The organism is Haloferax sp. Atlit-4N (genome assembly GCF_003383025.1).
Taxonomy (GTDB): Archaea; Halobacteriota; Halobacteria; order Halobacteriales; family Haloferacaceae; genus Haloferax; species Haloferax gibbonsii.
This window is the reverse complement of the sequence record NZ_PSYY01000001.1, coordinates 715,336-769,065: the sequence shown is the minus strand read 5'-3', so window position 1 is coordinate 769,065 and position 53,730 is coordinate 715,336. Positions and strand designations below refer to the sequence as shown.

Below are 53,730 nucleotides of genomic sequence, written 5' to 3'. Positions count from 1 at the left end.
CGGGAAAGTCGTCGTACAGGGGTCGAGGCCGACCGACCTGCTCGCGCTCATCCAGCCGAAAGGCGGCCGCGCGCACGTCTACTTCGACGGCGCGAGCCGCGGGAACCCCGGCCCCGCGGCCATCGGGTGGGCTATCGTGACCAGCAACGGTATCGTCGCCGAGGGCTCGAAGCGAATCGGCGAGACGACCAACAACCGCGCGGAGTACGAGGCGCTCGTGGAGGCGCTGTCGGTCGCCGAGGAGTACGGGTACGACGAGATCGACGTGCGCGGCGACTCCCAACTGGTCGTCAAGCAGGTCCGCGGCGAGTGGAACACGAACGACCCCGGTCTCAAAGAGCGCCGCGTGAAGGCCCGAGAGCTGCTGTCGGCGTTCGACCGCTGGTCGCTGGAGCACGTACCGCGAGAGATAAACGACCGCGCCGACTCCTTAGCCAACGAGGCCCTCGACCATGCCTGAGCCAGAACTTCCCGAAGACGTGCTCTCCGAGGCCGAACGGCTGACGCGGCTGGCCCGCGACGCCGTGGACCCCGACGAGGCGGCGACGTACCGGTCCGTCCGCGACGACCTCGTGAGCGAGTACGAGTTCCGCGCGCGACACCGCGAAGAGGACGACGTGTTGGTGCTCCACCCCGACGAGTGGGTCGACGACGACGGGGTCGTCGACCCCACGGAAATCGACGACGTCGACCGCGGAATCGAACGCCCCCTATCGGGGGCCGGAGAGGACCACGAGTGGGGCGCGGTCGAAGAGCACAACGCGGCGTACGTCGAGACCGTCGCCGAGGAACACGGCGCGGACCACGCGGCGAACGCGCGGGCGTTCGCGGACTTCCTCGGGAACCACTACGTCCGGCGAGTCGAGATGGCTGGCGCTCCCGAAGTGCGCGAGTTCGTCGAAGAATATTATCCACGCAACGCGTGGCCGACCGCGGAACAGCGGTCGTTGTTGCCGGAGTCGCTCGAGTTGCTCTTCGACGCCGCAGACGCCGAAGTGCCCGAATACAACTGAGCGAACCCCGCGGTTCGTGCGGTGTGTGCAGCCGATTACAGCTTGGCTTCGACGAGCTCCGAGACCATCTCGGCGCGCTCGTCGTCGGTGACGAACTTCGAGAGCATCCAGTCGAAGCGGTCGAGGACCGCCTGGAGGCCGTCGTCGGTCAGTTCGTACTGGTTCGTCCGCTTGTCGAGTTCGCTCTTTTCGACCAGCCCCATCTCGACGAGGTCGTCGAGGTTGGGGTACAGACGCCCGTGGTTGACCTCGGTGTCGTAGTACGATTCGAGGTGACGCTTGATAGCCAGGCCGTACATCGGTTCCTCGGCGAGAATGACGAGGATGTTCTGTTGGAACGCGGTGAGGTCCCGAGCCGCACCGGATTTGTTGCCAATTGTTTGTGCCTCTGACATGCATATGGAAATGTCACCTTCCTATTTAAACTTTGTCAACGAGCAGTCTGTTTCGCCGTCGTACGGAGGCCCATTATTCAAAGAAATTGGGGCAGAGCGCACACGAGTGCCGGGTATTGCACAGAGTCGAGTCACGGCGACAAAGGGAAGACGACGCAGCGTCGCCGAGCGGGCATACCCGGGGAATATCTCAGACGCATAGGAGTAGCGTCGTGGGATTCTGTGGGGAATACCTCCAGATATAGAGGGGTTCGAAGCGGCCGACGGGACCCGGATGACAGCGGTACGAGACCAATCCCGAAAGGACTTTTGCCCGCATCGAGGATGGGTTCGGTATGGTGAACCTCTGGGAAGACATGGAGACCGGCCCCGACGCGCCGGACGAAATCTACGCAGTTGTCGAGTGTCTCAAAGGCGAGCGCAACAAGTACGAGTACGACAAGGACATCCCCGGCGTCGTCCTCGACCGCGTGCTCCACTCCAACGTCCACTACCCGTCGGACTACGGCTTCATCCCGCAGACGTACTACGACGACGAAGACCCCTTCGACGTGCTCGTCCTCGTCGAGGACCAGACGTTCCCCGGCTGCGTCATCGAGGCCCGCCCGGTCGCGCTCATGAAGATGGACGACGACGGGGAGCAAGACGACAAGGTCATCGCCGTCCCCATCGAGGACCCCCGCTACGACCACATCGAGGACCTCGAAGACATCCCGCAGCAGACGCTCGACGAGATTGACGAGTTCTTCGCGACCTACAAGAACCTCGAGGCCGGCAAGGAAGTCGAGACGCTGGGCTGGGAGGACAAGCAGGCCGCCAAGGACGCCATCGAACACGCGATGGACCTCTACGAAGAGAACTTCGCGTAAGCGACTCCGCCGCGCGCTTTTTCGACGTCGCCTTCGAGTCGGAGCGTCGCCGCCGACCTCGCCGTCGACTCCCGAGACGCGTCCGACGGAAACCGACCAGCGTCGGCGACGCGGATACCCGACAGTTATCGCCGCCGCATCGACCGATAAATTATGCGCATGGGTAATCTTTAGTCCCTGTGTCGGGTACGTCGAGACGAGCATGGCAGCCAAGCAACCCCGTCTCGGGCTTCAGCACCCGACCGTCGTCCCCACGAACTTCACGCCCGCCGACGAGGCGGACGAAGACGCCGAGGAAGCGTCCTCCGAAGACGCGTAACCCCGAATTTCTCGCGCGACGACCGCCGAGCGCGACACGATGTCTACGCCGCCGACAGCCACGCGGCCGCCTCTGACAGATGGGGCGTCCCACCGACCGAAGCGACGAAACACCTGAATCTACCGCTCGTTCGCTGTATGTTCACACCCCACATCCATGAGGGAACCCCTTTTTATCTCGCCGCTGTAAGGCGTTGGTAATGCCTATCTGCGACGTGTGCGGCAAGGACGAGAGTCTGCCGTACCGCTGTTCACGGTGTGGCGGGACGTTCTGTTCCGAACACCGCCTCCCCGAGAACCACGACTGCGCGGGGCTCTCCGACTGGGACGACCCCGCCGGCGTCTTCGACAGTTCCTTCGACGATTCGGTGAACAATCAGGGCGGCCGCGGCGGCGGACTGCTCAGTTCGCTCACGGGCGCAGGCGGCGTGCTCGGCTACTTCCGCGGGAACGTCACGTACCTGTTTCTCGCGCTGATGTGGCTCACGTTCTTCGCCCAACTCGTCTTGGAGCAGTTCCTCGGCCTCACCTCCCTCTCGATTAGCGCCTTCTACCTCACGAGCATTCACCCCGAGTACGTCTGGACGTGGGTCACCTCGATATTCGCCCACGGCGGCTTCTACCACATCGTCGGCAACTCCATCGTGCTGTTCTTCTTCGGCCCGCTGGTGGAGCGCTACGTCGGCTCGCGGAAGTTCGCGGCGCTGTTCCTCGTCAGCGGGATGCTCGCCGGACTCGCGCAGGTCGGCTCGTCGATGCTCCTGTCGCCGGGAAGTGTGAGCGCCGTCGTCGGCGCGAGCGGCGCCATCATGGCCGTCCTCGGCGTCCTGACGGTCCTGAATCCGGGGCTTCGAATCTACCTGTACTTCATCATTCCCGTCCCGCTGTGGCTGTTCACGCTCGGGTTCGCCGGCATCTCGGTGTTCTTCTTCGTCAGCCAGAGCGCCGACGGCATCGCCCACTTCGCGCACCTCATCGGCCTCGTCATCGGCCTCGCCTACGGCCAGCGGGTGAAGGGTCAGCGGAAGGTCCCCTCGCAGCTCTCGCTCGGCGGGCGCGGTCCCGGCGGTCCCGGCGGCCCCGGTCGCGGCCGGTTCTGAGATGCGTCCGGCCCGCCCCGAACTCGCGCCGCGCCCCGGCCTCTCGCGCGACGAGATGGAGTCGCTCCAGCGCCGCGTCGCCGAGGCCGCCGTCTTCGAGGACGACCTCCCGTTCGACCCGACGCGCGTCTCGCTCGACTCCTCGGAGACGGAAAACGAGACGCTCACGGACGCGATAGCACCCGGCGGTGACGCCGACTCGCCACCGCCGCTCGTCGCCGGCATCGACCAGTCGTTTCTGGACGACCGCGCGCTGAGCGCCGTCGTCGTCCTCCGCGGCGGCGAGGTCGTCGAGCGCGTCCACGCCGTCTCCGACCTCGAGTTACCCTACATCCCCGGCCTGCTCTCGTTCCGCGAGGGCGGTCCCATCCTCGACGCACTCGCCGAACTCGACTGCGACCCCGACCTGCTCGTCTTCGACGGCTCCGGCCGCATCCACTTCCGGCAGGCCGGCCTCGCCACCCACCTCGGCGTCGTCTGCGACGCGCCGAGCATCGGCGTCGCCAAGTCCCTCCTCTGCGGGACGCCGGACGAGGACGTGGACGGCCGGCCGGAGGGCTGGCGAACGCCGATTCGCGCCGACGACTCGGTCGACCCGGTCGGCGGCCACCCCGCCAGCCCCGAGACGACCATCGGCTACGCCTTCCAGTCGCGGCAGTACGACTCGCGGCCCATCGTGAACCCGCTGTACGTCAGCCCCGGCCACCGCCTCTCTGCGGCCACGACCGTCGACCTCGTCTCCCGGCTCTCGGGGCAGTACAAGCTCCCCGAACCGACCCGGTTGGCCGACGCGTACGCCGACGAGGCGAAGGCGCAGTACGAAGACTGAGACGCGACCGCGGCCCAATCGTGGCGAACCGCGTACACTTAACAGCGCGCGGTTCGACCTACCGACGTGCATCAAAAGACGGTCCTCATCACCGGTTGCTCCTCGGGAATCGGGCGCGCGACGGCGCTCGACTTCCTCGACGAGGAGTGGGAGGTTTACGCCACCGCCCGGAACCCGGCCGACATCGAGACGCTGGGGGAACGCGGCGCGAACATCGCGACGCTCGACGTGACCGACCAGGGGGACGTCGACCGCGTGGTCGACCGCATCGCCGACGAGCAGGGCCGAATCGACTGCCTCGTCAACAACGCCGGCTACGGTCAGATGGGCCCCGTCGAGGACGTGCCGACCGAGAAGGTCCACGACCAGTTCGACGTGAACGTCTACGGCCCCCACCGACTCATGCGCGCCGTGTTGCCCCACATGCGCTCGCAGGGCGACGGCACCATCGTCAACGTCTCCAGCGTCGTCGGCCGCGTCGCCTTCCCCGGCACCGGCGTCTACGCCGGCTCGAAGTTCGCCATCGAGGCGATGACCGACGCGCTCCGCACCGAGGTCGAGGAGTACGGTATCGACGCCGTCCTCATCGAACCCGGTCCGGTCGAGACGCAGTTTTCGAACCGCGTGGACGACGAGGTCAACGGCAACGGCGAGGACGCCGACGGCCTCGACCGCTCCGGCGCGTACGAGAAGCTCTACAAGCTGTTCGACGACTCGCAGGCGCTCGGCGGCGGCGGTCCCGGCGCGATTCCGCCCGAGCGCGTCGCAGAAGACATCGTCAACGCCGCGAGTTCGACCAAGCCGCGGGCGCGCTACCAGCCCGGAACCGTCGCCCGCGTCGGCGTCCTCGCGCGCTTCCTGCCCGACGCGTGGCGCGACGCGCTCTACGGCTTCGCTCGCAAGCTGCCCTGAATTCGTCGCGGTCGGCCCGCGAACCGCCGTCTCGGCGTTACTTCAGACAGGTCGCGACGACCCGGAGGGCGTCTTCGCCCTGTACTTGTTCTGCGAGCAGCGGCACCCGCTTCACGTCGCGGCCGCGGAAGAGGTTCGTCGCCGAGCGGAGCGCGTCCTGTTGGACCTGCCAGCGGCGCTGACAGAAGCCGCAGTTCTCCAGGTCGGGCGACTCTATCCACTTGGGGTCGACGTCGGCCACGTCCTCGACGGACTCCATCACGCGGTTGACGACGAGCGTCTGGACGGGGATGCCGAACTCGTCGAGCCGCGAGACGAGGCGCTTGGACTCCACGACGCTCATCTCCTCGGGAATCATGACGACCCGGAAGTCGGTCCGCGTCGGGTCGCGGAGGACCGCGCGCAGGCGCTCGATGCGCTCGCGGAGGTCGTCGAGGTCCGCCATCCCGGCCTGCGGGTCGTCGGGGCCGCCGCCGAACATCCCTTTGAGGTTGTCCATCATGCCGGAGAAGCGCTGGCGCATGCGGGCGATGCGGCCGAGCATGGAATCCATCAGTTCGGGGAGTTCGAGCAGGCGGAGCGTGTGGCCCGTGGGCGCGGTGTCGACGACGACGCGGTCGAACCGCGGGTCGTCCATGTATTCGAGGAGCTGCTGCATCGCCGCGGCCTCGTCCGCGCCGGGCATCGGCCCGCCCATCCCCATCGGCCCGTCGCCGCCGAGGAGGTCCTCGAAGCCGCCCATTCCGCCGCCCATCCCACCGAACGGGGAGTCCGAGTCGCCGCCGGCGAAGGGGTTGTCGTCGTCGTAGTCTCCGGTCTCGAAGTCGGTCTCGTCGTCGAAGTCCTCGCCCGAGCCGTCGCCGCCGGCGAACGGCCCTTCCATGACCGCGTCGGGGTCGATTTCGGCCGCGTAGAGGGGAATCTCCTCGCGAATCCGAGTCGGCTTGTCGGGGACCGGCACGCCGAGCGTGTCGGAAAGAGAGTGCGCGGGGTCCGTGGAGACGACGAGCGTCGCGGTGCCGTCGGCCGCGCTGGCGAGCGCCGTCGCCGCGGCCATCGTGGTCTTCCCGACGCCGCCCTTGCCGCCGTAGAGGACGTAATCCGGGGCGTCGATTCCCTCGGGGAGGTCCTCGGTGTCGGTCGACGTGACCTCGTCGGGCTCGGTGACTTCCACCTCGATTTCGGCCGGCCCGTCGTCGCCGGCGTCGTCGTCTTCGTCGGCGTCGGGTCGCTCCGTCGGCTCAACGTCGATGTCCATGTCGGACCCGACACCGCGGGGCTTTGTGTACTTCTCGGTCTCGGAACCGCCGGTGGACTTTTGTCCCGCCGCATCGGTGCCGACCGCGACGCCAACGCCGCCGGTGGCCTCCCCGACCGCTTTTTGTCCCGACCGCCCGTCGTCGGTCGTATGCGCGAGTTCGCATCCGACCCGCCCGAGGAGGTCCGCGTCGGCGACGCCCTCCGCGAGGCGGACCACACCGTCGCGGTCGCGGAGTCCTGTACGGGCGGCCTCGTCGGGTCGCTCCTGACCGACGTGCCCGGCTCCAGCGACTACTTCGACCGCTCGCTCGTCACCTACTCCTACGACGCCAAGCGCCACGAACTGGCGGTCTCGCGGGAGTCGCTCGACGAACACGGCGCCGTCTCCGAGCTCGTCGCCCGCGAGATGGCCGCCGGCGTCCGCGACGTGGCCGACGCGACATGGGGGCTCGCCACGACGGGTATCGCCGGGCCGGAGGGCGGACTCCCCGGCAAGCCGGTCGGGACCGTCTTCGTCGGCGTCGCCTTCGCCGCGCCGTGGGGCTCCGGCGACTCGTACGCCCGCGTCGAGCGCTTCGAGTACGACGGGTCGCGGACGCAGGTGAAAGAACAGATTGCGCGCGGGGCGCTGGCGCTCCTCCGCGAAGAAATCGAATCCGTCACGACCGGCTGAGCCGGTCGCACGGCCGCCGTCGGTCGGTTCCGTGGGAAAGCTTTGTATCCCGCCGGACCAGTCTGCATCCATGAACAAGAAGGGACACGTGCTCAACGCCATCCTGTTGGCGCTCGGGCTCGGCGTCATCCTCACCGTGGACCCGCGGTCGTTCGAACCGACGGTCGACTCGGCGTTCCTCCTCGCCCAGAAAATCGGCCAGTTGTCGCTGCCCGTCGTCCTCGGGGCGCTGTTCCCCGACGTGGACACCGCCTTCGGCAAGCACCGCAAGACGCTCCACAACCTCCCGGTGCTGGCGATATTCCTCGCGTTCCCGCTCGTCTTCGGCAACCTCCACTTCGTCTGGATCGGCGTCGCCACCCACTACGTCCTCGACATGGTCGGCTCGAAGCGCGGCATCGCGCTGTTCTACCCGCTTTCGCCGCAGGAGTACGACCTGCCGACCGGCGTGGCGACGAGTTCGAAACACGCCGACGCGGTGACCGTCGTCGTCACGGTCGCCGAACTCGGCGTCCTCGCCGGCGTCCACTACTACCTCTTTTCGCTCGACGTGTCCCTCGCGGACGCCGCGGCGTCGTTCACCGCGGTGCTCTGAGCGGTTGGCGGCCGCGGTGCTGGGTGCTGGCGCGTTCGGGCGCGGGCGCGGTCGAACGAACGGCTGTTCGGTAACACTCAGTAGACGCTCACGTCGTCGAACCGACCGTCGTAGGCGATGTGGCTCGGATGCGTTGGCTCCATCCCCGAAAGCAGGAGTCGGTCGACTTTCCCCCACGAGTTCTCGTAGCCGAGGTGGGCGAACTCGGCCACGCCGCGGAGCGCGTGGGAGACTCCTGTGCGGCGGACGACCCGGCGTTCCGCCCCCTCGCGGAGCGCGGCGACGAGGTCGGCCTCGGAGCCGATGTCGCGGTCGAACTCGGTCCACGCCTCGCCGACGGTGCCGTGGAGGTGCGCGTAGGACGACGCGAACCCCGGCAGCCCCGTCTCGCGGGCGATGTCGCGCCCGCGGCGGTTGTCCCGCGGCAGGGTCTTCGTGTTGTACGTCTCGACGGCGTCGATGTCGTCGCGGCGGGCGGCCACGTCCTCGGCGGTGAGGCTCACCGTCAGGAACTCGGGGTGCGGGACGAGCGTCGCCGCGTCCTGCCGGTCGAACTCCGCGAAGGCCCCGTCGAGGGTGATGAAGTCGGGCACGGGGTCCGAGAGGCCGACCGCGAGGACGTGTTTCCGGTCGCGCCACGACCCCGTGAACACCTCGCGGGCGGGGACGACGAGCAGGTCGTCGTCCGAAAAGCGCGCCGCACGGGCGCGGATGTCTGGCAGGCGAACGAAGTGCGGCGCGTAGACGAGCACGTCGATACCGCGGGCTTTCGCGCGCGAGACGACCCGCTCGTCGAGAATCTTCACGTGCATATCGACCCGCGTCGTCGTGGTCGCGCTCACACGATACGGTCGGGTCAGCCACCAGTTAGTGGTTGCTATTTGTCGAACGCCGGGCGGTCGAAGAAACGGTTTTGTCGCTCACGTCCGTCGGTGGGAACATGTCCCGGTGGAAGTGCGGAATCGAAGGGTGTGACGGTCGGTTCGAAGACGCGGAAAGCGCGGTCATCCACCAGACGGTGGAACACGAGCGCCACGAGTGCAAGGTGTGCGGGACCATCGTCCCCGAGGGCTACTTCGCGATTCGACACGCCTTCGACGAGCACACCCGCGCCGAGTTCGTCCGCGCGTACGACGCCGACTCCTCCGCGGTCCGCATCCGCGAGGACGTGAAAGACGCCGTCGAGGCGGACGCGGACCTCAACAGCGTCGTCGAGACGCTCCGCGAGCAGGGCGCGCTGTAGACGGAACAGCCGGAAGTCGCGGTGGGACGCGACACGGTCGCGCGAGACGGCCTCGCCGGGGACTGTCGGGGGACATGGGAGTCGCCGGGAGGGTGGGTCGCCGGGGGACGCGGCGCTCGTCGCGCGCGGTGAGTCGAGCCGAAACTGAGAGAGAAGAGAGCCCTCGTCGGGGCGGACGCTTACCGCTCTTCGGAGTCGAGGACGCGAATCTGGTCCCCGCGGACGGTGACCGGAATCGGGACCGTCGCCTCGTACAGTTCGACGGTGACCTGGTCTTTCGTCTCGTCGATGCGCTGGACGCGCGCCTTCTCGCCTTTGAACGGGCCGGCGATGAGTTCGACGATGTCGCCCTCCGCGATACCCTCCACGTCCGGCGTCGGCGAGAGGAAGTGTTCGACTTCGGCCATGCTGGAGGTGCCGACCGCGCCGCCGCTCTCGACGAGGCCGCGGGCGTGCGGAATCTCCTCGAGGACGCGCGTGACGATACCGTCGTCGTCGGCCTCGACCATCACGTAACTCGTGAGCGAGTCGGGCGCGAGGACGGCGTGAATCTCGGCGAAGTCCTTCGTCGCGATCATGTCTGCAACCGTTCGCTCCTGGCGAGCGGTGGTCTTTACGGCGAAGATGGGCATCTCAGACCCCTCCGGGGAGGAAGCTCATGACCGCGAAGATGATGAAACCGAGCAGTCCGACGAGGAAGATACCCGCGCCGGCGATTTTGGAGATCTGGGAGAACTCCTGCCAGGACGGGGTGCTCGCGAGTTTCAACACGCGAACGTAGCTGTTCAGGTCGTACTTAACGTCCATGTTGCTGGGGCCTAAGGCGTCGGGCTTTTTCTATCTATTGATGCACCGTCGAGCCGAATTCGGTCTCGAAGGCGAGCGAGAACGTCGAATCCGGCGGAGTGACGCCGCTACGCGGAACGCGAGGGGAGGAGAACGGAGGGCATCCGGACCGCGAGCGCGGTGGACGCGTTCCCGGCCGCGTCGCCGACGACGGCGACTACTCGACGTAGTCGATGTCCTCGAGACGGCCTTCGGCCTGCGCCTGCACCTCGCCGTTGCGGCCGTAGATTTGGGGCGACTCGACGCCGGTGACGACGATCATCGTCCGCATCATGCCTTCGAGTTCGTCGTCGACCGAGGTCCCCCAGATGATGCGCGCGTCGGGGTCGATGCGGTCGTAAATCTCCTCGACGACGCCCTCGGCCTCCTCGATGCTCATGTCGGAGCCGCCGGTGACGTTGACGAGCGCGGAGTTCGCGCCGGAGATGTCCACGTCGAGAAGCGGCGAGCGGAGGGCGGACTTGACGGACTCTTGGGCCTTGGACTCGGAGTCGGACTCGCCGAGACCGATCATGGCGACGCCGCCGCGCTCCATGACCGTCTTCACGTCGGCGAAGTCGAGGTTGACGAGACCGGGCTTGGTGATGAGTTCGGTGATGCCCTTGACCGAGCGCATCAGCACCTCGTCGGATACCTTGAACGCCTGGCGGACCGGGAGCTTCCCCACGGCGTCGAGCAGGCGGTCGTTCGGGACGACGATGACCGTGTCCGAAACGTCGCGGAGTCGTTCGAGACCGGCTTCGGCGTTCGTTCGTCGCACCTCGCCTTCGGCCGTGAACGGCGTCGTGACGATGGCGATGGTGAGCGCGCCCGACTCGCGGGCCGCCTTGGCGACCACGGGGGCCGAGCCGGTGCCGGTGCCGCCGCCGAGGCCGGCGGTGACGAACACCATGTCGGAGCCCTCGATGGCGTCGTAAATCTCCTCTTGGGATTCGAGGGCGGCCTCCTCGCCGACCTGCGGGAGCGAGCCCGCGCCGCGACCCTGGGTCTTCTGTTCGCCCATGAGAATCTTCGTGTCGGCCCCGATTTCCACGAGGTGCTGCACGTCGGTGTTGGCGGCGACGAGCTTCGCCCCCTTGATTCCCTCCTCGTGCATCCGGTTGACGGTGTTCCCGCCGGCACCGCCGCACCCGACCACCGTGATGTTGGTCTGGAGGTCTTTGAGAACCGCTTTCAGTTCGTCGTCAGTCATCGTCCCGGACCGGTTGATGTTGGTCGAGTCGTCGACCTGAACCGACTCATCCCCCATGTCCTCGGCCTCGGCCTCGTCAATTGCGTCGCCGACGATAGAGTCCATATTTATGGAGACGGTTTACGGAGGACGACTAATTATCTTTCCCCCTTCCGTCAGACATCTGTCCGACGAGCCGCCGATTCGTGCCGAAACGTGACATGAGAGCCCGCGGCACAGGTCGGTTCACGGGGCGAATCGGCCGGCCGCGCTCCGCCGGGGGTCACACGACGAACTCGATGAGTCGTTCTTTCGATACGTCTTCGGGCGCGACGGTCTCGCCGTCGACCTCGACCGACTGCCCGGCCGAGAGCTTGCCGAACGCCGGCCCCTCGGGGACGCCGAACTCGCGTGCCGCGGCGGGGTCGAACGCCCGAACCGTCGCCGTGACCGCCCCGTCGTCGCGGACGACGCTGTCGTATTTCTCGCGCAGCACGTCGCAGAGCCGCGACACGAGTTCGTCGTAGCCGTCGCCCGCGACGGCGGCGCGACCAACCGCGCGCGCGCCGCCCTCGGTCGTGTGGAAGGCGACGGTGGTCTCGCGGACGGCGTCGAGCGCGGCGTCGAGGTCGATGCCCTGCGCCTCGCCGAGCAGGCCGTCGGGGAGCGAGACGACCTCGTAGTCGTCGGCGTCGATTCGCGCGCCGAACCGGAGTCCCTCCTCGACGGTCGTGACGTCGGCTTCGAGGGCCGAGACGCGGTCGAGGGGGACGCCCGCGGTCTCGCGGACCCACGTCTCGGAGACGACTCGGAACCCCTCGGCTTCGAGGGCGGCCGCGAGGTCGTCGCGGTCGCCGTCGACGAGCGCGAGGTCGGCCGCGGAGGCCTCGAACGCCCGGCGGAGCACGTCGCGGTTGTTCTCGGGCGCGCCCATCGCCTTGAGCTGCCAGTCGGCGGCGATGTGGCCGACGCGCCAGTCGGTCTCGCGGAGGACGCGCTCGAACCGCGGGGCGTAGTGGCCGCCGCCGAAGCCGACGAGTTGGCGGTCCGCGTCGGGCGCGACGCCCTCGATGTCGAGGACGGCCGCCGCGACCGCGCGGGCCCCCTCGGGGTCTCCCCACTGCGCTTCGTCGCTCCCGAGTTCGACGAACATCGAGGGGACCGTCGGCTCGGTCGGGCCGTGGTGGGTCGCCTCGATGCCGACTTCGTAGTCGTCCGGCGCGCGCTCGCGGAGCGCCTCGACGACGGCGCGCTGGGCGTTGGGGCACGCGCGGGCGAATCGCCCCGGCTCGCCGCCGTAGTCGGCGGGGCCGAAGTTCCCGGTGAAGTGCGCGGTCAGGAGCGCGCCGGTCTCGCCGGCGTGCCGCGAGACGACGACGAGGAGGTCGAGGTCGGCGTCGAACGCCTCGGCGGGGTCGTCGAGGTCGATGTGTCGGTCGTCGAACTCGCGGAGTTCGAAGCCGTCGCGGGAGAAGACGGTGCCGCCGCCGTCGGCGTCGGGTCGGTCCCCGTCGGTCCGTTCGTCCCAGTCGGCGAGTTCGAGCAGGTGCTCGCCGATGTGAACCGATGCGCTGTCGGCGCGGCTGACGACGATTCCAATCACGATACGAGGGTCGCCGAGGCCGGCGAAAAGGGCGTCGGAAGCGGCGAGGGGAGCCGGTCAGTCTTCCACCGCGGCCGGAACCTCGTTCGCGCCGTAGTCGCCGCGAACGCGTCGGACCGAGAGCTTGGCGACCGCCGCAAGTTGCTTGCGTCGCCGGACGAAAAGCGCCGTTCCGACGACCAGATAGACGAAGCCGATGAGCGAGGTTGCGCCGTCGAAGGTGACCGCGCCGAGTCCCGGAATCGGGAGCGTGAGCGCCAGACCGGTGACGGAGTAGACGAACTGTGTCAAGAAGAGCCCGAGCAGGGCGACCGCCTCGCGGAGGCTGATGGAGAACGTGATGAGGATGGCGATGGCGAAGTAGCTCTGGGCGGCCGTCAGCCAGAGTTCGCCCATCTGGTGGGTGTCGAGCGGGAGCGGGCCGTAGTAGCCGAGCGACAGGCTGTAGACGAGCACGAGCGTCCCGATGAGGAGCGTCCACTGATTGAGCTTCGAGGAGATGAGCGCGTTGAAGCCGGCGGTCGACCGCGCCTTGTTGACGAGGTAGGCCACGACGATGAGTTCGGGGCTCTCGCTCGCCAGCGGCGCGACCCACTGAATCATCAGGAACGACGGGATGCCGACCGACTTCCCGAGGGCTTCGAGGCCGTGAGCGAACGGCTCGACGGCGACGAGGATGACGATACCGGAGAAGACGAACAGCGTGAGGGTCGTGGCGATGCGTTTGGGTTTCCGGTACGACTGGAGGTACGCGGGCACGCCGATCTGCGCTTCGTCCTCGTGCGGCGAGTTCATCGCCACGAAGATGTACGCGACGTAGAGGCCGACGAGGACGAACATATCGACCGCGCCGATGCCCGCCCCGAGCGGGACGAAGAAGGCGAACGCGGTCGCGGCGAAGAGGAACAGAATCTCCGTCGCGATGCCGTGGTCGAGTCGGACCACGTCCGCGAGGAAGCCGGGACGAGACTCGACCGCCTCGTCGCCGGTGTCGCGGGCGCGGTAGACGGTGAAGAGGGCGATTGCGGACCAGCCGATGCCGATGAGGATGCGGTTCGCGCCGGTCATGTTGGCGACGGCGAGGCTCGCGGCCTCGGCCGATTCGGGGGAGCCGGGATTGATGCCGGCTTCCCACGCGTAGAGGGCGTCGACGGCGTATTCGGGGGCGACCGCGAGCACCGCGAGGATGGCGAGGGCGAACGCCCGCGGCACGTCGGCCTCGGCGGTCTCCGCGCCCCACGCGAGGAGGAACGAGGACCCGAGGACGGCGATACCGCTGAGGGCGACGGTGACGCCGGTCGCGAGGTCAACGCCGAACACCGTGTGGAGGCCCAGCCACGGGACCGTCAGGAGTGCGGCTCCGAACACCGCGGTCAGCGGATGGCTGAGTTGCCGTACCATCGTGGCTACAAGAGCGAAGCCGAAGCCGGTAGCTTTTGTGTTTCAAAATCGGCCCGAAACGGGTGTGACGGACGGCCGAAGTCGTCCGGCAGGGATGTCAGGGAAGGATGAGCCAGAAGAACACGAGGTAGCCGACGACGAGGATGCCGCCGTCGAGGCGGGACACGTCGCGGTTGCGGAGCATCAGCGCGATGACTCCGAAGGTGAACACGAGGAGCGCCGGGAAGTCCAGCGAGATGGTGCTCGGGGGGACGTTCACGGGAACCATGATGGCGAGGATGCCGAGGACGGCGACGACGTTGTAGATGTTGGAACCGACGACGTTGCCGATGCTGAACTCCGATTCGCCGCGGACCGCGCTGATGACGGAGGCCGCGAGTTCCGGCAGCGACGTGCCGAACGCGAGGACGGTCAGCCCGATGAACCGCGGACCGAACCCGAAGGATTCGAGCAGTCCCTGTCCGCCCTGAATGAGCCAGTTCGAGCCGACGAACAGGAGGAGCAGGCCGAGCCCGAGATAGACCACGTCCTTGAACTGCGCGGAGACCTCGTCTTCGTCCTCGATGTCGATTTCGTCCGCGCCGATGGCGTCCGCCGTCGCCGACCGGGCGCGGTAGAGCAGGTAGCCCGTGAACGCGACGAGGATGAGCAGGAGGACGCCGCCGTCGACGGCGCTGAGGTTCCCGTCCATCCCGAGGGCGACGAGCGCGACCGCCGCGGCAATCATGAACGGGACGTGCCGACGGAGCGTCGCGGTCGAGACGCCCATCGGCTGGATGAGCGCCGAGATTCCGAGGACGAGACCGATGTTGGCGATGTTCGAGCCGACGATAGCGCCGAGTCCGAGGTCGGAGCTGTAGCCCAGGCCGCTCAGGACCGCGACGAAGAGTTCGGGGGTGGTCGTCGCGAACGCGACGATGGTCACACCGACGATGGCCGCCCGGAGACCGAGGCCGATGGCGAGTCGAGACGCGCCCTCGACGAGCGCCTCGGCCCCGAGATAGAGCGCGACGATACCCGCCACGAGGAGCGCGGTATCGAAGGAAAGCAGGGTTGCGAGTGCCGACATACGCGGGAGTAGACCAACGGGGGACTAAAAGCGCGCCGGTACACCGCGGATCCGCGACAATCTATCACGGGAGAGCGAACGGGTGGAAATCCGACCTGTGGGGGCCGTCGGGTCCCGGCGGAATCCGACGCGGGCGGGCGAGTTATATCGTCGGCAGGACACCACCCGCCCATGCAAGTCTACGGTCTCGTCGGCAACCCGGTCGGCCACTCGCTGTCGCCGCCGATGCACGAGGCGGCCTACGAGGAAACCGGCCTCGACGCCCGGTACGTCACGTTCGAACCCGACCGCGACGACATCGCGGCGGCCGTCGAGGGCGCGGACGCCCTCGGCGTCTCGGGGCTGAACGTCACCATCCCGTTCAAACAGGACGTGCTCGAACTGGTCGACCCCGACCCGCTCGCCGAGCGAATCGGCGCGGTCAACACGATCGATTTCGGCGGGGAGACGCCGCAGGGGTACAACACCGACGCGGCGGGCGTCACCCGGTCGTTCGAGCGCCACGGCGTCGGCCTCGACGGGAACGCGGCCGTGGTCGTCGGTGCCGGCGGCGCGGGGCGGGCCGCCGCGTTCGCCCTCGCCGACGCGGGCGCGTCGGTCCACGTCGCCAACCGAACCGCCGAGACCGCGATCGAACTGGCCGGGGGCGTCCCCGGCGCGACCGGCGGCGGACTGGACACGCTCGACCGGATTCGGGAGGCGGACGTCCTCGTCAACGCGACGAGCGTCGGGATGGAGTCGCCCGACGAGACGCCCGTCCCCGCGGAGTACCTCCACGGGGACCTCGCGGTGCTCGACGCAGTCTACACGCCGCTCGAGACCCGACTCCTCCGCGAGGCGGCCGCGGCGGGCGCGGTCACTATCGACGGCGCGTGGATGCTCCTCCTGCAGGGCGTCGAGGCCTTCGAGCGGTGGACCGGCCGCGACGCGCCGGTCGACGCGATGAACGCCGCGCTCCGGAGCCACCTCGAGAGCGACTGAGGCCGCTGGTTTTTAAATAACGGGATTGCATAGGAGAAGGTAACATGGGCTTGCTTGACACTATTTCGTCGCTCTGGAAATCCCTCGTTGGTGGCGACTCGTCGTCTTCCTCGAAGGAGGGACGTGACGACACGGCGACCGTTACGGTCGAACGCGACACCAGAACCGAACGCGAGGAAGCGAACGTCGAGACCGAGGCCGCGGTGAAGGAACCGGTCGAAGAGACGGAATCGGCGGACGAGACGGCGGACGAAGAGACCGACGACGCGGTCGAATCAGCGGTCGAAGACGAGGCCGACGCGACGTCTGAGGCCGACGACGAAGCCGCCGAAGCCGCCGAAGACGCCCGCGACGACGCGGAGGTCGCGGCCGACGCCATCGAGGAGGCCGAACCGGACGACGAAGTGGAGGCCGAACCGGAGCCGGAGCTAGAATCCGAGGACGAAGCCGGCGACGAAGAAGAAGTGGAACCTGAAGACGAAGCCGAACCAGAATCCGAGGAGTCCGACGAGAGCGAATCCGAGGAATCCGACGACGGTTCCGACGAGGCCGACGAAGCGGTCGCGGAACCCGACGAGCCGGCCGTCGACCCCGACGCGCCGACCGTGGACACGATTCGCGGCATCGGCCCGGCGTACGCCGAGCGACTCTCCGAGATCGGCATCGATACCGTCGCGGACCTCGCCGCGGCCGACGCCGACGAGGTCGGCGACGCAATCGACGTGTCGCCGAAGCGGGTCCAGCGCTGGATAGACCGCGCCGGCGAGGCGTAACCGACTCGCGTGGGAGCGGCCGAGACGACTGTTCTCCCGACCGACGGCCGCTCTCGCTACCTCGCAGACACGTCGCGAAACCGTTTACCCGGCGGACAGACTGGTGTGAGTAATGACCGCATTGACCGTCGTCACCGACCGCGACGACTTTCGCGCGACCGCCGAGGTCGCACCCGCCGGCGCGCGCGTCCCCGTCGAGGCCCGCATCGCCGTCTCGGACCCCTTCGACGCCTATCGACGCGCCCGCCGGAACGCCGGCGGCTTCTTCTACGAGACGACCGGCGGGCAACCCGGCTGGGGTGCCTTCGGCGTCTCCCCCGCGGAGCGCCTGACCGTCGACGACCCGACCGACGACGACTGGGGCGACCCCGGCGTCGACACCGCGCCGAGCCTCGCCGCGCTCGAATCGCTCGCCGACTCGGAGACGCTCGTCCGCGGCGACTGCGACGTGCCATACCCCTGCGGCCTGTTCGGGTGGCTCTCGTACGACGCGGCCCGCGAACTCGAATCGCTCCCCGAGCACACGACCGACGACCGGGGGCTCCCCCACCTCCAACTCGGCCTCTACGACCTCGTGGCGTCGTGGGAGGAACCCCGTCCTGACGACGGCGAGACGACGCTCCGGGTCACCTGCTGTCCCGTCGTCGACGACGACGCCGACCTCGACGCCGTCTACGACGAGGCGCGAACGCGGGCGACCGACCTCGCCGTCGAGGCGGTCGAGGGCGAACCAGAGCCCGTCTCCGCGCCCGTCGAATCCGACGAGGCGACGTTCGAGAGCGCCTGCGGCCGCGAGGCGTTCGCCGACCGCGTCCGCGCCGCGAAGCGGTACATCCGCGACGGCGACACGTTTCAGGCGAACCTCTCGCAGCGGCTCGTCGCGCCCGCGGCGGTCCACCCGGTGGACGCCTACGCGGCGCTCCGACAGGTCAACCCCGCGCCGTACTCGGGGCTGCTCGAACTCCCCGGCGTCGACCTCGTGAGCGCCAGCCCGGAACTCCTCTTGCGCGTCGAGGGCGACCGCCTCGTCACCGAACCCATCGCCGGCACCCGCCCGCGGGGGGCGACGCCCGAGGAGGACGACGCGCTGGAGGCCGACCTGACGACCGACGAGAAGGAGCGCGCCGAACACGCGATGCTCGTCGACCTCGAACGCAACGACCTCGGGAAGGTCTCGGAGTACGGGTCGGTCGAGGTGACGGAGTACCGCCGGGTGGACCGCTACTCGGAGGTGATGCACCTCGTCTCGCTGGTCGAGGGGTCCCGACGCGAGGGGACCAGTCTCGCCGACGCCGTCGCCGCGGTGTTCCCCGGCGGGACCATCACGGGCGCGCCGAAGCCCCGGACGATGGAGATTATCGACGAACTCGAAGCCACCCGGCGCGGCCCCTACACCGGGAGCATGTTCGCCGTCGGCTTCGACGACCGCGCGGTGCTGAACATCGTCATCCGGACGCTCGTCCGCTTCGGAGACGAGTACCACCTCCGCGTGGGTGCGGGCATCGTCCACGACTCCGACCCCGACAGCGAGTACGACGAGACGCTGGCGAAGGCGCGGGCGCTCATCACCGCCATCGACGAGGCGCTCGGCGAGCGCGCGGACATGACCGTGGGGGCCGAACGATGACGCGTATCCTCGTCGTCGACAACTACGACTCGTTCGCCTACAACCTCGTGCAGTACGTCGGCGAGGCGGTCGCGGAGGCGCAGGGCGAAAGCGGGGATGAAAGCGGAGACGCTTCGGACGACGTGCTCGTCTACCGCAACGACGCGCTCTCGGCCGACGACATCCGCGACATCGACCCGGACGGCATCGTCGTCTCGCCCGGCCCCGGCACCCCCGCGGACGCCGGCGTCTCGGTCTCGGTCTTCCGCGACCTCGACTACCCGACGCTCGGCGTCTGTCTCGGCCACCAGTCGCTCTGTGCCGCGCTCGGAAGCCGCGTCGGCCACGCGCCCCACGTCGTCCACGGGAAGCCCTCGCTCGTCGAACACGACGGCGCGGGCGTCTTCTCGGGGCTGCCCGACCGAATCGAAGTCGGCCGCTACCACTCGCTCGCGGTCGAACACGACGACGTGCCCCCCGAGTTAGCGGTGACCGCCCACACCGTCGCAGCGGAGTCAGAAACCGGCGGCCCAGACGCTGAAGAGGCCGACGAACCGTCGGTCGTGATGGGCGTTCGCCACCGCGAGAAGCCACACGTCGGCGTGCAGTTCCACCCCGAGAGCATCCTCACCGACTCGGGGAAGGACATCGTCCGCAACTTCGTCGCGCTCGCGGCCGGCGACGGCCCGGCGGCCGACGCGTGGGAGGCGGAGCGATGAGCGGCGACGACGACGCCGATGGGCGTTCGCTTCGCTACCACGTCGACGGCGAACTCGTCCCCGCCGAGTCGGCGTCGATTCCGGTCACGGACCGCGGCTTCCTCTACGGCGACGCCGCCTTCGAAACCCTCCGCGCCTACGGCGGCGAGGTGTTCCACTGGGAGGCCCACGCCGACCGACTGGCCGAGACGTGCGACGCGCTCGGGATGGACCACGGCCTGTCCGACGACGACCTGCGCGCGCGAATCGACGAGACGCTCGCGGCGAACGACCTCGACGAGGCGTACGTCAGGCTCTCCGTCACTCGCGGCAGTCAGGGCGGCCGCCTCACGCCGGCCGACGAGGTCGACCCCCGCGTCGTCGTCATCGTGGAACCGCTCTCCCGCGGCGGCCGCGGCTCCGACCCCGTGTGGGACGGCCCGGCGTCGGTCCAGACCGTCAAGACCCGGCGCATCCCCGACCGGTCGCTCCCCTCGCGGGCGAAGACCCACAACTACCTCAACGGCATCCTCGCCCGCGTCGAACTCCGCGTCACCGGCGCTGACGAGGCGCTCATGCTCGACGCCGACGGCTACGTCACCGAGGGCGCGACGAGCAACCTCTTTTTCGTCGACGACGACGCGCTCTGCACGCCGAGTCTCGACGGCCCGGTCCTCCCGGGCATCACCCGCCGCGTCGTCCTCGACCTCGCCCGACAGGAGGGCGTCCCGATTCGGGAGCGACGCTTCACGCCGGACGACGTGCGCGGCGCGAACGAGGCGTTCCTCACGAACTCGACGTGGGAACTCCGACCCGTGGAGACGGTCGACGGTATCCGAGTGGGCGACGGACCAGTGACGAAACTCATCTCGCGGCTCTACGACGACTACGTGGAGCGACGCCACTACGGCGGCGACGGCGACAACGATGGCGACGACGGCGGCGACGACGATAACGACGGGAACTGAATCGCGTCCGTCTGCTCGCCGTCAGAACTCGACGTTCGAACTCGAACTCCGGTCGGCGGGGTCGGTCTCGATTTCGCCTGCTCCGACGTAGTCGAACGCCTCGTCCGAGAGGAAGACGTGGTCGCCGTCGACCGTGATTTCGAGGTCGTCGAGCACCGCGCCCTCGCAGGGCCCGTAGTTGCAGTAGCCCGTGTCGGCCTCGAAGTACGCGCCGTGGTTCTGGCAGATGACCTCGCCGTTGCGCATCGGCGCGCCGGAGCCCTTGTCGAGTTTGATGTGCGTCAGGTGCATGCAGTAGTTCAGCCACCCTTGGATGCCGTCGTCGGTGCGCACGAGGATGGCCTCGCGCTCCTCGGCGTCGTCTTCGTCGGCCGCGCGGACGCGAAAGAGAAAGGTCGTGTCGTCGGGCACGTCGCCGACCGCGCAGATTCGTTCGAGGTCGCTCATTGTGCTCTCGTTGGGTCGGGGTCGAAAATCTCCTTCGGAAGCGGTCGATTGGGGCGACGGCGCGAAGCCTCGCCTCGCGCTCACTCGTCGAGGGCCATCCGAAAGAGGGAGAGTATCCAGTAGCCAGCACCCACGAACAGGAGGAGTCCGAAGCTACCCACGAGGAGATTTCCGGTTCCCAGTTGGCGTGTCCAGCCGAACCCGAGTATCGCGACGATGGCGAGGAGTCCGCCGAGTATCGTTCGCTGAATCGCAGACCAAAACTCTGTTCCCGAATCTGTAGAGGGCATACTCGGTCCCTACTCGCGGAGTGATTATCAATATGTGTTACAGATTTGAAATGACTGAGGGTTCGGGTCTCACGCTGTCGCGAGTTCGAGAACGTAGACGTAGACCTCATTCGCACCGGTTCGCGGCGCTCCCCGGTTCAACTCTACTGAGCTATGAGGCCGACCTCGTGGGCCGCGCCGAGCCGAGACTCGGCGCTTAGGAGTTGCGGTCGGCAAAACCATAGCGGGAGGTAGATTTGAACGACGCGAATCTCGCTTCGCTCGATTCTCTGGTTCAAACTACCTGTTGCGATTACCACAGAAGACGGGCCGCCGCAGCGCGATAAAACGCGCTGCTTGGGGTGTAGTTGTCAGGAGAATAGCGGGAGGTAGATTTGAACTACCGATCTCCGGGTTATGAGCCCGGCGGAATCTCCTGGCTATCCCATCCCGCTGAATCAACAAACGAGTCTGCTATTGTTAAGACTTCTGTTTCGGCCGCTGTGTGTCAATTTTCACCGTGAGTCGCGCTGACTCGAACGGGTCGCGATGCGCCACGTGAACAGGCTTTCTGCGACGTAGTTCAGGAGCATCGACGCGCCGATAGCGAGGGGTAGCGGGATGAGTTCCCAGAGGTCGATGCCGGCGACCGGAATCGACAGCGGAACCTCGCCGAGCGCCCGAACGACGAGCACCTGCACGAGGAGGCCGCCGCTCCTCACGAGGTTCGACTTCACGAAGCGCCGGACCTTCGCGGTGAGCAGGTCCGAGCCGGCCCCCGCGAACGTCCAGCGGTCGTTGATGACGAACATGATGATGATTGCGAGCTCCGCGCCGGCGAGCTTCGCGAGTTCGTTGGCGACGCCGAAAAAGACGATGAGGAGACTGCTCAACGAGAGGTCGAACACCGCGCCGACCGCGCCGACGGAGGCGAACTTGCCGAATCGGGTGCCGGAGACGAGCGCCGAGAGCCGGTCAGTCATCCGTGACCTCCGCCGAGAACTGCTCGACGAGGGTCCGCTCGTCGTTCCGAGCGTCGATGAGTTCGTGGAGGCGGTCCTCGCGAATCGTCCGGGCGCGGTGGCGCGACCGAAGGAGCCCGCGGGCCATCTTGAGCGTCGTGTCGACCGGCGAGACCGTCGAGTTCGGCTGGTCCTCCCAGACGACCGGCACCTCGGCCACGCGGTGGCCGAACGCGCCCGAGACGGCGATGAGTTCGATGTCCCACGCGAATCCGGGTTCGTACAGGTGGGTCCGAACGTCGGCCCACGCCGCGGCGGTGATGGCCTTCGCGCCGCACTGGTAGTCGTACAGCGGGACTTCGGTCAGGTGGCGGGCCAGCCACGCGAAGCCGTCGCCGAGGTAGCGCCGAGCGACCGTCTGGTGGGAGGCGACGGTCGCGTTCGGGTGACGGCGCGACCCCACGGCGAGGTCGGACCCCTCGCGGACGGCGGCGACGACGTTCGCCATCGACGCGGCCGGGGTGCTCCCGTCGGCGTCGGCGAACGAGAGGATGTCCGTGCGGAGCGACTCGAACCCGGCGGTGATGGCCGCGCCCTTGCCGCGACGGGCGTCGACCGGGTTCACGTGAGCGACGGCGGGGAGGGCGTCGAGGGCGTCGAGCGTCTCGGGCCGCGGCGCGTCGAGTTCGACCCGGACCACCTCGGGGTCCAGTTCCTCGACGAGAGCGTGGACGTAGGGGACCAGACGCTCTGGGTCGGGTCGATAGGCGGGGACCACCACCCCGACAGACTGCGACATGCACGACCATTCACTCAACGGGGTAAAAAGCGAACCGCTCTGTTTCGCACCGGCCATCACAAAACGTATTGCACCCGCGGCGCAGTCATCGGACAGATGGAGTACGCCCTCGTTGTCCGGTGGTTGCTGCTGTTCGCGGCCCTCTGGGCGGTCGGCCTTCCCCTCGCGACCCGCCTGTTCCGACGCCTTCCCGGTCGCGGTGCCGGACTCGCCCTCCCCGTCTCGCTCGTCGTCTTGACCCTTCCCGCCTACTACGTCGGCCACCTCTCGTTCGGCCCCGTGGCCCTCGTCGCCGGCGTCGGGACGCTCCTCGTCGCGTCCGCGGTCGCGGGCCTCGACCTCGGCGCGCTCCGCCGCGGCGACCTCCGACTCGCGTCCGACCTCGACATCGACCGGCGCGCCGTCGCCGACGCGGCCGCGGTGTTTCTCGTCGCCTTCCTGTTCGCGGTCTCGCTCCGGGCGCTCGACCCGTCGGTCCACGCCGGCGGCGGCGAGAAGTTCCTCGACTTCGGCCTCCTCCAGTCGCTCGCCCGCGCGTCGGTCCTCCCGCCGGAGGACATGTGGTTCGCCGGCGAGCCGGTCCGCTACTACTACGGCGGCCACCTCGTCTCGATTCTCCTCGCGCGGCTCACCGCCACCGACCCGTCGTTCGCCTACAACCTCGCGCTCGCCGGCTTCTTCGGCTTCCTCGTCACCGCGGCGTTCGAACTCGGGCGCGGGGTCGCCGCCGCCTCGGGGGCGAACGGTCGAATCGGCGGCCTGCTCTCGGCGTTCTTCGTCGGCTTCGCCAGCAACCTCGTCACCGCGGGGCGGTTCGCCCTCGCCGCGCTCCCCGAGGGGCTCCGGCGACCCCTCGCGCGAGCCGTCGCCGAGCGCTCGCAGTACACCGTCGAGCAGGTGATCGCCGGAACCTCGAACTTCTCGTACTGGAGCGCGAGCCGCGTGATTCCGGGTACCATCAACGAGTTCCCGCTTTTCGCGTGGCTCAACGGCGACCTCCACGCCCACATGATGGGCACGCCGTTTCTGCTCCTCGCGGCCGGCCTCGCCTTCGCGTACTTCCGGACGCCGGAGGAGGCGGTCGGCGAGCGCCGACTCCTCGTCGCCGCGACGACGCTCGTCGGCGCGCTCCAGGTCGTCGTCGACACGTGGAGTTTCCCGTCGGTGTTCGGCGTGCTGTTCCTCGGGATGGTCTTCGCGCCCGCACGGCCGTGGACGCTGTTTCCCGGTCGGGAGCGCGTTCGCTCGGCCGTCGACGACGACCCAGTTGCCGGTGAAGTAGCGCGACTCGTTGGGACGGTCGCGGCGGTCGGACTCGCCGGCGTCGTCGCCGCCGTGCTCGCGAGTCCGTTCCTCCTCGGCGCGGTCGCGGGCGGTGGAAGCGCCCGGACGGTCGAGATTCTCGCGCCCGACCAGCGAAGCGGGTTCGGCGCGCTGGCGCTCGTCCACGGGGCGTTCCTCGCGGCGTTCGCGGGCTACTACGTCCGTCGCCTCGGGGCGCAGGACGGCCTCGGCGGCCGCGAGTGGGCCGCGCTCCTCGGGAGCTTCGCGGTGCTGACCGTCGTCGCCGCCGTCCACTCGTTCGCCGCGCTCGCGCTCGTCGCACCCCTCGTCGCCGTCGGCTGGGTGCTCCTCCGGTTCGCCGACGACCCGCGGTTCGAGACGGTGCTCGTCGTCGCCGGCGCGGGCCTCGTGACGCTCGTCGAGCTCATCTACGTGAACGAGCAGGCCGGCCCCGGTCGGATGAACACGGTGTTCAAGACGTACATGCAGGTCTGGGTGCTCTGGGGGAGTGCGATGGGTGCCGTGCTGGCCGGCTTCGTCGGCGACGCGGTCGCCGCGAGCGACGTGTCGCTTCCGAGGGTCGACCTCAGCGTCCGCGGGGGGGCGGTCAGCGTCGTCGGGGTCGCGTTCGTCGTCCTCCTCGTCGCGTCCACGTCGGTGTACGGCGGACTTGCCGTCGCCGCCCACGCGGACACCCCCCGGCAGGAGGAGACGCTGGACGCGACGGCCTTCGCGGAGTGGTGGCACGAAAACGAATCGACCGCAATCACGTGGCTCGACGAGAACGTCGAGGGCAACCCGACGATGCTTACCGCGCCGGGGACGACGTGGTCGGCGACCGTGAGCGACGAGCGCGAGACCGTCATGTACGGCTGGCGCGGGAATCCCGAATCGAGCCTGACCGGCGTGCCGACGGTCGCCGGCTGGGCGCACGAGGTCGGCTACCGCGGCCCCGACGCGTACTACGACCGCGTGCGCGACGTGGACGCGATGTACGTCGGCAACGAGTCGACGCGGGCGCGGCTCGTCGAGCAGTACGAGGTTCGGTACGTGTGGGTCGGACCGGGCGAGCGCGCCCGCTACGGGGAAATAGAGACGGACGTGGCGTGGCTGACGCCGGTCCACCGGTCGGGGTCGGTCACGGTCTACGAGGTAGAAGAAGCGAGACTACCTTAGGCCGCGCCGCGCTCGCGGACGACTTCGACGGCCTCGGCGTCGACGCCCTCGGTGTCGAGCCAGTGCGGGACGAACTCGCGCTTTTCGAACGCCTCGCGCTCGTCTTCGGTGCCGACGGTGCACCACAGTTGGACGCGGTCGGGACCGTGCCAGTCGCCCTGTCGGTCGACCGAAAAGAGGACGTACTCCTCGCCGTCGTACTCGATGACGCCGTCGCGGCGGACGCCGGGGTCGCCGTGGATGATGAGCTTCTTCATGTGCCGGGATTGGCACAGTCACCGCTTAATCGCTTCGGCTTCGGGCGTGCGGCGCGCGGCGGGGGAATCGCGGACGGTGCAGTCACCGTGGGCTGCCCACACGTGACACGGCGAACGCCCGGTCGCGGCGAGTTCAGGGGCCGCGTCGAACCAAACGGGTTTTAACGGGCCACACCAAAACCCAGCACAAGGTCGATATCTATGCAGATGCCACGCCGTTTCAACACGTACTGCCCGAACTGCAAGGGTCACCACGAACACGAAGTGGAGAAGGTCCGGAAGGGACGCCCGACCGGCATGAAGTGGAACGCCCGTCAGACGCGACGCGGCAAGGCCACGATCGGTAACGCCGGTAAGTTCTCCAAGGTTCCCGGTGGCGACAAGCCGACGAAGAAGACCCACCTGAAGTACATCTGCTCCGACTGTGGCAAGGCCCACATGCGCGAGGGCTGGCGCGCCGGTCGCCTGGAGTTCCAGGAGTAAATCATGGCAGGAAACTTCTACAAGGTCGCGTGCAGCGACTGCGAGAACGAACAGGTCGTCTTCGGAAAAGCCTCCTCGGTCGTCAACTGCGCCGTCTGCGGGACGACCCTCGCCACGCCGACCGGCGGCAACGCCGAATTCCACGGCGAGGTCGTCGAGACGGTCGAGCGTCGCGACAGCGACGAACTTGAGGCGTAACTCCCTGGAGGACCTCGTATGAAGTACAGCGGATGGCCTGACCCCGGCGAACTCGTCGTCGGAAAGGTAGACGACATCGCGGACTTCGGCGTCTTCGTCGACCTCGAAGAGTACGAAGACAAACGCGGCCTCTGCCACATCAGCGAGGTCGCCAGCGGATGGATTAAGAACGTTCGCGACCACGTCCGCGAGGGACAGACAGTCGTCGCTAAAGTGCTCGAAGTCAACGAGAGTTCCCAGCAGATCGACCTCTCGATAAAGGACGTCAACGAGCACCAGCGCAAAGAGAAGATTCAGGAGTGGAAAAACGAGCAGAAGGCCGACAAGTGGATGGCGCTGGCGTTCGGCGAGGACATCGCCGACGACCGCTACCAGTCCATCGCCAACGCCCTGCTCGCCGAGTTCGAATCGCTCTACGACGGCTTCGAGCAGGCCGCGATTCACGGTCTCGAGGCGCTCGAAGACGTCGAACTCGACGACGACGAGCTCGAAGCCATCGTCGAGACCGCGCGCCAGAACGTGTCGGTCCCCTTCGTCAACGTCACCGGCTACGTCGACCTGCGCTCGCCCGCGGGCGACGGCGTCGACGACGTGAAGGAGGCCCTCAAAGCCGCCGAGGGCGACGACGAAATCGGCGACGAAATCGAACTGTCGGTCACGTACGTCGGCGCGCCCGAGTACCGCGTGAAGGTCAAAGCGCCCGACTACAAGACCGCCGAGACGGAGCTCGAATCGAGCGTCGCTCGGGCCCGCGAGGTCATCGAGGCCGCGGGCGGAACCGCGGAGTACCACCGCGAACGCAGCGGCGACGAAGAGTAATCGCATGAAGTCTGACATCCGGGTATGCAGCGCGTGGCGCGACCGCCACGACCGCCCGGTGTACTCACTTTCTGAGACCTGTCCGGAGTGTGGCGCAACCACAGAGAACAGCGCGCCCGCACCGTACAACCCAGAAGACCCCTACGGCGAGTACCGCCGCGCTCGGAAGCGCCGGCTCGCCGAGGAATAGCCGTCTTCGGCTACCGACGCTCTCTTAACCGGCGCGTCCGCCACTACGTGCATGGACGACATCGAAATCGAGGCTGTCGAGGAGGTCGACCTCACCGACCCGGTCCTCATCGAGGGACTGCCGGGCGTCGGGAACGTCGGCAAACTCGCCGTCGAGCACCTGCTGGAGGAGTTCGAGGAGGCCACGCTGGTCCGCCGCGTCTACGCCGACGTGTTCCCGCCGCAGGTGAGCATCGACGAGGGCGTCGCCGAGCTGACCCACGCCGCGATTCACGCCGTCGAGACGCCCGGCGAGGGGCCGGACCTGCTCCTCCTGACGGGCGACCACCAGGCGCAGTCCAACGAGGGTCACTACCACCTCACCGACGCCTTCCTCGACGTGGCCGAGGAGTTCGGCGTCGAGCGACTGTTCGCGCTGGGCGGCGTCCCGACCGGCGAGCTCGTCGACGAGCCGTCGGTCCTCGGCGCCGTCGCCGACGAGTCCCGTCTCGACGAACTCGAAGCGGCGGGCATCGAGTTCCGAGAGGACGAACCCGCCGGCGGCGTCGTCGGCGTCTCGGGACTGCTTCTCGGCCTCGGGAGTCGCCGCGGCCTCGACGCGACGTGCCTGATGGGCGAGACGAGCGGCTACCTCGTCGACCCCCAGAGCGCGCAGGTCGTCATCGAGGTCCTGCAGGACCTCCTCGAGTTCAGCGTCGACTTCGAATCGCTCGAAGAGCGTGCCGAGGAGATGAAGGAGGTCGCCGCGAAGATTCAGGAGATGCAACAGCAGCAGCAGGGCGGCATCGCCAGCGACGACGACCTCCGGTACATCGGCTGAGGTCGCGTCGACCGGCGCGGCCCGACTCGTTTTCGAACGGAGTTTAGGCTTCGATGATGTCGTCGTCTGCGAACTCCGGGACGACGACCTCGCCGTCGAGCGACTGCACCGCGCGACCGCCGACGCGTATCTCCGCGCCGACCCGCACGCGGACGGTGCCCGGCCGGTCCACGAAGTGGCCCTGTTCGAAGCGGAGTTCGTCCGGCATGGAGTCGAACGCGCCCACTTGCCGGAGGTACGCGCCGCACGCACCCGCGGCGGTGCCGGTCGCGGGGTCCTCGGAGATGCCGATGCCGGGCGCGAAACACCGCGCGTGGAGCGTGGAGTCGCCGTCGATGGCGTCGAAGGTGAAGGCGTAGACGCCCGCCGCGTCGTGTTCGGCGGCGAGGTCGGCGATGGCGGCGTCGTCGGGGTCCGCACCCGAGAGGTGTTCGAGGAAGTTGACCGGGACGACGAGGAAGGGAAGCCCCGTGGAGGCGACCGCGACGGGGAGGTCCGCACCCACGTCGCGGAGGGCGGCGTCGTCGACGCCGAGCGCCGCCGCGAGGCGGTCGTAGTCGACTTCCAGGGGACGCACCGTCGGCGCGTTCTGCGTCATCCACACCTCCCCGAGGTCGCCGAGTTCGATGTCGAGGGTGCCGACGTTCGTCTCCAGCGTGTGGGTACCCGGTTCGAGTTCGCGCTCGGCCGCGAGGTGAGCGTGGGCCGCGATAGTCGCGTGTCCGCAGAGGTCGACTTCCTGCTTCGGCGTGAAGTAGCGGATGCGGCGGTCCGCGGCGGCCGACGAGCAGACGAACGCCGTCTCGCTCGCGCCGAGTTCGGCGGCGACGGCGCGCATCTGTTCCGCGTCGAGTCCGTCGGCGTCGGGGACGACCCCGGCCGCGTTACCGGACAGCGGTTCGGTCGTGAAGGCGTCGACGAGGAGGGCGCGTCGGCTATCCATGGAAAGGCGCACTACACGGCGATGTATCAAACCAGTGGGTCGGCGGTCACGTCACGAGAGAGAAGGGAAGAGCGCGATACGAGCGCGGGTCGGTCGGTGTCGGCCGATTCACGCGCGGGTCCACCGGACGCGGCCGCTCGTTTGAGCTGCGCCGTCGCCCTGCATCACTTCGCGCATGTTCATACAGGCTGGGCACCCGACGACCTCGTCCATGTCGTTGCCGAAGACGCGGACGAAGTCGCGGGAGACGAACTCACCACAGTTACCACACGTGTGCATTCTGTTTCACCTACAAATCCGCATACTCCGGCACTCGACATAACTATGCCCCTTGTTAACATACGTTAGTGTCCGCCTGAACGACGGGTTCCCCGGTTAGTCACCGAATAACGTCGGTTCGAGCGGTTTTGATACGGCGACACACGGGCGGAGCGAGTCGTACAGATTAAAGGGCGTCAGGCGCGGCAGTACGCACGGTGAACGGAAGATATGGGCGACCTCCCCGACGAGTTTAACTGTACTATCACGAACTGGGAGTACATCTACGGCCTCTGCCGCGACGTTTCGGACGAGGTCAAGACATCCGAGTTCGAACCCGACGTCATCGTCGCGTTGGCCCGCGGCGGCTGGTTCGCCGGCCGCTGCATCTGTGACTTCCTCGGGTTGGACGACCTGACGAGCCTGAAGATGGAACACTACGTCGGGACGGCCCAGAAATCGAACGAGCCGGAGGTGCGCTACCCGATGCCGGAAGGCAGCGTCGAGGGTAAGGACGTGCTCATCATCGACGACATCGCCGACACCGGCGGCTCCATCAAGCGCGCACACGAGTACGTCAACGAGCGCAACGCGGGCGAGGTCCGGACCGCGACGCTCCAACTCCTCCAGACCAGCGAGTTCGAACCCGACTACGTCGGCGAGCGCCTCGAAGAGTGGGCGTGGGTCGTCTACCCGTGGAACTTCATCGAGGACATGATAGACCTCACCTCGGGCGTCATGGCGAAGGCCGACGACGACACCTTCGAACTCGAAGACGTCCGCCACTACCTCGCGGAGTTCCACGACGTGGACCGCATCGAGATGGAAATCGCCCAACCCGACCGGATGCCGGAAGTCATGTCCGAGATGGAGCGCCGCGGCTACGTCGAATCCACCGGCGACGGCGCGTGGCGACTCCTCGAAAACGACGGCGTCGGGACCTGAGCGCGGCCGCGTTCGGTTCGACCCGGTTTCGTTCGACTGCTTCGACGCTGTTGAATCCACCTGAGTTTGATAGAACCGATTAGTCGGGTGAACGACCATCGAATCGGACGGGCGTCCGGCGGTCGGTCGCTCAGGCACCCATGTTCGCCACTTTCTCGGCGAACTCGGCGTGGAGGTCGGCGTGGTGATGGACGATTTTCCACTCGCCCTTCTCCTGCCGGTAGACGTTGGTCGTCCGGCCCTCCAGGGACATGGGTTCACCCGCAAAAGTCCACGACACCGACTCGGTGCAGAGTTCGTACGCAGCGTCGCCGACGACGCGGATGACCTGGTCCGCTCGGATGACCGTGCCATCCGCACTCGCCGATGCGACTCCGGCGAAGGACCCAGAGACGGCCTCCCAACCCTCTTCCCGTCCACCGATTGGGTGCATGGTCGTCACGTCGTCCTCGTGTGACCAGATGTCCGCCATGGAGTCGGCATTCCCGTTCGCCATCGCTTCCAGCGCCCCGTAGAACTGGTCGGATGCGGCTCGGACGCCGGCTTCGGCTGCTACGCGTTTTGTAGACATTACAAACCTCAAGGTAACGACGGCTCCAGAGGATATATACTAAATCTATGATATTTCGTACGGTCATCTATTTCGGACGTTTCGCCGGGAGGAGCCCGACTCCTCGTTTCGACCGGAGTGAGAGAGAGTGGCTGTACACGTCGGTAGCGGACTGCTCGAACCGACGCTGGATGCGAGACTCGCACCCCGTATTCAGCACGGTCTCGACAAACTGTCACCAGCCGGGGGTTTCAACAGAGCCGCGTGTCCGACTGCTTCGACCGTCGGCTTCAACGCCCCTCCGACCGCTCACACTCGACCGCCGCCCGGACTCGTCCGAAGCGAAACGTTCGTTTGCGTGACGGACCTCGGCACGCGCATGTCGCTGTTTTCTATCTTCGTCACCGCGCTCCTGCCGATTCTCGCCATCGGCGCGGTGGGGTTCGCCCTCGGCCGCGCCCGCGACGTGGACCCCGAGCCGCTCAACACGGTCACGGTGTACGTCCTCGCGCCGGTCCTCGTGTTCTACAGCCTCGCGACGACCGAACTCGCCGGCGAGACGCTGGCGACCATCACCGCCGGCGTCGTCGTCTACCACGTCGCCATGCTCCTCGTCGCGGGCGGCGTCGCCCGACTCGCGGGCGTCTCCGAACCGCTTCTCGGCGCGCTCGTCCTCGTCGCCGCCTTTCCGAACTCAGGGAACTACGGCATCCCCGTCAGTTCGTTCGCCTTCGGCGACACCGGCCGCTCGACGGCCGTCGTCTACCTCGCCGTCCAGAGCGTCCTCATCTACACGCTGGGCGTGTACATCGCCGGACGAGGGACCGACCGCGACGACGGCGCGCCGGGATGGCGCGTCGGCCTCGAACGCATCGTCCGCATCCCGCTCGTCTACGCCGTCGTCGCCGCGCTCGCGGCTCGCTGGCTCGGTGTCGTCCCGCCGACGGGCGTCCCCGCGATGGAGACGCTCAGGCTCGTTGGCGACTCGTCGATTCCGATGATGCTCCTCATCCTCGGCATCCAACTCGCGGGGGCCGACCTCGGCTCGACGCTCTCGGAGGTCGGCGTCGTCGCCGCGCTCAAGATAGTCGTCGCGCCCGCGGTCGCCGTCGGCGTCGCGCTCGTCGCCGGTTTCGGCGACCCGACGGTCGCGCGGACGTTCGTCCTCGAATCCGCGATGCCCGCCGCGGTCACGCCGCTCATCCTCGTCGCGGAGTTCGGCGACGCCACCGGAACCGGCTCGGCCACCTCGCTCGCCGAGTTCGTCTCCGCGGCCGTCTTCGCGACGACCCTCCTCAGCGTGCCCGCGCTCTCGGTGCTCATCTACCTCTTGAACCACGGCTTCGTGGTGTAGGCCCCGTTTCGCCACGATTTTGTGCGCTCTCTCCCACCTCCGAGTATGAAGATCGGATTCATCGGTGGCAGCGGTATCTACGAGGCGCTCCCGCTGGAGAACACCCGCGAGGAACCCGTCGAGACGCCCTTCGGCGAGCCCTCGACGACGCCCGTCGTCGGCGAGTTCGGCGACACCGGCCGCGAGGTCGTCTTCCTCCCGCGACACGGCCCCGACCACCAGCACTCGCCGACGACGCTTCCCTACCGCGCGAACATCTTCGCGCTGAAGCAACTCGGCGTCACCCACGTCCTCGCCAGCAACGCCGTCGGCAGTCTCAAAGAGGACCTGCCGCCGCAGACGCTCGTCGTCCCCGACCAGATTTACGACCGCACGAAACACCGCCCGCTTACGTTCTTCGACGAGGGCATCGTCGTCCACCAGCCCTTCGCGATGCCGTACGACGAGGAACTCGTCTCCATCCTCGCCGAGGCCGCCGAGGAGGCGACCGACGCGCGGGTCCAAGCGGGCGGCACCTACGTCTGCATCGAGGGTCCCTCGTACTCCACGAAGGCCGAAAGCGAGCATTACCGCGCGCAGGGCTGGGACGTCATCGGCATGACGACCATCCCCGAGGCCAAACTCGCCCGGGAGGCCGAGATGGCCTACGCGACCATCACCGGCGTCACCGACTACGACGTCTGGAAGGAAGACAGCGAAGTCACCCTCGACGAGGTGCTGAAGAACGCCGCCGCCAACGAGGAGGCCATCAAGGAGACCGTCGAGGCCGCCATCCGCAAGATACCCGACGGCCACGAGACCGACAGCCACGCCGCGCTCGAAGGGACCATCAACACGCCCGACGAGGCCATCCCCGCCGAGACGAAAGAAAAGCTCGCGCCGCTCATCGACAAGTACGTCGACTGAGCCGGCGCTTCAGTCGTTCAGTTCTGCGGATTCTTCCGAACCGTCCTCCGGCACCGGGACCTCGCGTTCACCGCGCGCCGCCTCGTCGTCCGGCGAGAACTCGACCGCGTGACAGCGCGCGCAGTACTCGTTTTCGCCGCGGTCGGTCGTCGCGAGCGGGATGCCCGCGACGACGAGTTGCGTGCTGAACTCCCGAGCGACGCCGCTGTCGTCCGACTCGCCGCAGACGACGCACTCGCGGACCGCCCGCGGCGACGTGACCACCTCACGGACGCGGCCGAACGAGGTCGGACTGTACGAGACGTAGCCGGGGAAGTAGCAGTGCAACCAGAAGATGGGCAAGAAAAACAGGAGCGCCCACGTCCAGATGGCAGACTGGGGAAACAGAATCGCCGCCGCGAGCGCCGCGAACAACGTCGACGTGACGAGCGAAACCGCGACCGTCAACCGCCGGAGCGTGCTGGAGAGCAGGGTCGGATGGGACACGTCCGAGAGTGACGGCGGGTCCGATAAAATAGCTAGTCGTCCGCGATGGCCTCGGCTTCGAGTTCGGGGTCGTCGGCGTCGTCATCGGTATCGTCGGAGCCGTCGACGGCCGCCTCGGCTTCCGACGCGTCAGTTCCGTCGGCGTCCGGGTCGACCTCCGACCCCGCGCCGGGGTCGGCGTCGAACACCTCGGGGTTCCGAATCCAGAGGTCGCCGAACAGGTCGTCCTGCTTGAGGTAGACCGTGCTCCGGTGGGACAGAAACAGGAGCGCGAGATAGGTCGTCATCACCGTGTCGGCCACGTCGCGGACCTCGGCGAACAGCACCTCGTCGCGGCCCTTCTGGTAGTGCGTCGCGAGCACGTCGCCGACGGCTTCGACGACCGCCTCGATATCCTCGTTGTGGGCGGTCCCGGTCACGTCGTCCTCCGTGGGTTCGCCCGCGCCGCGCATCTCGCCGGGCGTGTGGTAGTCGAGCGTCTGCGTCCCCCGGGAGAAGCCGCGCGGCGATTCCGAGGTGTCGTACTCGCGGCGGCGCTTCCACCACGACCCGCGTTCGACCTCCCGGAGTTCGCGGACGAGTTCGTCCAGCGTTTCGGGCGACCCGCGGGCCTGCTTGCGTTCGAGTCGGCGGTCCATCTCGTCTTCCAGCGCGTCGATGGGGTCGAAACCGGGCGGACCGCCGTCGTCGTCGCCGGGGTGACCTTCGTCGCCGCCGCCCTGTAAGGCGAGTTCCCACGGTTCGAGTTCCTCCTCGTCGGGTTCGTCCGGCGCGAGGAGTTCGTCGGACTTCATGCGCAGGAGGACGCTCGCGTAGAACAGCGCCCGCCCGGTCGTCCGGAGGTCCATCGCGTCGAGGCGGTTCAGGAAGGCGTCTGTGACCTCCACGATGTCGATATCCCACGGGTCGATGGTGCCCTCCTTCGCGAGTTGGACGAGGAGTTCGACCGGTTCGACCTCGTCGTCGTCGGTCTCCGAGACGTCTTCCGGGAGAACCTCGTCCATCGCGTCGGGTTCGGTGGGGCCGGCGGAGTCGGCGGCGTCCGGAGTGGTGTCGGCCGCGGAACCCGACTCGGCGTCGTCGCCGCCGAACGAGAAGACCGCGTCGTCATCGTCATCCTCGTCGCTCGCATCGCGCTCGCCACGCCCGCGAGAGAGGTTCAGTTCGGGGATGTCGTCAGTCATCCGCCGGAACCTCCGCTTCCACGTCCGCGTCGGCTCCGCCGCCGTCACCACCGTCGGCGTCGTCGCCGTCGTCGTCGCTTCCGCTGTCGTCGCCGTCGAATCCGTCCGCGTCGCCTCCGTCGCCTCCATCGCTTCCGGGGCCGTCGTCGCCGCCGAACTGGATACCCGTGACGGCGCTGACGTTGTCGCCCTGCATCGTCACGCCGATGGCGCGCTCGGCGCGTTCGAGCAGCGCGGAGCGGTGCGAGACGACGACGAACTGGGCGTCGCCCGCGAGGTCGTCGACCATCTGGCCGACGCGCTCGGCGTTCGCGGCGTCGAGGAAGGCGTCCACCTCGTCGAGCGCGTAGAACGGCGCGGGGTTGTGCCGCTGGATTGCGAAGATGAACGCGAGCGCCGTCAGCGACTTCTCGCCGCCGGACATGGCGTCGAGGCGCTGGATGGGCTTGTCGCCCGGCTGGGCCTTCATCGTCAGCCCCTCCTCGAATGGGTCTTCCGGGTTCTCCAACTGGAGGTGGCCCGTCCCGTTCGACAGGCGCTCGAAGATGTCGGTGAAGTTCTCGGCGATGGCGTCGAACGACTCCATGAACGTCGCCTTCTTCTGGGACTCGTACTGGTCGATGCGGTCGGCGATGGCGTCTCGCTCTTCGACCAGCACGTCGCGGCGCTCCTGGAGGGATTCGAGGTCGGCCTTCACGTCGTCGTACTCGTCGATGGCGAGCATGTTGACCGGTTCGAGTTCCTCCATCTCCTCGGTGAGCCGCTCGATTTCGGACTCGACCGTATCGTGGTCGGGAATCTCGTCGGGGTCGTAGTCGCCGACCTGCGACTCGAGTTCGTCGATTTCCCACTCGAGGCGCTCCGCGGCCGAGCGCATGCTTTCGAGCTTCGATTCGACCGCGTTCACCCGGTCTTTCTTCTCGTCGCGGGCGCTCCGAGCCTCCCGGAGGTCGCCCTGGAGCTCCGTGCGGTCCTCCTTGAGGTCGACCAGTTCCTCCTCGAGTTCGGCGACCGCCTCGCGCTTTGCTTCGAGGTCGCCCTCGCGCTCCTCGATTTTCGACTCCGCCTCGGAGATGGACTTCCGGGCCTCAGCTTTGCGGTTCTGGGCGGCCTCGACCGTGTCGTGGAGGTCGTCGACCGCGTCTTCCGCGTACTGCTTTTCGAGCTGAATCTCGTTGAGCCGGCCGTCGAGCGTGGACATCCGGTCTTCGAGGTCGTCGATGTCCGCGCGAATGTCGTCGGCGCGGGCGGTGAGTTCCGGAATCTCGGAGTCCGCGAGTTCGGTCTCGATGTCCTCGATTGCGGCCTCGACCGTCTCGATTTCGTCGTCGAGGTCGGCGATTTCGTCGTCGAGGTCGGACATCTGTTCGTCCACCGACTCGCGTTCGGACTGGAGTTCGTCGAGGCGGTCGTCGAGGCGGTCGATTTCGGCTTCGGCGTCCTCGATGTCCTCCTCGGCGTCCTCGATTTCGCGCTCGATGGTCCGGACGCGGTCGGCGGCGTCGGAGGCCCGGCCGCGGGCGTCGTCGAGGTCGTCGTCGATGTCCCGAATCTCGCCGTTGAGCGAGCGACGGCGGTCTTCGAGCTTCGTGATTTCCTTCGCGAGGCGTTCGAGTTTGCCCTCGCCGGACTTCGAAAAGGAGTAGCGAGAGCCGCCGCCGGAGCCGCCGGTCATCGCGCCGGAGCGCTCGACGAGGTCGCCGTCGAGGGTGACCATGCGGTAGTCGCCCATCAGGTCGCGGGCGGTCTCCATGTCCTCGACGACGAGCGTCGAGCCGAGGACGTACGAGAAGACGGACTCGTACTGGCTGTCGTAGTCGACGAGGTTGCGCGCGAAGTCGACGACGCCGGGGTTGTTGGGCTTGCGCGGCAGGCTCCGGTTGTCCATCTTCGTGATGGGCAGGAACGTCGCGCGGCCCGCGTTGCGGGACTTCAGGTGGTCGATACAGGACGACCCCACGCCGTCGTCGTCGACGACGACGTTGGCGAGGCGGCCGCCGGCGGCCGTCTCACACGCCTTGGCGTACTCGCCGTCGACGGAGCCGAGTTGGCCGACCGCGCCGTGAACGCCGGAGATGCCGGCGTTGAGGATGGTCGTGACGGCTCGGGGCCAGGAGTTGTCGCCGTCCTTCCCGGCGCGGGCTTCGAGGCGGGCGTACTCGGACTGCTTGGTCTGGAGTTCGTCCGTGACCTCCGAGAGTTCGTCGTTCAGTTCGGCCTTCTCGGCCTGCAGGTCCTCGATGACGCCGTCTATCTTCGCCTTGTTCTTCTCGGCGGTGTCGAGTTCGCTGTGCAGGTCGGAGACCGTCGCCTTCAGTTCGGGGATGCGCTCGCGGGCGCGTTCGAGTTCGTCCCGCGTCTCCGAGATCTGGTTCGAGCGGCGGCGCGCGTCGTCGAGCAGGCGGTCCTTGGCGCGCTGGCGGTCGTTCTTCTCGTCTTTGAGCTCGTCGAGCGTCTCCTTTCTCGCCGCGAGTTCGGACTTCAGTTCGTCGAACTCGGTGTCGACCGAGTCGATTTCGGCCTGCACCTCGGAGAGTTCGACCCGCTTGGACTGGATGTCGCTTTTGACCGACGCCTTCTCGACTTTGACCTCGCGGATGTCGTCTTCGAGGTCGTCGATCTGTTCTTGCTTGCGGTCGATGTCGACGAACGCCTTCCGGCGCTCGGCCTCGGCGTCGTCGCGCTTTTCCTCGGCGGCCTCGATGGCGTTTTCGAGCCGGGAGATGTCGCCTTTTATCTCCTCCATCTCCGACTTGATTCGGAGCTGTTCGTCCTCGCCCTTGCGCTCGATTTCGCGGGTGAGGTCTTCGAGGTCCTCTTCGAGACGGGTGACCTTGCCCTGTCGCTCGTCGAGTTCGGCCTGTAGGTCTTCGAGGTCGGCCTCCGTGGACTCGATGCGCGATTCGGTCCGCGAGAGGTCGTCGCGCTTGTCTTCGAGCTCCGCGGCCTTCAGGTAGCCCTCGTACTCTTCTTTCTCCTCGCGGAGTCCCTTGTAGGTGAGCGCGGTCTCGCGCTCGTCGGCGAGTTGGTCGAGGCGCGTCTCCTTTTCCTCGATGCGGAGGTCCGCCTCGTCGACGCGCTCTTCGACCGCCTCCAACTCCTCGAAGGCGGCGTCTTTCTTCTCGTCGAACTCGGCGACGCCCGCGATTTCGTCGATGATGCCCCGCCGCTGGTAGGGCGTCATGTTGATTATCTCGGTCACGTCGCCCTGCATGACGACGTTGTAGCCCTCGGGGGTGATGCCCGCCTGGGCGAGCAGGTCCTTGATGTCCGAGAGGTTGACGGAGCGCTCGTTGAGGTAGTAGTACGAGTAGTAGTTGTCCGGCGTCTCCTTGACGCGGCGCTTGATGGTTATCTCCTCGACGTCGCCGACCTTGTCGGTGCCGGCGGCGTTGACGACCTGCGACCGGTCGAGCGTCCCCTCGGAGTTGTCGAGGACGACCGTGACGCTGGCCTCCTTGGGCTGTTTCGCGGCCTCGTCGCTCCCGTCGGCGTGGCCGGGATTGTAGATGAGGTCCGTCAGCTTCTCGGCGCGAATCCCGCGGGTGCGGGCGAGACCGAGCGCGAAGAGGACGCCGTCGATGATGTTCGATTTGCCGGAACCGTTCGGGCCCGTAACGACCGTGAAATCCTCGTAGAACGGGATGCGAGTCGGCCGCCCGAAGCTCTTGAAACCGTCAAGGACGAGCTCTTTGATGTGCATGGGTTGGTGTTCACGCGGGCGACGCCCGCAGGTGGAGCGCGCCGCATGAACACGGGGCGCGCTCGCGTCGGACGGCGCGCCCGATTACGCGACGATGATGTCGTCGTCGGGGGTCTCGCCGTCGCCTTCGTCAGTCTCGTCGGTCTCGTCCGGTTTAGTCTCATCGCCGTCGGCCGGCTCCGCCTCGTCGGCCTCGGCGGGCTCCGCGGCGGACTCGGCTTCGGTCTCCCAGTCGCCGCGGCGGGTCGCGGCCCGCGAGGGGACGTCCACGTCGTTGGCGTCTTCGAGCTGGCGAAGCCGTTCTTTGGTCTCGACGAGTTCCTCGGTGAGCCCGTTCACGGCGGCCTGCAGTTCTGCGACTTTGGATTCGAGTTCCTCCACCCGGTTACTCATGGGTAACATAGCCCCTCGCGTGAGACATAAATGTGCGTCAGACAATCACCGAAAATGTGATACGTGTGCGGGCGACCCGCCTTCGCACGCTCGCCGCCGCCGCCTCAGTCCCGGTACGACTCGGTCGTTGTCTGCCGGAGCGAGCGGACCGCCTCGAGGTACGCTTCCCGACTGCGCTTTTCTGCTTTCGCCGCGCGGACCTCGGCCATCGCCTCGGGGCTCGTGAGCAGGTCGACCAGCGTGCAGGCGGTGAGTTTCGCCGGGATGACGTACGCCATCTCCTCGTCGACGACCCGGAAGTCCCGGGCGTGAATCGCGCCCTCGAAGCCGCCGGTCCACGGGTGGATTCCGGGGACGAGCTGCGTGATGTCGCCCATGTCCGTCGAGCCCGAGAGGTGGGCGTGGCCCTCGTCGACGGCGTCGGGGCCGACGACGTCGCGGGCGTTTTCGTCGTAGAACGCGACCATCGTCTCGTCGGTCCGAAGCGGCATGTAACCGGGGTAGTCCTCGATTTCCACGTCGCCGCCGACGCCCATCGCGCCGGAGGCGAGCGCCCGGTTGACCGACTCGTTCGCCTCGGAGACGGCCTCGACGGAGGCCGCGCGGACGTACGACTCCATCGTCACCTCTGCGGGGACGACGTTGACGCCGTCGCCGCCGCGGGTGATGATGGGGTGGACGCGGACGTGGTCCTCGTCGCGGAAGCGCTCGCGCTGGGCGTGGACCGCGTTCATCCCGAGCATCGCGGCGTTGAGCGCGTTGACGCCCTCTTCGGGGGCCGCGCCGGCGTGCGCCTCGGCCCCGCGGTAGGTGACGAACTTGCCGACGAACCCGTTCGTCGAGAAGTCGCTCGTAATCGTCCGCTCGGGCGTGTCGCTGCCGGCGTGCATCATCGCGGCGGCGTCCCAGTCGTCGACGTAGCCGCGGCGGATGAGCTCCTGTTTGCCGCCGAAGAACTCGATGTCGCCCGCTTCGAGCAGGTCGCGGCGGTAGTCGAGGTCGAGATACTCCTCGGCCGGGACGGCGACGAACTCGACCGCACCGTCGAGGTCGTCGACGACGCCGCTTTCGACGAGGCCGAAGGCGGTCCCGACGAGGTGCGCGAGCTGGGCGTTGTGGCCGCAGGCGTGGACCGCGCCGGTCTCGGGGTCCGCCATCGGGTGGTCCGGGTTGACGAGCGCGTCGAGTTCACCGAGGACGGCCGCGACGAAGTCGCCCTCGCCGGCTCTGGCGCGCGCGCCGGTAATCGCCAGTTCCGTCTCCACGTCGAGGTCGAGGTCCTCGAAGAGAGAGACGACCTTCTCGGTCGTCTTGACCTCCTTGTAGCCGAGTTCCGGTTCGGCTTGCACGTCCTTCGCGAAGGCGGTGATTTCGTCGGCGCGGTCGTCGATAGCGTCGCAGACGCGGGTTTTGAGGTCTGCAGTCATCTGAGTCGCGTGTCGAGACGGGGCGGGAGGTGATAAGTGACGCCGCCAAGGGGCGTAGCCGCGGCCGGTCCCGTTAGTCTTTAGCCCACCGCCGTCGAAGCGCGCCCAATGACTGCGCAAGCGCTCGAACAGCGCGAACTCGCGGTCGTCATCGGGTTGGAGGTCCACGTTCAACTCGAGACGGCCACGAAGATTTTCTGTAGCTGTTCGACCGAGCCTGCCGAGGACGAGGAGCCGAACACCCGCGTGTGCCCCGTCTGTCTCGGGCTGCCGGGCGCGCTCCCGGTGCTCAACGAGGCGGCGGTGGAGTCGGCGGTCAAAATCGGCAAGGCGCTGAACGCCGATATCGCCGAGGACACCCGCTTCCACCGGAAGAACTACTACTACCCCGACCTGCCCAAGAACTTCCAAATCACCCAGTACGACGCGCCCATCTGCGCCGACGGGACGCTGGAGGTGTCCGTCGAGGGCACCCGCCGGGACATCGGCATCACGCGCGCCCACCTCGAAGAGGACCCCGGCAGCCTCCAGCACAAAGGCGGCAGCATCGACACGGCGGACTACACGCTCGTCAACTACAACCGCGCCGGCACGCCGCTGGTCGAAATCGTCACCGAGCCCGACTTCCGGAGCCCCCAGGAGACCCGCGCGTTCCTCGCGAAGCTCGAAGAGGTGCTCGAATACCTCGGCGTGTTCGACGCCACCCGCGACGGCTCGCTCCGCATCGACGCCAACATCTCGCTCGTCCCCGCCGACGAGGTCGACGACGACGGCTCGATTTCCGACGAGGCGCTCGAAGCGGCCAACCGAACCGAGGTCAAGAACATCTCCAGCCACAAGGGCGCAGAGAAGGCGCTGGCCTACGAGGTCACCCGCCAGAAGAACGCCATCAAGCGCGGCCGCGCCGTCGAACAGGAGACGCGCCACTGGGACGAGTCCCGCGGCATCACCGTCTCGATGCGCTCGAAGGAAGAAGAAAAGGACTACCGCTACTTCCGCGAGGCCGACCTCCCGCCGCTGCAGGTCGCCCACTGGAAGGAGGAGATTCCGATTCCGGAACTCCCCGACGCCCGCCGCGAGCGCTTCCACACCGAGTACGGCATCGACGAGGAGTCCGCCTCGAAGCTCACCTCGACCAAGGAGGTCGCCGACTTCTTCGAGGACGTGGCCGCCGAGTTCGACGCCGACCTCGCCGCGACGTGGGTCGCCGACAACCTGCTCGGCGAACTCAACTACCGCGACATGCATATCACGGACGTGTCGGACCGCCTCGACGAGTTCACGCGGCTGGTCGAACTCGTCGACGCCGACGAGGTGACGACGAAGAACGCCGAGGAAATCGTCCTCCGCGAGATGCTCGACGAGGGCAAGGACCCCGACACCATCGTCGACGAAGAAGGGCTCGGCAAGGCCGACGACGACGAAATCGGCGGCTTCGTGCAGGAAGCCATCGACGAGAACCCCGACGCCGTCGAGGACTACCACGACGGCGAGGGCGGCGCGCTGAACTTCCTCGTCGGGCAGGTCATGCAGAAGTCCAAGGGGAGCGCCGACCCCGGCACGGTGAACCAGTTGCTCCGCGAGCGACTGGACGAATAACCGACCGTCTTCGGTTTCTCTTCTCCGCGACGAGCGGCCGTTTCCTGTCAGGCCGGCGAGCGTGACTACGACCAGTCGTCGTCATCGTCGCGCCCGAACAGCATCGCCGACCCGAGGACGACCGCGAACCACGTCAGGGCCTCCTCGGCCGCCGGCGACGCCGGAAGCGGGCGGTCCACGCCGGTCCGGTAGACGAGGAAGTAGTCGCCGTCGAGTTCGAACACTCGTGCGCCCGCGCTCGCCGACCAGAGTTCGTGGTCCGCCGTCGCCGACCCGTCTTCGATAGCCGCCCACGCGGTCGGGTATCGGTCCGGGGGGCGAGCGAGATGGTCCAGCGCCGCCGCGGCCGAGACGCGGGCCGTCGAGAGGACGTACCGGCCGTCCTCCCACGTCGATTCGCGCTCGAAGACCCGGCCGTCGTAGTAGACGAGATACAGTTCGTCGGCGTCGAGGTGCCCGGAGCCGGATTTCACGTCGGGGTGGTCCACCGCGAGCGACCCGTTCAGGGTCGCGGCCTCCAGCGCGCAGTAGCGAGTCACCGACGACCCGACCGAGCAGGCGAAGCCGTCGATGCCGTGCCACAGGTCGGAGCGCGCATCACGGTCGGGCACGACGAGTCGGTCGTCCTCGACCCCGATTTCGGCTGACTCGTAGGTGTACGTCGGTCCGGTGAGCCCGAGCGTCGGGCCCCAAAGCGGCGTGAGAATCAGGAGGACCGCGAGGCCGAGACGGAGGTGTTCGGTGGAGGGCTGTCGCATGGCGCTCCCTTCCGACCCGTCGAGGAAAGTCGTTCTGCTGTCAGGTCAGCCGGTGGAGGGCGATGGTGGCCGAGACTAGTCGTCACCCGCCGCCGGCGTCGCCCCGCGGTCGAGGACGCCCTCGCGCCACGTGCCGAGCCGGAACCACGCGACGGCGACGGCGAAGGAGGTGACGGCACCGACGACGTACGCCCACCAGAGGCCTTCGACGCCCCGCGCGAGCCCCGAGACGGTGCCGACGACCGGGAGGGAGACGGTCCACGTGAACGCGACCGCGAGGGCGACCGGAACGCGGAAAATCCACCGCGAGAGGAACGACAGCGCCATCGCGGCCTTCGTGACGCCCGCGCCGCGGAACGCCCCCTGAATCACCATCACGCCGCCGAAGAACGCCCACGACGGGGCGACGATGCGGAGGAACGTCACGCCCGCGTCGATGACCGGCTGTTCGTCGATAAAGAGACGCATCGCCTCGGCCGGGAAGGCCACCACGAGACCCGCGGCGGCGAAGAGCAGCCCCATCGTCCCCGCCATCGCGGTCCACGCGACCGAGGCGGCCCGGTCGGGCGTCCGCGCGCCGAGGTTCTGGCCGACGCCGGTCGCCGTCGCCTGTCCGACCGCGCCGGAGACAGTCCACGAGACGGACATGAGGCGGACGCCGATGCCGTAGGCCGCGGTCGGCGTCGGTCCGAACCGAGCGACGAACGCCGCCATCACGACCGCGGAGAAGCTCCGCGCCCAGCCGTCGAGCGTCGCGGGATAGCCGATATCGACCAGCTTTCTGAGGCGCTCGGGGTCGGGTCGGAGGTCGGTGGGGCGGAGTCTGACTCCCCAGTCGCCGCGCAGGAGGATGTAGACGCCGGCGGCCGTCGCGAACAGTCGGGCGACGAGCGTCGCAATCGCCGCGCCGCGGGTCCCCATCCCCGCGATTGGGCCCCAGCCGATGATGAGAATCGGGTCGAGGACGACGTTGAGGCCGGCGGAGGCGACCATGAGCCACATCGCGGTCTTCGTGTCGCCCGCGCCCTGTAGCGCCGCCCGGAACGCGAAAAACAGGAACGTGAGCGGGAGCGAGAGGAAGATGACCTCGATGTAGGCGAGCGCCTCGGTGAAGACGGCTCCCTCCGCGCCGATGAGTTCCAAAAGCGGATGTCTGAACGCGAAGCCGGCGACGGCGAGGACGACCGACACGGCGAGGGTGAGAAGCACCGTCTGGCCGACGACGCGGTCGGCCTCGCGGTCCTCGCCCGCGCCGACGTGCTGCGAGACGAGGGCGATGGTCGCCGCGGTGATTCCCATCGCGGTCGAGACGAACATCCAACTCGTCGGGAACATGAGCGAGACGGCGGCGACGGCGTCCGCACCGACGCGGCCGACCCAGAACACGTCCGCGAGGTTGTACAGCGTCTGGAGGAGGTTTCCCGCGACGAGCGGCCACGAGAGCGAGAGCAGTTTGGGCGCTATCGCCCCCTCGGTCATGTCGACTCGCGAGTCACCCGACACGGTCTCAGGTTCGGCGGGCGGAGGTTATCGCTTCTGGTGTCACGCGGCGTCGCGGCCGCATCGGCGAACACACACCTTCGCGCGCGAAGCGCGCTCACCCGCACGCCCGTATCCGCGCGCGTTGAGGCGTCTACACCCCGAATTCGGCACGAAAGGTTTAGGACAACCCCCGACATATCGCCGCTCAATGAGTAGGGGTCCGGAACTCATCATCACCGAGAAGGACAACGCCGCGAGGCGCATCGCCGACATCCTGAGCGGCGAGACCGCCTCCGCGGAGCGAATGAACGGCGTGAACGTCTACAAGTGGGGCGGCAAGCGCTGCATCGGGCTGTCGGGCCACGTCGTCGGCGTGGACTTCCCGCCGGAGTACAACGACTGGCGCGACGTGGAGCCGGTCGAACTCATCGGCGCGCCCGTCGAGAAACACCCCACGCAGGAGAACATCGTCGCCGCGCTCCGCCGGCTCGCCCGCCGCGCGGGGACGGTCACCATCGCGACCGACTACGACCGCGAGGGTGAACTCATCGGGAAAGAGGCGTACGAGCTCGTCCGCGACGTGAACGAGGACGTGCCCGTCGACCGCGTGCGGTTTTCCTCCATCACGAAGCGCGAGGTGACGGAGGCGTTCGAGAACCCCGACGACCTCGACTTCAACCTCGCCGCGGCGGGCGAGGCCCGACAGATTATCGACCTCGTCTGGGGGGCCGCGCTCACGCGCTTCCTCTCGCTTTCGGCCCGCCAGCTCGGCAACGACTTCATCTCGGTCGGTCGCGTGCAGGGACCGACGCTGAAGCTCATCGTCGACCGCGAGCGCGAAATCGAGGCGTTCGACCCCGAGGACTACTGGGAGCTGTTCTCCAAGCTGACGAAGGACGCCGACGGCGACGCCGAGTCCTTCGAGGCGCAGTACTTCTACCTCGACGACGACGGCACCGAAGCCGAGCGCATCTGGGACGAGGAGTCCGCGGAGTCGGCCTACCAGACGCTTCTCGGCGTCGAGTCCGCGGAAGTCGCGTCGGTCAACCGCCGCACGCGGACCGACACGCCGCCCGCGCCGTTCAACACCACGCAGTTCATCCGCGCCGCCGGCTCCATCGGCTACTCCGCCCAGCGGGCGATGAGCATCGCCGAGGACCTCTACACGGCCGGTTACATCACCTACCCGCGGACCGACAACACGGTGTACCCCGACGACCTCGACCCGCGCGAACTGCTCGGCGCGTTCGAGGGCGACCGCCGGTTCAAGGAGGACGCCGAATCCCTCCTCGAACAGGAGGAAATCGAGCCCACCGAGGGCGACAACGAGACGACAGACCACCCGCCGATTCACCCGACCGGCGAACTCCCCTCGGCGTCCGACCTCACCGAAGACGAGTGGGACGTCTACGAACTCGTCGTCCGACGCTTCTTCGCCACCGTCGCCGAGGACGCCGTCTGGGAGCACCTCCGCGTCGTCGCCGAGGTCGAGGGGCTCTCGCTGAAGGCCAACGGCAAGCGCCTGCTCGAAGCGGGCTACCACGACGTCTACCCGTACTTCAACTCTACCGAGTCGTTCGTGCCGGACGTCGAGGAAGGCGAGTCGCTCGTGCTGTCCGACACGCACCTCGACGCCAAGCAGACCCAGCCCCCGCGGCGCTACGGCCAGTCGCGGCTCATCGAGACGATGGAACAGATGGGCATCGGGACGAAGGCGACCCGCCACGACGTGATTCAGAAGCTCTACGACCGCGGCTACATCGAGAGCGACCCGCCGCGACCGACCCGGCTCGCGCGGGCGGTCGTGGAGGCCTCCGAGGACTTCGCGAAACTCATCGTCAGCGAGGAGATGACCTCGCAGCTCGAATCCGACATGCTGGCCATCGCCCGCGGCGAGGCCACCCTCGAAGACGTGACCGAAGAGTCCAAAGAGATGCTCCAGGACGTGTTCGAGGGGCTGATGGAGTCCCGCGAGGAGCTCGGAAAACAGCTCCAAGACTCGCTGAAAGCCGACAAGACGGTCGGTACCTGTCCCGAGTGCGGCGGCGACCTCGTCGTCAGAAAGAGCCGCCGCGGCTCGTACTTCATCGGCTGTGACTCCTATCCCGACTGCACCTACACGCTCCCGCTTCCCTCCACGGGCAAGCCGCTCATCATGGAGGAGTCCTGCGAGGAACACGACCTCCACCACATCAAGATGCTCGCCGGGCGCAAGACGTTCGTCCACGGCTGCCCGCTCTGTAAGGCCGAGGAGGCCGACGAGGAAGACGACCTCGTCATCGGGACGTGTCCCGAATGTGGAGACGAACACGACGGCGACCTCGCCATCAAGCGCCTCCGGTCTGGCTCCCGGCTCGTCGGCTGTACCCGCTATCCCGACTGCGACTACTCGCTGCCGCTGCCCCGTCGCGGCGACATCGAGGTGACGGACGAGTCCTGCGAGGAACACGACCTGCCAGAGCTCCGGATTACGTACGAAGGCGACCGCGAACCGTGGGAGCTCGGCTGTCCCATCTGCAACTACCGAGAGTATCAGGCCCAGCAGAACGGCGAGGGCGGCTCCGACCTAGAGAGCATCAGCGGTATCGGCGCGAAGACCGCCGAGAAACTGAAAGACGCCGGCATCGAGGACGTGAAGACGCTGAAGGCGTCCGAGCCCGACGACATCGCGGCGAAAGTCGAGGGCGTGGGCGCGGATACGGTTCGGAAGTGGCAGACCGCGGCGGACTGAACGACAAACCGTAACGTCACAGACACGAACCGGCCGATACCACCCGAACCCCTCATTTCATCCGCACGCTTTTTACGCCCCCTCAAGCAAAGAGCGACCAATGAGCTATCCGTGGGAAGACTGGGATCATATCACCAAAATCGACCCTGACAAGGACCTCGTCGACGGCGAGACGTTCGAAGACGTGTGTGAGACGGGCACCGACGCCCTCGAAATCGGCGGCACGCTCGACATCACAGAGGAGAAGATGGAGCGCGTCATCGAGGCGACCTCGAAGTACGACGTGCCAATCTACCAGGAGCCGTCGAACCCCGGCGTCGTCATCGACGACGACGCGCTTGACGGCTACCTCATCCCGACGGTGTTCAACGCGAGCGACTCGTTTTGGATCACCGGCGCGCACAAGGAGTGGGTCCGCATCGAAGACGGCCTCGACTGGGACCGCACCCACACCGAGGCGTACATCGTGTTGAACCCCGAGTCGTCGGTCGCCGAGTACACCGACGCCGACACCGACCAGTCCGCCGAGGACGTGGCCTCCTTCGCCCGCGTCGCCGAGAAGATGTTCGGCCAGAGAATCATCTACGTCGAGTACTCCGGCACCTACGGCGACCCCGAGAAGGTCGGCGCGGCGCACGACGCGCTCGACGACGCGACGCTGTTCTACGGCGGCGGCATCCACGACTACGACACCGCCTACGAGATGGGTCAGCACGCGGACGCGGTCGTCGTCGGCAACCTCCTGCACGACGAGGGCGTCGACGCGGTCCGCGAGACGGTCGAGGGCGCGAAGGACGCGACGGCCGAACTCGTCGCGGAGTAATCCCCACGGGCGCGGTTTCGTCTTCTACGCCGACTCCATCGACTCGGCCGACCCCGAGTTCACGCCGCCAGCGTGTGACTGCCGAGACGCATCGACGCCGAGCGCCGACGCGTTCGGCGCGCCGCGACCGAGGAGCGTCGCCGACGCGACGAGAAAGCAGAACGACGCGGTCGCGGCGAGCGCGGTGCCGACGGCCGGCACCGCGGCGCAGAGGGAGACGAGCAGGCCGGCCACGAAGCCGACGAGCGCGACCCCAGAGGCGACGCCGATAAACGAGCGGTCGAACGCGATGTCGCGCGCGACCGGAATCGCCGCGGCGAGCGACCCCTCGCGGGCGAGGGCGACCGTGGCGGCCACCGAGAGATACGAGCCCATCAGTGCCGCGAGGCCGGCCGCGACGAGACCGACGGTTTCGAGCGCGGAGAGGCCGAGGAGCCCGAGCATCGCCGGATTGGTCGCATACGTGAGCGTCGCAAGCGAGAGTCCGGAACCCGGAAGCGCGGCGGTCGCGAGGCCGACTGCGGGGAGTTGGAGCGCGACGAGCGCGGCCGAGAGACGAGCGCCGTCGGCGACCATGTCGGTGTAGTCGTCGAACGACGGGAGCGCGGTCGCGTCGCGGTCGCCGGCGCGAACGAGGCGGACCACGTAGCCCGCAAGGAGAACGCCCGCGAGCGGCGTGGCGAACGACGCGAGCGTCGCGAGGACGCCGACGAGCGTCGTATCGAACGAGGTGTCTTCGGCGAGCGGGAGGGCGAACGCGGCTTCGAGGTCTGAAACGTCCATGTCCGAGGCGAGGTGGCCGCGGGTTCGGATATAAACCTCAGTATCGGAGCCGCCGCGGTGGAAGGGCGAAACGGTTCCGATTCACTCCTCGTCGGTCGGCTCACCGTCCCAGTAGCCGACTTCGGCGTCTCGCGGGTAGTAGCCGTGGAGCGTCCGGGCGTTCTTGTCGCCGCCCGGCGGCGCGCCGCAGAACACCCCGACTTTGTCGGAGTCCGGGTAGCCCGTCACGTCGGGGTGGTTCATGGTCGAGAGCGCGAGGTACCGGAGCGGTTCGTCGCCGTCGTTCTCGATTTGTCTCGCGTAGTCGGCACCGGCGGGGAGCGCGACGTAGGTATCCGGTTCGAGGTCGAGGTCGGCCGCGCCCTCTCGTGTCCGGAGCGTGCCCGTTCCGGAGAGCACGTACAGCGCCTCTTCGTTGCCTTCGTGGTAGTGGGTCGGCCACGGGCGCTTCCCCGGCGGGACCTCGTAGAGCGAGCAGCCGAGGTCGCGGCCGCCGGCGCGTTCGGCGAGTCGCTTCCGGCGGAACGCGAAGCGGTCGCCTCGCTCGCTTTCGGACCAGTCGAGGTCGGCGACGCGGGCGGCGTTGGGTGCCGGGCCGGACTCCGAGGAAGCGTCCGCGTCGGTTCGCGGTTCGTCCGCCGGCGCGTCCGGTGAGTCGGGAGCCATACCGGGAGGACACGCGCAGCGAACTAAGTACCACGGTACCACAGACCCTGTCAACGAGTACCCCACATCGTCCCGCTTCTCGGTGGATTCGACACTCGAACGCGTCCGAGCGAGGCGAAGACACGATGTTTAAGACGAACGGTCGGGAACCACGTCGTATGCGAAACCGAACGTACACGGCCGACGCCGAACCCGGTGACACGGTCACCGTCGCCGGCTGGGTCCACGAAGTTCGTGACCTCGGCGGCATCGCGTTTCTGATTCTCCGGGACACCTCCGGCAAGATTCAGGTCAAGTTCGAGAAAGACGAGATGGACGACGACCTCGTCGAGACGGGTCTCGGCGTCCACCGCGAGAGCGTCATCTCCGTGACCGGCGAGGTCGCAGAGGAGCCCCGCGCGCCGACGGGCGTCGAAGTCACGCCCGAGAGCCTCGACGTCATCGCCGAGGCCGAAGCGCAGCTCCCGCTCGACCCCTCCGGCAAGGTCGACGCCGAGCTCTCGACGCGCCTCGACAACCGCACGCTCGACCTCCGCAAGGACGAGGTCAAGGCCATCTTCGAGATTCGCGCCGAGGTCCAGCGCGCCGTCCGCGAGCAGTTCCGCGACCTCCGCGCCACCGAGATCAACACGCCGAAAATCGTCGCCACGGGGACCGAGGGCGGCACCGAGCTGTTCCCCATCACGTACTTCGGCAAGGAAGCGTTCATGAACCAGTCGCCGCAGCTGTTCAAGCAGCTGATGGTCGGTTCCGGACTCGAACGCGTCTTCGAGGTCGGCCCCATCTTCCGCGCCGAAGAGCACAACACGCCCCGCCACCTCAACGAGGCGACCTCCATCGACTTCGAGTCGGCGTTCATCGACCACACCGAGGCGATGGACGTGTGCGAGGCCGTCGTCAAGGCCGCCTACGAGGCCGTCGAGGAGCACTGCCAGGACGAACTCGAAGCGCTCGGTCTCGAAGACGAGTTCGAAGCGCCGTCCGGCGAGTTCCCGCGGCTCAGCTACGAGGAGGCCATCCAGCGCATCAACGCCACGGGCAAGCTCGACGAGCAGCTCGTCTGGGGCGACGACCTCCCCACCGAAGGCGAGAAGGCGCTCGGCGAGGACGTCGGCGAGCACTACTTCATCACCGACTGGCCCAGCGAGATCAAGCCGTTCTACATCAAGGACCACGACGACGACGAGACTCTCTCGACGGGCTTCGACATGATGCACCCGAACATGGAGCTCGTCTCGGGCGGCCAGCGTGAACACCGCTTCGACCACCTCGTCGCCGGCTTCGAGCAGCAGGGCCTCGACCCCGACGCGTTCGAGTACTACACGAAGATGTTCAAGTACGGCATGCCCCCGCACGCCGGCTTCGGACTCGGCGGCGAGCGACTCATCATGACGATGCTCGGACTGGAGAACATCCGGGAAGCGGTTCTGTTCCCGCGCGACCGGCAGCGCCTGTCGCCCTAGGCGACGGCGCAACACGAGCGCGGGAGCAACGCCACGCGTTGCGAGTGAGCTCCCGCGCGACTGCCACCATCTGAGCCCGTACGGGCGAAGACGCACCCACCGACGCGCCCCATTTTTGCGAAACAGTCGTTACCTCCCGGACACGTTAGAACACCATGCACGAACGTCGTCGTCGCGAGGGATACCGATGACCGACCCGAAGCGAATCGTCGACGACGCCATCGACGACGCGGGCGACGACGAGGACTCGGCGCTCGAAGAGCTGGTCGCCGGCGTCGTCATGGGGCTCATCTTTCTGGTCGGATTCGGCCTGCTCGCGCTCGGAGTGTCGTGGTTCTGGATCGTCTTCCCGGTCGGTTTCGCGGGCGTGCTCCCCGCCGCGATAGCTCTCGTCCGCATCTACGAGTCCCGCCGCGGCGGCGACGCGGGCGAGTCGTTGACGACCGAGACCGAAGACGCGCTCGAAACGCTCCGCCGGCGCTACGCGACCGGCGAGCTCTCCGAGGAGGAGTTCGAGGCGAAAGTCGAGCGGCTGTTGGAGACGGAGACGGTCGCGGACGCTCGCAAAACGGCGGAATCGCGACGAACGACCCGTGAGGACGAAGCGACCGAATACGAGCGTTCCTGAGTCAGACTCGATACGAACGCGGACGCGACGAAACGCAACACCGTTAACCGACCCCCGTCGTAGAACGACCGATGAGCGACGACGCGACGGCGTTCGTGCCCGGCCACGTCACGGGCTTTTTCAGCGCCCACCCCGCCGCCGACCCGGCGGTCGCCGGTTCCCGCGGCGCGGGGCTGACACTCTCCCACGGCGTCACCGTGACGGTCGAACCGGCGCAGGAGACGACCGTCACCCTCGACGGCGAGGCGGTCGAGATGCCGCCCGTGGCGGACGTACTTGCGGCGCTCGGCGCGACGGCCGCGGTCGACGCCGAAAGCGACCTGCCCCTCGGCGCGGGCTTCGGCGTCTCGGGCGCGATGGCGCTCGGGACCGCGCTGGCGGCGAACGCCGTCTTCTCCCGCGGACGCTCGGAAAACGAACTCGTCACCCTCGCCCACGTGGCCGAGGTCCGCGCGGGGACCGGCCTCGGCGACGTGGTCGCGCAGGCCCGCGGCGGGATGCCGATTCGGGTCGAACCCGGCGCGCCGGCCCACGGCCGGATGGACGGCGTCCCCGCGCGCCCCGAAATCGAGTACGTCGCGTTCGGCGGGCTCTCGACGGCCGACGTGCTGTCGGGAGACACGACAGCACTCACCGCCGCCGGCGAGGCGGCCCTCGAAGAGCTCCGCGCCGAGCCGACGCTCGACCGCTTCGTCGCCGAGTCGCGACGGTTCGCCCGCGACGCCAGCCTGTTGACCGACCGGGTCGAAGCCGCAATCGACGACGTGCGCGCGGCCGGCGGCGACGGGGCGATGGCGATGCTCGGCGAGACGGTGTTCGCGGTCGGGACGGGGCTGTCGGACGCCGGCTACGACCCAGAGCGCTGTCGCGTCCACCCCGCCGGCGCGACGCTGCGGAGCGAGTAAGCGGCCGCGAGGGCGACCTCGCGGTCGGGGGCGGTGCGAAATCTCGCCCGCGCCGATGAGAAAACGTGTTACTGTCGCGGCGACGACCCACCACCAATGAGCGACATCGAGATTCCCGAGAGCCACCCGAGATACCAGTCGCTTCTCACCCGCCACCGCATCGAGGAAGGCGTCGAGAAGGGTATCACGAGCCGACAGGGACTCATCGCGCAGGGGCGCGGCGAGGCGTTCGATTACCTCCTCGGCGAGCGGACGATTCCGAGCGCGGACGAGGCCGCGCGGGCGGCCGCGGCGCACCTCCTGCTCGCCGACCACCCGGTCATCTCGGTCAACGGGAACGTCGCGGCGCTCTGCCCCGGCGAAATCGTCGAACTCGCGGCGGCCGTCGACGCCGACATCGAAGTCAATCTGTTCAACCGCACCGACGAGCGCATGCGGGCCATCGTCGACCACCTGCGCGACCACGGCGCGGACGAGGTGAAGGGACTCACCGCCGACGGGCGGATTCCGGGCATCGACCACGAGCGCGCGAAGGTCGACGCCGACGGCATCGGGAGCGCCGACGTGGTCGTCGTCCCGCTGGAGGACGGCGACCGGGCCGAGGCGCTCGGCGCGATGGACAAAGTCGAAATCGTCGTCGACCTCAACCCGATGTCGCGGTCGGCGCAGGTCGCCACGGTCCCCATCGTGGACAACATCGTGCGCGCCGTGCCGAACATCACCGCTCACGCCCGCGACCTGCGAGACGCGGGCGCGACGCGCGAGGAACTGGAGACCATCGTCGCCGCGTTCGACGCCGACGCCGCCCTCGACGCGGCAGAGCGAGCGATTCGTGCGGGCACAGACGACGAGTAAGCGACCGATACCGCTCGTCGCCGTCTCTCGACGTCCACAGAAAGTATTCTTCTGTTGACGAGTATAGCACGGGTATGCCCTCCACCGATACGAGCGCGCCCGACGAAGGCGGGGCGACGGACGCTTCGACCGACGACGCGGCCGACGAAGACGGCGAGAGCGACACGTCGCTTCTGGACCGCTTCGTCGACGTGCTGTGGATTCTCCCGTGGTGAGCGTCGCTATCCGAACCCGCTCACCAGCACCGCGAGCCACTGGGCCGGGTCGCGTCGCCGGCGCACCTCGACCGCATCGACCCACTTGACCCACTGGAAGCCGCGTCGGTTCGGCGCGACCAGTCGGAGCGGCGCGCCGTGGCCGTGCGAGAGCGGTTCGCCGACGACGCGGGTCGCAAGCAACATCTCCCGGGCCTCCGCGATTGGGAAGGACCACCGGAAGCCCGTCACCGACCGGACCGTCACCCACCGCGCTGACGAGTGAACACCGGCGCTATCGAGCGCGTCGCCGAGTCTCACGCCGGTCCAGTTCTGCTCGGTGTACCACCCGCTCGTGCAGTCCAAGAGGACCGACCGCGTCTCGTCGGGCGCGAGGTCCGCCCGGTCGAGTTCGAGCGGACGGTCGACCAGTCCCGCGACCGAAAGGGACCACGAGTCGTGGTCGACGGGGTCGGGGTCGTCGGCGACCCAACTCGTCACCGGAAAGGCGTCGTTGCCCTCGCCGGGCGGGAGCGGCCGCGACCCGGTGAATCGTCGACCGACGCCGCGGAGCGACCCCACCGTCTCGGTCGCGCGGTAGCTCGCCGCGCCGAAGACGAGTATCGCGCCGTACTGGAGCGCCCGGCGTCGCTCCGCGAAGTCGACCG

At 67.8% G+C, this 53,730-nt stretch carries 58 protein-coding genes and 1 tRNA gene (2 of these 59 cut by a window edge); 31 read left to right on the top strand and 28 right to left on the bottom strand.

Annotated features, from left to right (window positions below):
• A protein-coding gene (gene rnhA, locus C5C07_RS04060; protein ID WP_004972799.1) for a ribonuclease HI crosses the window boundary here: on the top strand, window positions 1-460 show its 3' portion. Its footprint begins 134 nt before the window's first position; the window shows 460 of its 594 coding nt (coding positions 135-594); its start codon lies off the left edge, out of view; its stop codon occupies window positions 458-460.
• Window positions 453-1,013, top strand: coding sequence for a hypothetical protein (locus C5C07_RS04055; RefSeq protein WP_004972801.1), 561 nt, complete (start codon window positions 453-455; stop codon window positions 1,011-1,013). The genes rnhA and C5C07_RS04055 overlap by 8 nt, the downstream gene beginning before the upstream one ends.
• Before the next feature lie 35 nt (window positions 1,014-1,048).
• Here C5C07_RS04055 and C5C07_RS04050 read toward each other — a convergent pair whose 3' ends face one another.
• Window positions 1,049-1,408: a PadR family transcriptional regulator gene (locus C5C07_RS04050; RefSeq protein WP_004972802.1), complete on the bottom strand. Its 360-nt coding sequence runs from the start codon at window positions 1,406-1,408 to the stop codon at window positions 1,049-1,051.
• 335 nt (window positions 1,409-1,743) lie between these two features.
• Between C5C07_RS04050 and C5C07_RS04045 the strand changes: the two genes are divergently transcribed.
• The 4 genes from C5C07_RS04045 (at window position 1,744) to C5C07_RS04030 (ending at window position 5,436) form a co-directional block, all read left to right on the top strand.
• Window positions 1,744-2,277: an inorganic diphosphatase gene (locus C5C07_RS04045; RefSeq protein WP_004972805.1), complete on the top strand. Its 534-nt coding sequence runs from the start codon at window positions 1,744-1,746 to the stop codon at window positions 2,275-2,277.
• Between the two features lie 518 nt (window positions 2,278-2,795).
• The gene (locus C5C07_RS04040; RefSeq protein WP_115804606.1) at window positions 2,796-3,695 is read left to right on the top strand and encodes a rhomboid family intramembrane serine protease; all 900 of its coding nucleotides are present in this window, start codon (window positions 2,796-2,798) and stop codon (window positions 3,693-3,695) included.
• Window position 3,696: 1 nt separating this feature from the next.
• Window positions 3,697-4,524, top strand: coding sequence for an endonuclease V (locus tag C5C07_RS04035; protein WP_115804605.1), 828 nt, complete (start codon window positions 3,697-3,699; stop codon window positions 4,522-4,524).
• Between the two features lie 66 nt (window positions 4,525-4,590).
• Window positions 4,591-5,436: an SDR family oxidoreductase gene (locus C5C07_RS04030; protein WP_004972811.1), complete on the top strand. Its 846-nt coding sequence runs from the start codon at window positions 4,591-4,593 to the stop codon at window positions 5,434-5,436.
• Window positions 5,437-5,473: 37 nt separating this feature from the next.
• Here C5C07_RS04030 and C5C07_RS04025 read toward each other — a convergent pair whose 3' ends face one another.
• Window positions 5,474-6,694 carry an ArsA family ATPase gene (locus C5C07_RS04025; RefSeq protein ID WP_004972813.1) on the bottom strand — a complete coding sequence of 407 codons (1,221 nt, stop codon included), beginning with the start codon at window positions 6,692-6,694 and terminating at the stop codon, window positions 5,474-5,476.
• 150 nt (window positions 6,695-6,844) lie between these two features.
• Here C5C07_RS04025 and C5C07_RS04020 point away from each other — a divergent pair, with 150 nt between their 5' ends.
• The gene (locus C5C07_RS04020) at window positions 6,845-7,369 is read left to right on the top strand and encodes a CinA family protein (RefSeq protein WP_115804604.1); all 525 of its coding nucleotides are present in this window, start codon (window positions 6,845-6,847) and stop codon (window positions 7,367-7,369) included.
• A gap of 70 nt (window positions 7,370-7,439) precedes the next feature.
• A complete protein-coding gene (locus C5C07_RS04015) occupies window positions 7,440-7,964 on the top strand; it encodes a metal-dependent hydrolase (protein WP_050458722.1) in 525 nt (174 codons plus the stop codon).
• Between the two features lie 77 nt (window positions 7,965-8,041).
• On the opposite strand, the gene C5C07_RS04010 is transcribed toward C5C07_RS04015, so the two are convergent.
• Window positions 8,042-8,806, bottom strand: coding sequence for a PHP-associated domain-containing protein (locus C5C07_RS04010; RefSeq protein WP_193493019.1), 765 nt, complete (start codon window positions 8,804-8,806; stop codon window positions 8,042-8,044).
• A 98-nt stretch (window positions 8,807-8,904) separates the two neighbouring features.
• On the opposite strand from C5C07_RS04010, the gene C5C07_RS04005 reads away from it, so the two are divergent.
• Window positions 8,905-9,207 (top strand): hypothetical protein, encoded by a 303-nt coding sequence (locus C5C07_RS04005; RefSeq protein WP_049905009.1) that lies wholly within the window; start codon window positions 8,905-8,907, stop codon window positions 9,205-9,207.
• Between the two features lie 179 nt (window positions 9,208-9,386).
• On the opposite strand, the gene C5C07_RS04000 is transcribed toward C5C07_RS04005, so the two are convergent.
• The 6 genes from C5C07_RS04000 to C5C07_RS03975 form a co-directional block, all read right to left on the bottom strand.
• The gene (locus tag C5C07_RS04000; RefSeq protein WP_004972823.1) at window positions 9,387-9,839 is read right to left on the bottom strand and encodes a transcription elongation factor Spt5; all 453 of its coding nucleotides are present in this window, start codon (window positions 9,837-9,839) and stop codon (window positions 9,387-9,389) included.
• Window position 9,840: 1 nt separating this feature from the next.
• Window positions 9,841-10,014 (bottom strand): protein translocase SEC61 complex subunit gamma, encoded by a 174-nt coding sequence (locus C5C07_RS03995; RefSeq protein ID WP_004044219.1) that lies wholly within the window; start codon window positions 10,012-10,014, stop codon window positions 9,841-9,843.
• A gap of 196 nt (window positions 10,015-10,210) precedes the next feature.
• Window positions 10,211-11,350, bottom strand: a complete 1,140-nt coding sequence (ftsZ, locus tag C5C07_RS03990; protein ID WP_004972824.1) for a cell division protein FtsZ — start codon at window positions 11,348-11,350, stop codon at window positions 10,211-10,213.
• A 157-nt stretch (window positions 11,351-11,507) separates the two neighbouring features.
• Window positions 11,508-12,827: a D-aminoacyl-tRNA deacylase gene (locus tag C5C07_RS03985; protein ID WP_115804603.1), complete on the bottom strand. Its 1,320-nt coding sequence runs from the start codon at window positions 12,825-12,827 to the stop codon at window positions 11,508-11,510.
• A 57-nt stretch (window positions 12,828-12,884) separates the two neighbouring features.
• Window positions 12,885-14,228 (bottom strand): sodium:calcium antiporter, encoded by a 1,344-nt coding sequence (locus C5C07_RS03980; RefSeq protein WP_233510282.1) that lies wholly within the window; start codon window positions 14,226-14,228, stop codon window positions 12,885-12,887.
• A gap of 97 nt (window positions 14,229-14,325) precedes the next feature.
• Entirely contained in the window at window positions 14,326-15,297 is a 972-nt protein-coding gene (locus C5C07_RS03975; protein WP_004972832.1) for a calcium/sodium antiporter, read from the bottom strand.
• Window positions 15,298-15,468: 171 nt separating this feature from the next.
• Here C5C07_RS03975 and C5C07_RS03970 point away from each other — a divergent pair, with 171 nt between their 5' ends.
• The 5 genes from C5C07_RS03970 (at window position 15,469) to C5C07_RS03950 (ending at window position 20,323) form a co-directional block, all read left to right on the top strand.
• Window positions 15,469-16,278 carry a shikimate dehydrogenase gene (locus tag C5C07_RS03970; protein WP_115804601.1) on the top strand — a complete coding sequence of 270 codons (810 nt, stop codon included), beginning with the start codon at window positions 15,469-15,471 and terminating at the stop codon, window positions 16,276-16,278.
• Between the two features lie 44 nt (window positions 16,279-16,322).
• Window positions 16,323-17,051 carry a helix-hairpin-helix domain-containing protein gene (locus C5C07_RS03965; protein ID WP_115804600.1) on the top strand — a complete coding sequence of 243 codons (729 nt, stop codon included), beginning with the start codon at window positions 16,323-16,325 and terminating at the stop codon, window positions 17,049-17,051.
• Between the two features lie 112 nt (window positions 17,052-17,163).
• Window positions 17,164-18,678 carry an aminodeoxychorismate synthase, component I gene (gene pabB / locus C5C07_RS03960; RefSeq protein ID WP_115804599.1) on the top strand — a complete coding sequence of 505 codons (1,515 nt, stop codon included), beginning with the start codon at window positions 17,164-17,166 and terminating at the stop codon, window positions 18,676-18,678.
• The gene (locus C5C07_RS03955; protein WP_115804598.1) at window positions 18,675-19,376 is read left to right on the top strand and encodes an aminodeoxychorismate/anthranilate synthase component II; all 702 of its coding nucleotides are present in this window, start codon (window positions 18,675-18,677) and stop codon (window positions 19,374-19,376) included. The genes pabB and C5C07_RS03955 overlap by 4 nt, the downstream gene beginning before the upstream one ends.
• Complete coding sequence (locus C5C07_RS03950; RefSeq protein ID WP_115804597.1) at window positions 19,373-20,323, top strand: aminotransferase class IV; 951 nt, start codon at window positions 19,373-19,375, stop codon at window positions 20,321-20,323. The genes C5C07_RS03955 and C5C07_RS03950 overlap by 4 nt, the downstream gene beginning before the upstream one ends.
• A 21-nt stretch (window positions 20,324-20,344) precedes the next feature.
• On the opposite strand, the gene C5C07_RS03945 is transcribed toward C5C07_RS03950, so the two are convergent.
• From C5C07_RS03945 to C5C07_RS03925, 5 genes are all read right to left on the bottom strand, one after another.
• Entirely contained in the window at window positions 20,345-20,770 is a 426-nt protein-coding gene (locus tag C5C07_RS03945; protein WP_004972848.1) for a Rieske 2Fe-2S domain-containing protein, read from the bottom strand.
• A gap of 80 nt (window positions 20,771-20,850) precedes the next feature.
• Entirely contained in the window at window positions 20,851-21,060 is a 210-nt protein-coding gene (locus C5C07_RS03940; protein ID WP_004972851.1) for a hypothetical protein, read from the bottom strand.
• A 359-nt stretch (window positions 21,061-21,419) separates the two neighbouring features.
• A tRNA-Met gene (locus C5C07_RS03935) sits at window positions 21,420-21,494 on the bottom strand.
• 60 nt (window positions 21,495-21,554) lie between these two features.
• Complete coding sequence (locus C5C07_RS03930) at window positions 21,555-22,022, bottom strand: GtrA family protein (protein WP_004972853.1); 468 nt, start codon at window positions 22,020-22,022, stop codon at window positions 21,555-21,557.
• Complete coding sequence (locus C5C07_RS03925; protein WP_049904949.1) at window positions 22,015-22,800, bottom strand: glycosyltransferase; 786 nt, start codon at window positions 22,798-22,800, stop codon at window positions 22,015-22,017. The genes C5C07_RS03930 and C5C07_RS03925 overlap by 8 nt, the downstream gene beginning before the upstream one ends.
• A gap of 96 nt (window positions 22,801-22,896) precedes the next feature.
• Between C5C07_RS03925 and C5C07_RS03920 the strand changes: the two genes are divergently transcribed.
• On the top strand, window positions 22,897-25,260 hold the full coding sequence (locus C5C07_RS03920) for a DUF2298 domain-containing protein (protein ID WP_115804596.1): 2,364 nt from the start codon (window positions 22,897-22,899) through the stop codon (window positions 25,258-25,260).
• On the opposite strand, the gene C5C07_RS03915 is transcribed toward C5C07_RS03920, so the two are convergent.
• A complete protein-coding gene (locus C5C07_RS03915; RefSeq protein WP_058568453.1) occupies window positions 25,257-25,517 on the bottom strand; it encodes an HAH_0734 family protein in 261 nt (86 codons plus the stop codon). The two genes, C5C07_RS03920 and C5C07_RS03915, sit on opposite strands and share 4 nt — an antisense overlap.
• Before the next feature lie 201 nt (window positions 25,518-25,718).
• Between C5C07_RS03915 and C5C07_RS03910 the strand changes: the two genes are divergently transcribed.
• From C5C07_RS03910 to C5C07_RS03890, 5 genes are read left to right on the top strand one after another with little or no spacing between them, the layout of a single operon-like run.
• The gene (locus C5C07_RS03910; RefSeq protein ID WP_004972860.1) at window positions 25,719-26,000 is read left to right on the top strand and encodes a 50S ribosomal protein L44e; all 282 of its coding nucleotides are present in this window, start codon (window positions 25,719-25,721) and stop codon (window positions 25,998-26,000) included.
• A 3-nt stretch (window positions 26,001-26,003) separates the two neighbouring features.
• Window positions 26,004-26,198, top strand: a complete 195-nt coding sequence (locus tag C5C07_RS03905) for a 30S ribosomal protein S27e (RefSeq protein ID WP_004044235.1) — start codon at window positions 26,004-26,006, stop codon at window positions 26,196-26,198.
• 18 nt (window positions 26,199-26,216) lie between these two features.
• Entirely contained in the window at window positions 26,217-27,017 is an 801-nt protein-coding gene (locus tag C5C07_RS03900) for a translation initiation factor IF-2 subunit alpha (RefSeq protein ID WP_004972863.1), read from the top strand.
• Between the two features lie 4 nt (window positions 27,018-27,021).
• Complete coding sequence (locus C5C07_RS03895) at window positions 27,022-27,207, top strand: RNA-protein complex protein Nop10 (protein ID WP_004972865.1); 186 nt, start codon at window positions 27,022-27,024, stop codon at window positions 27,205-27,207.
• Window positions 27,208-27,258: 51 nt separating this feature from the next.
• Window positions 27,259-28,026, top strand: a complete 768-nt coding sequence (locus tag C5C07_RS03890; protein WP_004972867.1) for a proteasome assembly chaperone family protein — start codon at window positions 27,259-27,261, stop codon at window positions 28,024-28,026.
• A 43-nt stretch (window positions 28,027-28,069) separates the two neighbouring features.
• Here C5C07_RS03890 and C5C07_RS03885 read toward each other — a convergent pair whose 3' ends face one another.
• On the bottom strand, window positions 28,070-28,969 hold the full coding sequence (locus C5C07_RS03885) for a PhzF family phenazine biosynthesis protein (protein ID WP_004972869.1): 900 nt from the start codon (window positions 28,967-28,969) through the stop codon (window positions 28,070-28,072).
• Window positions 28,970-29,077: 108 nt separating this feature from the next.
• Window positions 29,078-29,248: a hypothetical protein gene (locus C5C07_RS21580; RefSeq protein WP_004044240.1), complete on the bottom strand. Its 171-nt coding sequence runs from the start codon at window positions 29,246-29,248 to the stop codon at window positions 29,078-29,080.
• 210 nt (window positions 29,249-29,458) lie between these two features.
• Here C5C07_RS21580 and C5C07_RS03880 point away from each other — a divergent pair, with 210 nt between their 5' ends.
• Complete coding sequence (locus tag C5C07_RS03880; RefSeq protein ID WP_115804595.1) at window positions 29,459-30,172, top strand: phosphoribosyltransferase; 714 nt, start codon at window positions 29,459-29,461, stop codon at window positions 30,170-30,172.
• Between the two features lie 130 nt (window positions 30,173-30,302).
• Here the strand turns inward: C5C07_RS03880 and C5C07_RS03875 are convergent, their stop codons facing one another.
• A complete protein-coding gene (locus tag C5C07_RS03875) occupies window positions 30,303-30,743 on the bottom strand; it encodes a nuclear transport factor 2 family protein (RefSeq protein WP_233510279.1) in 441 nt (146 codons plus the stop codon).
• 337 nt (window positions 30,744-31,080) lie between these two features.
• Between C5C07_RS03875 and C5C07_RS03870 the strand changes: the two genes are divergently transcribed.
• Both C5C07_RS03870 and mtnP read left to right on the top strand, forming a co-directional pair.
• Window positions 31,081-32,076, top strand: coding sequence for an AEC family transporter (locus tag C5C07_RS03870; RefSeq protein WP_115804593.1), 996 nt, complete (start codon window positions 31,081-31,083; stop codon window positions 32,074-32,076).
• A 45-nt stretch (window positions 32,077-32,121) separates the two neighbouring features.
• Window positions 32,122-32,982, top strand: coding sequence for an S-methyl-5'-thioadenosine phosphorylase (gene mtnP / locus C5C07_RS03865; RefSeq protein ID WP_115804592.1), 861 nt, complete (start codon window positions 32,122-32,124; stop codon window positions 32,980-32,982).
• A gap of 9 nt (window positions 32,983-32,991) precedes the next feature.
• Here the strand turns inward: mtnP and C5C07_RS03860 are convergent, their stop codons facing one another.
• From C5C07_RS03860 to C5C07_RS03840, 5 genes are all read right to left on the bottom strand, one after another.
• The gene (locus C5C07_RS03860) at window positions 32,992-33,468 is read right to left on the bottom strand and encodes a hypothetical protein (protein WP_115804591.1); all 477 of its coding nucleotides are present in this window, start codon (window positions 33,466-33,468) and stop codon (window positions 32,992-32,994) included.
• Between the two features lie 32 nt (window positions 33,469-33,500).
• A complete protein-coding gene (locus tag C5C07_RS03855) occupies window positions 33,501-34,652 on the bottom strand; it encodes a ScpA family protein (RefSeq protein WP_115804934.1) in 1,152 nt (383 codons plus the stop codon).
• Window positions 34,645-38,355: a chromosome segregation protein SMC gene (gene smc / locus C5C07_RS03850; protein WP_004972885.1), complete on the bottom strand. Its 3,711-nt coding sequence runs from the start codon at window positions 38,353-38,355 to the stop codon at window positions 34,645-34,647. The genes C5C07_RS03855 and smc overlap by 8 nt, the downstream gene beginning before the upstream one ends.
• An 84-nt stretch (window positions 38,356-38,439) precedes the next feature.
• Complete coding sequence (locus tag C5C07_RS03845) at window positions 38,440-38,748, bottom strand: chromosome segregation protein SMC (RefSeq protein ID WP_115804590.1); 309 nt, start codon at window positions 38,746-38,748, stop codon at window positions 38,440-38,442.
• 104 nt (window positions 38,749-38,852) lie between these two features.
• Complete coding sequence (locus C5C07_RS03840) at window positions 38,853-40,175, bottom strand: amidohydrolase (protein ID WP_115804589.1); 1,323 nt, start codon at window positions 40,173-40,175, stop codon at window positions 38,853-38,855.
• A 108-nt stretch (window positions 40,176-40,283) separates the two neighbouring features.
• Between C5C07_RS03840 and gatB the strand changes: the two genes are divergently transcribed.
• Window positions 40,284-41,774 (top strand): Asp-tRNA(Asn)/Glu-tRNA(Gln) amidotransferase subunit GatB, encoded by a 1,491-nt coding sequence (gene gatB / locus C5C07_RS03835; protein WP_004972890.1) that lies wholly within the window; start codon window positions 40,284-40,286, stop codon window positions 41,772-41,774.
• A gap of 65 nt (window positions 41,775-41,839) precedes the next feature.
• On the opposite strand, the gene C5C07_RS03830 is transcribed toward gatB, so the two are convergent.
• Window positions 41,840-42,532 carry a hypothetical protein gene (locus tag C5C07_RS03830; RefSeq protein ID WP_115804588.1) on the bottom strand — a complete coding sequence of 231 codons (693 nt, stop codon included), beginning with the start codon at window positions 42,530-42,532 and terminating at the stop codon, window positions 41,840-41,842.
• A 75-nt stretch (window positions 42,533-42,607) separates the two neighbouring features.
• Window positions 42,608-44,035 carry an MATE family efflux transporter gene (locus tag C5C07_RS03825; RefSeq protein ID WP_004972894.1) on the bottom strand — a complete coding sequence of 476 codons (1,428 nt, stop codon included), beginning with the start codon at window positions 44,033-44,035 and terminating at the stop codon, window positions 42,608-42,610.
• Between the two features lie 187 nt (window positions 44,036-44,222).
• On the opposite strand from C5C07_RS03825, the gene C5C07_RS03820 reads away from it, so the two are divergent.
• Together C5C07_RS03820 and C5C07_RS03815 are read left to right on the top strand one after the other, a co-directional pair.
• Window positions 44,223-46,745, top strand: coding sequence for a DNA topoisomerase I (locus C5C07_RS03820; RefSeq protein WP_004972896.1), 2,523 nt, complete (start codon window positions 44,223-44,225; stop codon window positions 46,743-46,745).
• A 100-nt stretch (window positions 46,746-46,845) separates the two neighbouring features.
• Window positions 46,846-47,568, top strand: a complete 723-nt coding sequence (locus C5C07_RS03815) for a phosphoglycerol geranylgeranyltransferase (RefSeq protein ID WP_004972898.1) — start codon at window positions 46,846-46,848, stop codon at window positions 47,566-47,568.
• A 24-nt stretch (window positions 47,569-47,592) separates the two neighbouring features.
• Here the strand turns inward: C5C07_RS03815 and C5C07_RS03810 are convergent, their stop codons facing one another.
• Together C5C07_RS03810 and C5C07_RS03805 are read right to left on the bottom strand one after the other, a co-directional pair.
• Window positions 47,593-48,351, bottom strand: a complete 759-nt coding sequence (locus tag C5C07_RS03810) for a DUF4013 domain-containing protein (RefSeq protein WP_004972899.1) — start codon at window positions 48,349-48,351, stop codon at window positions 47,593-47,595.
• A gap of 81 nt (window positions 48,352-48,432) precedes the next feature.
• Window positions 48,433-49,017, bottom strand: a complete 585-nt coding sequence (locus C5C07_RS03805) for a cupin domain-containing protein (RefSeq protein ID WP_004972906.1) — start codon at window positions 49,015-49,017, stop codon at window positions 48,433-48,435.
• Between the two features lie 158 nt (window positions 49,018-49,175).
• Here C5C07_RS03805 and aspS point away from each other — a divergent pair, with 158 nt between their 5' ends.
• From aspS to C5C07_RS21575, 5 genes are all read left to right on the top strand, one after another.
• Entirely contained in the window at window positions 49,176-50,480 is a 1,305-nt protein-coding gene (aspS, locus tag C5C07_RS03800) for an aspartate--tRNA(Asn) ligase (RefSeq protein WP_004972908.1), read from the top strand.
• Window positions 50,481-50,667: 187 nt separating this feature from the next.
• A complete protein-coding gene (locus tag C5C07_RS03795; protein WP_115804587.1) occupies window positions 50,668-51,108 on the top strand; it encodes an SHOCT domain-containing protein in 441 nt (146 codons plus the stop codon).
• 71 nt (window positions 51,109-51,179) lie between these two features.
• On the top strand, window positions 51,180-52,013 hold the full coding sequence (locus C5C07_RS03790) for a pantoate kinase (RefSeq protein WP_050458709.1): 834 nt from the start codon (window positions 51,180-51,182) through the stop codon (window positions 52,011-52,013).
• A 96-nt stretch (window positions 52,014-52,109) separates the two neighbouring features.
• Window positions 52,110-52,868 carry a 4-phosphopantoate--beta-alanine ligase gene (locus C5C07_RS03785; protein ID WP_115804586.1) on the top strand — a complete coding sequence of 253 codons (759 nt, stop codon included), beginning with the start codon at window positions 52,110-52,112 and terminating at the stop codon, window positions 52,866-52,868.
• 74 nt (window positions 52,869-52,942) lie between these two features.
• Window positions 52,943-53,083 (top strand): hypothetical protein, encoded by a 141-nt coding sequence (locus tag C5C07_RS21575; protein ID WP_199522720.1) that lies wholly within the window; start codon window positions 52,943-52,945, stop codon window positions 53,081-53,083.
• Between the two features lie 6 nt (window positions 53,084-53,089).
• Here C5C07_RS21575 and C5C07_RS03780 read toward each other — a convergent pair whose 3' ends face one another.
• A protein-coding gene (locus C5C07_RS03780) for a molybdopterin-dependent oxidoreductase (protein ID WP_115804585.1) crosses the window boundary here: on the bottom strand, window positions 53,090-53,730 show its 3' portion. It continues 433 nt past the right edge of the window; the window shows 641 of its 1,074 coding nt (coding positions 434-1,074); the start codon falls outside the window, past its right edge; its stop codon occupies window positions 53,090-53,092.

Excerpts from the sequence above, each read along its gene's own strand:
- C5C07_RS03890 (WP_004972867.1), top strand. The coding sequence starts at position 27,259 with ATGGACGACATCGAAATCGAGGCTGTCGAGGAGGTCGACCTCACCGAC.
- C5C07_RS03945 (WP_004972848.1), bottom strand. The coding sequence starts at position 20,770 with ATGAGCGACCTCGAACGAATCTGCGCGGTCGGCGACGTGCCCGACGAC.
- C5C07_RS03840 (WP_115804589.1), bottom strand. The coding sequence starts at position 40,175 with ATGACTGCAGACCTCAAAACCCGCGTCTGCGACGCTATCGACGACCGC.
- C5C07_RS21580 (WP_004044240.1), bottom strand. The coding sequence starts at position 29,248 with ATGCACACGTGTGGTAACTGTGGTGAGTTCGTCTCCCGCGACTTCGTC.
- C5C07_RS03940 (WP_004972851.1), bottom strand. The coding sequence starts at position 21,060 with ATGCCCTCTACAGATTCGGGAACAGAGTTTTGGTCTGCGATTCAGCGA.
- C5C07_RS03930 (WP_004972853.1), bottom strand. The coding sequence starts at position 22,022 with ATGACTGACCGGCTCTCGGCGCTCGTCTCCGGCACCCGATTCGGCAAG.
- C5C07_RS04045 (WP_004972805.1), top strand. The coding sequence starts at position 1,744 with ATGGTGAACCTCTGGGAAGACATGGAGACCGGCCCCGACGCGCCGGAC.
- C5C07_RS03925 (WP_049904949.1), bottom strand. The coding sequence starts at position 22,800 with ATGTCGCAGTCTGTCGGGGTGGTGGTCCCCGCCTATCGACCCGACCCA.
- C5C07_RS03910 (WP_004972860.1), top strand. The coding sequence starts at position 25,719 with ATGCAGATGCCACGCCGTTTCAACACGTACTGCCCGAACTGCAAGGGT.
- C5C07_RS03830 (WP_115804588.1), bottom strand. The coding sequence starts at position 42,532 with ATGCGACAGCCCTCCACCGAACACCTCCGTCTCGGCCTCGCGGTCCTC.
- ftsZ (WP_004972824.1), bottom strand. The coding sequence starts at position 11,350 with ATGGACTCTATCGTCGGCGACGCAATTGACGAGGCCGAGGCCGAGGAC.
- C5C07_RS03980 (WP_233510282.1), bottom strand. The coding sequence starts at position 14,228 with ATGGTACGGCAACTCAGCCATCCGCTGACCGCGGTGTTCGGAGCCGCA.
- C5C07_RS03805 (WP_004972906.1), bottom strand. The coding sequence starts at position 49,017 with ATGGCTCCCGACTCACCGGACGCGCCGGCGGACGAACCGCGAACCGAC.
- C5C07_RS03895 (WP_004972865.1), top strand. The coding sequence starts at position 27,022 with ATGAAGTCTGACATCCGGGTATGCAGCGCGTGGCGCGACCGCCACGAC.
- C5C07_RS04020 (WP_115804604.1), top strand. The coding sequence starts at position 6,845 with ATGCGCGAGTTCGCATCCGACCCGCCCGAGGAGGTCCGCGTCGGCGAC.
- C5C07_RS03970 (WP_115804601.1), top strand. The coding sequence starts at position 15,469 with ATGCAAGTCTACGGTCTCGTCGGCAACCCGGTCGGCCACTCGCTGTCG.
- pabB (WP_115804599.1), top strand. The coding sequence starts at position 17,164 with ATGACCGCATTGACCGTCGTCACCGACCGCGACGACTTTCGCGCGACC.
- C5C07_RS03955 (WP_115804598.1), top strand. The coding sequence starts at position 18,675 with ATGACGCGTATCCTCGTCGTCGACAACTACGACTCGTTCGCCTACAAC.
- C5C07_RS03965 (WP_115804600.1), top strand. The coding sequence starts at position 16,323 with ATGGGCTTGCTTGACACTATTTCGTCGCTCTGGAAATCCCTCGTTGGT.
- C5C07_RS03905 (WP_004044235.1), top strand. The coding sequence starts at position 26,004 with ATGGCAGGAAACTTCTACAAGGTCGCGTGCAGCGACTGCGAGAACGAA.
- C5C07_RS04000 (WP_004972823.1), bottom strand. The coding sequence starts at position 9,839 with ATGCCCATCTTCGCCGTAAAGACCACCGCTCGCCAGGAGCGAACGGTT.
- C5C07_RS03975 (WP_004972832.1), bottom strand. The coding sequence starts at position 15,297 with ATGTCGGCACTCGCAACCCTGCTTTCCTTCGATACCGCGCTCCTCGTG.
- aspS (WP_004972908.1), top strand. The coding sequence starts at position 49,176 with ATGCGAAACCGAACGTACACGGCCGACGCCGAACCCGGTGACACGGTC.
- C5C07_RS03785 (WP_115804586.1), top strand. The coding sequence starts at position 52,110 with ATGAGCGACATCGAGATTCCCGAGAGCCACCCGAGATACCAGTCGCTT.
- C5C07_RS04015 (WP_050458722.1), top strand. The coding sequence starts at position 7,440 with ATGAACAAGAAGGGACACGTGCTCAACGCCATCCTGTTGGCGCTCGGG.
- C5C07_RS04055 (WP_004972801.1), top strand. The coding sequence starts at position 453 with ATGCCTGAGCCAGAACTTCCCGAAGACGTGCTCTCCGAGGCCGAACGG.
- C5C07_RS03845 (WP_115804590.1), bottom strand. The coding sequence starts at position 38,748 with ATGAGTAACCGGGTGGAGGAACTCGAATCCAAAGTCGCAGAACTGCAG.
- C5C07_RS03790 (WP_050458709.1), top strand. The coding sequence starts at position 51,180 with ATGAGCGACGACGCGACGGCGTTCGTGCCCGGCCACGTCACGGGCTTT.
- smc (WP_004972885.1), bottom strand. The coding sequence starts at position 38,355 with ATGCACATCAAAGAGCTCGTCCTTGACGGTTTCAAGAGCTTCGGGCGG.
- C5C07_RS21575 (WP_199522720.1), top strand. The coding sequence starts at position 52,943 with ATGCCCTCCACCGATACGAGCGCGCCCGACGAAGGCGGGGCGACGGAC.
- C5C07_RS03995 (WP_004044219.1), bottom strand. The coding sequence starts at position 10,014 with ATGGACGTTAAGTACGACCTGAACAGCTACGTTCGCGTGTTGAAACTC.
- C5C07_RS03885 (WP_004972869.1), bottom strand. The coding sequence starts at position 28,969 with ATGGATAGCCGACGCGCCCTCCTCGTCGACGCCTTCACGACCGAACCG.
- mtnP (WP_115804592.1), top strand. The coding sequence starts at position 32,122 with ATGAAGATCGGATTCATCGGTGGCAGCGGTATCTACGAGGCGCTCCCG.
- C5C07_RS04005 (WP_049905009.1), top strand. The coding sequence starts at position 8,905 with ATGTCCCGGTGGAAGTGCGGAATCGAAGGGTGTGACGGTCGGTTCGAA.
- C5C07_RS03855 (WP_115804934.1), bottom strand. The coding sequence starts at position 34,652 with ATGACTGACGACATCCCCGAACTGAACCTCTCTCGCGGGCGTGGCGAG.
- gatB (WP_004972890.1), top strand. The coding sequence starts at position 40,284 with ATGACTGCGCAAGCGCTCGAACAGCGCGAACTCGCGGTCGTCATCGGG.
- C5C07_RS03795 (WP_115804587.1), top strand. The coding sequence starts at position 50,668 with ATGACCGACCCGAAGCGAATCGTCGACGACGCCATCGACGACGCGGGC.
- C5C07_RS03875 (WP_233510279.1), bottom strand. The coding sequence starts at position 30,743 with ATGTCTACAAAACGCGTAGCAGCCGAAGCCGGCGTCCGAGCCGCATCC.
- C5C07_RS04035 (WP_115804605.1), top strand. The coding sequence starts at position 3,697 with ATGCGTCCGGCCCGCCCCGAACTCGCGCCGCGCCCCGGCCTCTCGCGC.
- C5C07_RS03820 (WP_004972896.1), top strand. The coding sequence starts at position 44,223 with ATGAGTAGGGGTCCGGAACTCATCATCACCGAGAAGGACAACGCCGCG.
- C5C07_RS03900 (WP_004972863.1), top strand. The coding sequence starts at position 26,217 with ATGAAGTACAGCGGATGGCCTGACCCCGGCGAACTCGTCGTCGGAAAG.
- C5C07_RS03915 (WP_058568453.1), bottom strand. The coding sequence starts at position 25,517 with ATGAAGAAGCTCATCATCCACGGCGACCCCGGCGTCCGCCGCGACGGC.
- C5C07_RS04050 (WP_004972802.1), bottom strand. The coding sequence starts at position 1,408 with ATGTCAGAGGCACAAACAATTGGCAACAAATCCGGTGCGGCTCGGGAC.
- C5C07_RS04040 (WP_115804606.1), top strand. The coding sequence starts at position 2,796 with ATGCCTATCTGCGACGTGTGCGGCAAGGACGAGAGTCTGCCGTACCGC.
- C5C07_RS03810 (WP_004972899.1), bottom strand. The coding sequence starts at position 48,351 with ATGGACGTTTCAGACCTCGAAGCCGCGTTCGCCCTCCCGCTCGCCGAA.
- C5C07_RS03950 (WP_115804597.1), top strand. The coding sequence starts at position 19,373 with ATGAGCGGCGACGACGACGCCGATGGGCGTTCGCTTCGCTACCACGTC.
- C5C07_RS04025 (WP_004972813.1), bottom strand. The coding sequence starts at position 6,694 with ATGGACATCGACGTTGAGCCGACGGAGCGACCCGACGCCGACGAAGAC.
- C5C07_RS03920 (WP_115804596.1), top strand. The coding sequence starts at position 22,897 with ATGGAGTACGCCCTCGTTGTCCGGTGGTTGCTGCTGTTCGCGGCCCTC.
- C5C07_RS03815 (WP_004972898.1), top strand. The coding sequence starts at position 46,846 with ATGAGCTATCCGTGGGAAGACTGGGATCATATCACCAAAATCGACCCT.
- C5C07_RS03880 (WP_115804595.1), top strand. The coding sequence starts at position 29,459 with ATGGGCGACCTCCCCGACGAGTTTAACTGTACTATCACGAACTGGGAG.